This window comes from Stenotrophomonas maltophilia, from assembly GCF_013464485.1.
GTDB lineage: Bacteria > Pseudomonadota > Gammaproteobacteria > Xanthomonadales > Xanthomonadaceae > Stenotrophomonas > Stenotrophomonas maltophilia_AW.
The window spans coordinates 1-54300 of record NZ_RAUX01000046.1; the positions used below are offsets into that span (position 1 = coordinate 1).

Here is a 54300-nt window from a genome sequence, read left to right on the forward strand (position 1 = left end):
CCCCCAWGKWKGGGTTCACGGCGTCCCCCGCGACGCCCACCCGCCCGGGGCAGCCCAGGAATTTGCGATTCGCGCCCAGCCACGAGGGGCTCCGCCGTTGGCTGGAACCCATCATTCCACGACGGAATTGGCGCACCGGCCCCGCTGGGCCTACCATCGGCGGTCCCCMCCCCCACCGCCCCTTCCATGTCCGCTCCCGCTTCCGCCGCACCGCGTCGCTGGTTCGTCTCCGGCGACTTCAACGGCTTCTTCGGCCTGGTCGTCGACAACCTCTCCATCCTCGGTTTCATCGCCATGGCCCTGGTCGGGATCTTCCAGTTCCCCGCCGACGTGGTGTTCGGCCGCATGTTCCCCGGCACCGCCTTCGGCGTGCTGGTTGGCAACCTGCTGTACACCCTGATGGCACGCCGGCTGGCCGCGCGTACCGGCCGCGATGATGTCACCGCCATGCCGCTCGGCCTGGATGCACCGACCAGCATCGGCATGGCGTTGCTGGTGCTCGGCCCGGCCTTCATCGCCTTCAAGCAGCAGGGCATGGACCCGCATGCCGCGGGTATCGCGACCTGGCAGCTGGGCATGGCCGCGCTGGTCATCATGGGCGTGCTCAAGTTCGTGCTGTCGTTCTTTGGCGAGGCGGTCACGCGCGCGCTGCCGCGTGCGGCGCTGCTGGGTTCCATCGCCGGCATCGCGCTGGTGCTGATGGGCCTGCTGCCGCTGCTGGAAACGCTGCGCTCGCCGCTGGTCGGCTTCACCACGCTGGGCTTGCTGCTGTATGTGCTGATCGCCAAGGGCAAGCTGCCGGTGCGTGGCCCGGGCGTGCTGCTGGCCTTCGTGTTCGGCACCGTGCTGTATTACGGGCTGGGCCTGGCCGGGCTGGGCGCGCCGGGCTTCCATGTGCCGGCGTGGATGCCGCCGCAGGTGGTGCTGCCGCTGCCGACGCTGGGCTTCCTCGACGGCCTGCCCACCGCGATGACCTACCTGCCGCTGCTGCTGCCGTTCGGCCTGCTGATGGTGGTCGGCGGCATCAATGTGTCTGAAAGCGCGCGCGCGGCCGGTGACGACTACCGCACCCGCGACATCCTGCTGGTGGAAGCGGTGGCCACACTGGTAGCCGGTGTCTGTGGTGGCGTGGCACAGACCACGCCGTACATCGGCCAGCCGGCCTACAAGCACATGGGCGCACGCAGCGGCTACACGCTGCTGACTGGCCTGTTCGTCGGCATCGGCGGCATGCTTGGCATCATCTCGGGGCTGGTGCAGTGGCTGCCGCTGGCGGTGCTGGCACCGATCATCGTGTACGTGGCCATCGACATCACCACCCAGGCCTTCCAGGCCACGCCGCGCCACCATACCGGTGCGATGGTGTTCGGTTTCCTGCCGTCGGTGGCCTACCTGCTGGCGATCAAGGCGCCGGGTTGGATCGCCCCGGACCAGCTGCCGCAGCTGCTGACCAAGCTCGACGGCCATGGCCTGCCTGAGCTGGCGGTGATCTTCACGCTTGGCAATGGCTTCATCATCACCTCGATGCTGTGGATCTCGGCGGTGGCGGCGATGGTCGATGGTCGCCTGCGCCGCGCCTGCGGTTTCCTGCTGGTGGCGGCGGTGCTGACCCTGTTCGGCCTGATCCATTCGGTGGATCCGCGCGGTGGCATCTACCTGCCGTGGGACCTGGACGGGCTGGCGCGCATCATCAGCTGGCAGTTCGCCGGCGCCTACGTGGCACTGGCGCTGCTGCTGGGCCTGCTGTCACTGCAGAAGCAGGCGGTGAAGCCGCTGGGTGAAAACAGCTGACCCCAGAGTAGTCCCGGCCGCTGGCCGGCATCCTCATGGGCTTCGGATACAGTGTGCAGCTGCCGGCCAGCGGCCGGCACTACCGCTCTCCATCCAGTTCCGGGTAGTGGCGGAAGATGCCGTTGGTGTTGAACGGCAATCGCCGTTCCGAGTCCAGATAGGAGGCAATGTTGGGTCGTTTCGCCACCCGCTCCTGCAGCGCGCGCAGCAGGGGCAGGGTCGGTTCCAGTGCCTGCATGCGGCGTGGGAACATGTAGTTCAGCCCGCTCAGCAGCTGGAACAGCGACAGATCTACATACGAGTGCTCGCGCAGTGCATGGCGGCCACCATTGGCCGCCAGCACCTGCTCGAAGTAGCTGAGGAACTTCGGTAGCCGTTCGCTGCGCAGCGACGCGGCACGTGCCTTGGCCTCGGTCTTCTGCTCTTCGTAGTAATTCGATGCAGCGATCGGATGGTGGGTGTCATGCACCTCGGCCACCAGGTCGGCGATGGTCAGCTGCAACTGCAGCGCCTGCATCCGCCGCGAGGCTGCCTGTGGCACCAGGTCCAGCGTCGGGCCCAGGAAATCCAGGATGGCCGCGACTTGCGCGATGACCTGGCGACCGGCCTTCAGGAACGGCGGCGCGAAGGGCTGCGCACCTTCACTGCTGCCATCGAGAAACGGCTGCATCAATGCATCGCCGTGCACCCGCGCCATGTCGATGTAGTCGGCACCGGCATCCTCCAGCGCCAGGCGCACGAACTCGCCACGGCCCTGGATGCCGGTCCAGTAATACAGCGCGTACTGCATGGCTGTGTCTCCACGGGACAGAATGCATAGCGTCGCGCTGCTCGCGCAAAGCGGGCGTGAGTGCAATGCCTACCTGGCGTTGGATGTCGGAGTGTTCAGGCCGATGGCGCGACGGTGATGATGTCGTGTTCATTGACGCTGCCAGCCAGCGTGTAGCGATATCCCTTGGCCAGGACTTCAACGTAGCTGTCATGTGCGGCAAGGATGAAAAGCTGCAGGTCGTGGACATTGCGGGGATCGTAGTGCGCGAGCAGTGCCGCCAGGCCAGGATCGTGGATGACCCGGTAGAAGCCGGGGAAAGGGCAGAGACCGGTTTGCCGCCAGTGCGCGGTTTCATCGGCTGGTCCGGTTTCCTCGAAGATCTCGCCGTGGCGCATCTCGTGAAAATTTCCGCCCCGGCAACGCGCTTCATGGACAAATTCGAAATCCACCTGCAGTGAGCGGTAACGCATGCCCGGCTGCGCTGCATAGTCCTCCAGCGTCTGTGCCTCCACGTTCACCTGTGCGCTCGCGTTCTGCTCTCGATACACCAGTGTCAGGTCGAGCGTGCTGATGCGGAAAGGCACCGGTTCCGGGCGAAGCTCCATGGGTCGTTCGTCGAAGGGGCTGGACTGCTCATTGGGCCGCCCGTCGCACTGCGCTGTCAACGCGTTTCCCGAACCTTACCGGAACGGGTGGGGAACCCACGGAAATCAGCCGGGTCACACCTTGTCCATGCGTGTGAGAACGAGGTGCTGCATCATGCAGAGTGGAAAAGCGGTTTGGCCCTGGGTGTTGGGCGTGGTGGTGATCGGTGGCGCGGGCGGTTGGCTGTTCCGCGATCAGCTGAAGAGCCTGGCAGACGGTGTTTCGGTGCCGGTGCAATCGCCCCCCGCCAGTACCGGCACACCGGCACAACCGAAGGCGGCTGCGGAACCCGCCCCAACACCACCCCCGATCAAGCATCCGCTGGATGCCGAGGCTGCGGCCGACCCTGCATTGCCCGAGCTGGCTGACAGCGATGCGGCGGCCTGGGGCGCGCTGAGCCAGTTGTTCCAGGGCGAAGGGCCGCTGACCCTGCTGCTGCGCGATCATCTGATCCAGCGCCTGGTTACCCAGGTCGACAACCTGGACAAGCCCAGCGTGCCGCCGACCGCGCTGGCCGCGCGCCCGCTGCCAGGCAGCCTGCAGGTCGAGCCCGGTGAGGGCGGCGAGCGGATCGCCGCCAGCAATGCGGCGCGCTATGCGCCCTACGTGCAGGCATTTGCCGCGCTCGACCCGGCGGCAACGGCTACCGCCTACAAGCGCTTCTATCCGCTGATCCAGCAGGCCTATGTGGACCTGGGCCGACCCGACGGATATTTCAATGATCGCCTGGTGGCGGTGATCGACCATCTGCTGGAAACCCCGGAATTGGCCCAGGCGCCGCTGGTGCAGCGCGATGAGCGCGGTCGTTACCGCTTCGTCGATCCCCCCCTGCAGTCGCGCTCGATCGGGCAGAAGGCCCTGCTGCGCATGGATCCGGCGCAGGCGCGGGCGGTCAAGCAGCAGCTGCGGGCGATCCGCAGCGCGATCACCCGTTGAACCCTTCCACCGCGCGGAACTGATCGGGATCAACGCGCCGACCACACCCGTTCCGGCATGCTGGCCGCAGGCTGACTGGCCTCGGGGTGCAGTCGCAGCCACCCTTGAAACGGGGTGGGGCAACCGCATCTTTCCAGCATCGCCGGCGCGGGCCGGCCCTGATGACCGATGAGGATTCGCAATGCGGATGGACAAGCTCACCTCGCGTTTCCAGCAGGCGCTGGCAGACGCACAGTCGCTGGCCGTGGGCCGCGACAACAGCATCATCGAACCGATTCACCTGTTCAGCGCGCTGCTGGACCAGCAGGGCGGCAGCACGCGCCCGCTGCTGGCCCAGGCCGGGGTGAACGTGCCGGTGCTGCGCGAGCGCCTGACCGAGGCGCTGGATGCGCTGCCCAAGGTGTCCGGCCAGGCCGGCAACGTTTCGATGGGCAATGACCTCGGCCGCCTGCTCAATCACACTGACAAGCTGGCCCAGCAGAACGGCGATGCCTTCATTGCCAGCGAGTGGTTCGTGCTGGCCGCGCTGGAAGACAACGGCACGCTGGGCATGGCGCTGCGCGCCGCCGGTGCCGACAAGGCCCGCCTGCAGACCGCCATCGACAAGCTGCGCGGCGGCGAGAACGTGCAGTCGGAAAATGCCGAAGAACAGCGGCAGGCGCTGGAGAAGTACACCATCGACCTGACCGCGCGTGCCGAGAGCGGCAAGCTCGATCCAGTGATCGGCCGTGACGAGGAGATCCGCCGCACCATCCAGGTGCTGCAGCGCCGGACCAAGAACAATCCGGTGCTGATCGGCGAACCCGGCGTGGGCAAGACCGCGATCGTCGAAGGCCTGGCCCAGCGCATCATCAACGACGAAGTGCCCGAAGGCCTGCGCGGCAAGCGCGTGCTGTCGCTGGACATGGGCGCGCTGATTGCCGGCGCCAAGTTCCGTGGTGAATTCGAGGAGCGGCTGAAGGGCGTGCTCAACGACCTGGCCAAGAGCGAAGGGCAGATCATCCTGTTCATCGATGAGCTGCACACCATGGTCGGCGCCGGCAAGGCCGACGGTGCGATGGATGCCGGCAACATGCTCAAGCCGGCGTTGGCACGCGGCGAGCTGCACTGCGTGGGTGCCACCACGCTGGACGAGTACCGCAAGTACATCGAGAAGGATGCCGCGCTGGAGCGCCGCTTCCAAAAGGTGTTCGTGGGCGAACCGTCGGTGGAGGACACCATCGCCATCCTGCGCGGGCTGAAGGAAAAGTACGCGGTGCACCACGGCGTGGAAATCACCGACCCGGCCATCGTCGCGGCGGCCACGTTGTCCAACCGCTACATCACTGACCGCCAGCTGCCGGACAAGGCCATCGATCTGATGGACGAGGCGGCCTCGCGCCTGCGCATGGAGATCGACTCCAAGCCGGAGGAACTGGATCGTTTGGAACGCCGGGTGATCCAGCTGAAGATCCAGCGCGAGATGCTGAAGAAGGAAAAGGACGAGGCCTCGCGGCAGCGCCTGGCCGATCTGGAGAACGACATCGATGCGCTGGAGCGCGAGTTCTCCGACCTCAATGAAATCTGGAAGTCGGAGAAGGCCGCGCTGCAGGGGGCAACCAAGATCAAGGAGCAGGTCGAGCAGGCCAAGCTGGAGCTGGAATCCGCGCAGCGCCGCCAGGATTTCGCGCGCATGAGCGAGATCCAGTACGGCCTGCTGCCGCAGCTGGAGAAGCAGTTGGCCGCCGCCCAGGAAGCCGAACACAAGGACTTCAAGCTGGTGCAGGACCGGGTCACCGACGAGGAGATCGCCGAGGTCGTCTCGCGCTGGACCGGCATTCCGGTCAACAAGATGCTCGAAGGCGAGCGCGACAAGCTGCTGCGCATGGAAGAGGTGCTGCACAACCGCGTGGTTGGCCAGGAAGAAGCGATCAAGGTCGTCTCCGATGCGGTGCGCCGCTCGCGTGCCGGCCTGTCCGATCCGAACCGTCCGGCCGGCTCGTTCCTGTTCCTCGGTCCGACCGGTGTCGGCAAGACCGAACTGTGCAAGTCGCTGGCCGAGTTCCTGTTCGACAGCGCCGACGCGATGATCCGCATCGACATGAGCGAGTTCATGGAGAAGCACAGCGTCGCCCGCCTGATCGGTGCGCCCCCGGGCTACGTCGGCTATGAGGAAGGCGGTTACCTGACCGAGGCGGTGCGCCGTCGCCCGTACTCGCTGATCCTGCTGGACGAAGTGGAGAAGGCGCATCCGGATGTGTTCAACATTCTGCTGCAGGTGCTGGACGATGGTCGCCTGACCGATGGCCAGGGCCGCACTGTGGACTTCCGCAACACCGTCATCGTGATGACCTCGAACCTGGGCTCGCACCAGATCCAGGACATGAGCGCCGACGACAGCCCGGAGGCCTACACGCAGATGAAGGCGGCGGTGATGGGCGTGGTGCAGGCGCACTTCCGTCCGGAATTCATCAATCGCCTGGACGACATCGTGGTGTTCCATCCGCTGGACAAGCAGCAGATCAAGCAGATCGCGCGCATCCAGATGCGTGGCCTGGAAAAGCGCCTGGCCGAGCGTGGCTTGAAGCTGCTGGTGTCCGATGCAGCGTTCGACCTGCTCGGCAACGTCGGTTTCGATCCGGTGTATGGCGCGCGTCCGTTGAAGCGTGCGATCCAGGCGCAGCTGGAAAATCCGCTGGCGCAGAAGATCCTGTCCGGGGCCTTCGTCAACGGCGACACCATCGAAGTCGGCAACGACGGCGGCCATCTGGTATTCGCCAAGGCGTGATTCACACGGGGCGCTGCCTGACCGCAGCGCCCCGTTTCCTGCGGAGCATGCCGGGCCATGCCCGGCGCTCACTCAGAAGCGGTGCGTATAGCCGCTCATCAAGCCGAACTGGTTCGCCTTCTGCACGATCGGGCTGTCGGCCGCATCGCCCAGCAGACGGGTGCCTTCGGCCGAGATGTACCAGTTGCCATTGCGGCCCACGCGGTGGCTCCACTTCAGGCCGAGACCGGCGCTGACCAGGCCGGCCTTCGGCTTGTGCTGGGCAAAGCCGGTGCGCGCCGCCTGTTCCGGGCTGACGCCGTACCAGGTCTGCATGTAACCGCGGTTGCCGTAGTCGGTGGAAACACTGCCGCTGACCACGCCACCGGCCAGGTCGAACAGCGGCATGCTCAGGTTCAGATGGATCTGCTGGGTGGCCAGGCCGTTCTCGGCCTTGTCCTCATCCTTGCGGGTGAACTGCCAGGAACCGCTCAGCACGGCTTCGCCCAGCGTATAACCAGCGGAGAGGCCGACCAGGGGACGGGTACGGATATCACCCATGCCGCGCAGGAAGTCCGAGCCACCGAGGGCCGAGTCCCTGTCGCGGCGGCTGCCGCTGGCACCGATGTAGGCGCGCACATGCGTGTGTTGGCCGATGCCCGTGCCCCAGCCGATGCCACTGGTGCCCAGAAACCAGCCACCGGGTGACATGGCATCGAAGGACAGCATGGGCGACGCCTGGTACTCCTTGCTGCCGCTGTAGCGTGGGGTCGCACCGGCACCGGCGGCGACTTCGAAGGTCCAGTGGTCATCCTTGGCATGGGCGATCGGCGCGGCAAACAGCGGCAGCAGGGCCAGGCAGAGCAGGGACGGAGTACGGCGAAGCTGGGACATGGAAACTCTCGACAATGGGAGGAAAACAGCACGCGCATCCGGCGTGTGCTGCAGGGTTGCCAGCGTGGCGATATGCCGGCGACCGATCCCTCCGCAGTTGTGCGGGAGTTGTAATCAACTGTAATGGCGCCCTTGGGCGTTCAGCTGGCAGCCAGCGGCCAGTGCATTTCCAGGCGCGCACCGCCCAGCGTGGCGCGGCTGATGCGCAGCTCGCCACCGTGGCGGGCGGCGATGCGGCTGACAATGGCCAGGCCTAGTCCGAAGCCGCCGGTGTCGCGGCTGCGGCTGTCGTCCAGGCGGGTGAATGGACGCATCACCTTCTCGCGATCGGCTTCGGCGATGCCGGGGCCGTCGTCATCCACGCGCAGGCAGGCGCGGCCGCCGACATCGACCAGCGAGACTTCCACCTGCGAATGCGTGTGGCGCAGCGCATTGCCCACCAGATTGCTCAGTGCCAGCTGCAGCAGGCGCGGCTCGGCATCCACCCGTGGCAATGCACTGGGCTGCACGCGCAGGACCACGCCGGCACGTTCGGCATCACGAAGCACATCGGCCAGGCAGGCCTGCAGCCAGTCGTTGGCTTCGATGCGCTGTAGCGGTTCGCCTTCGCTGGGATGTTCCAGGCGCTCATAGGCCAGCAGTTCGCTGACCAGCCGGTTGAGTTCGGCCAGGTCGCCGTGCAGGCCCTGTGCCAGCCGTTCGCGGCGTTCGCGATCGTCACTGTCCTGCATCAGGTCCAGGCCGAAGGCCACGCGCGCGATCGGCGTGCGCAGCTCATGCGAGATCGCATGGGTCAGGTCGCGTTGGCGCTGCACCAGTTCGGCCACGCGCGCTGCCATGCGGTTGGAATGTTCGAGGATGACCCGGATCTGCGAGCGCGGCGACACCTGCGCGCGTGCCTGCAGGTCGCCGGCGCCGATGCGGTCGGCGTGCAGGCGCAGTGCTTCAAGATCGCGCCAGAGCAGGCGCACCCAGGCATACAGGCTGGCGCCGACCAGCAGCAGGATGCTGAGGTATGCCGCGATTGTCATGTACGTCGTCATCTGCACAGCGCCAGGCAGGCGCAGGTGCAGCCAACGGCCATCGCTGCCCTCGATGGGCAGCAGGACCTGCTGGTATTGATCGCGCACGATGAAGCCATCGGCCTTCACGGCTGCCTGTTCCTGGGGGGCGAGCGCGGGAGGACTGTCGAGCAGGGTCAGAGCGATGCCGTAGTGTGGCTGCCACTGCTGCAGGCGCTCACGCTGCTGGCCGGCGTCCAGGCCGGCCAGGCCACTGCGCAGGGCGTACACCTGCCCGCGCACCTGCTGGACGAAAACGCGATCCTGCACGGGCGTGTAGATGCCGTCCAGGATGTGGTTGAGGAAGAACACTGAGGCCAGGAAACAGGCGCCGGTGATGATCCATAACCACAGGAACAGCCGCTTCATGCCGACCAGGCCGACGGGTTGAACTGGTAGCCACGGCCCCACACGGTCTTGATCCGCCGCGGTTCGCGCGCGTCATCGCCCAGCTTGCGGCGCAGCTTGCCGATGCTGACATCGACACTGCGGTCCAGACCGTCGAAGCCGATGCCGCGCACCGCCTGCAGGATCTGGTCGCGCGACAGGATCTGCCCCGGCTGGCTGGCCAGCAGCCACAGGATCTCGAATTCGGTGGTGCCCATGTCTATCGGCTGGCCATGCAGATGCACCTCGCGCTGCATGCGGTCGATCAGCAGTTCGCCGTGCATCAGGCGGCAGGGCGTGCCGGTGTTGCTGCTGCCATGGCGGCGGCGCAGCAGGGCGCGCAGGCGGGCCAGCAGCAGGCGCGGTTCGATCGGCTTGTGCACGTAATCGTCGGCGCCGGATTCCAGGCCCAGTACCTGCTCGATGTCGTCCTCGCACGCGGTCAGCATCAGGATCGGCACATCGGAGAAGCTGCGGATCTGCCTGCACACGTCGATGCCGCCGAGGCCGGGCAGCATCAGGTCCAGCACAACCAGTTCCGGCGCGTGCTGGCGGCAGGCCGCACCGGCGAGGTCGCCACGCGCGACGTGCTGCACGGCGAAGCCATGCTCGTGCAGGTAATCGCTGACCAGCTCGGCCAGGCGACGATCGTCTTCCACCAGCAGGACCTGGGTCGGTGCGCCGCTGGCGGTGGGTGTCCAAGGGGAGGGCTGCATGCGCGTTGGGCTTCCGTGCCCGGGCAGGAGCGCCCGGCGGCGAAGCCTAGCAACGCCTCGTGACCGCTGCCTGAATCGCGGCCAACTTGATAACCGGTGGTACTGGCGTCATCGCCAGCAGCTTTCAGCGCGTGGATCTGGCTGGCCTATGGTGGCGGTTTCCCCGGATGGAGCCTGGCGCAATGAGCGACCCGCAGTGGCAACTGGAAACCCTGGCCGTGCACGGCGGCTACCGTCCCGACCCGACTACCCGCGCGGTGGCGGTGCCGATCTACCAGACGGTGGCGTACGCCTTCGATGACACCCAGCACGGGGCCGACCTGTTCGACCTGAAGGTGCCCGGCAACATCTACACGCGCATCATGAACCCCACCACCGATGTGCTGGAGCAGCGCCTGGTCGCGCTGGAGGGGGGCATCGGCGCGCTGGCACTGGCCTCGGGGCAGGCTGCGATCACCTATGCCATCCAGACCATCGCCGAAGCCGGTGACAACATCGTTGCCTCCAGTGCGCTGTATGGCGGCAGCCTCAACCTGCTGGCACACACGCTGCCGCAGTACGGCATCCAGGCGCGCTTTGCCGACCCGGCCGATCCGGCCGCGTTCGCCGCGTTGATCGACGAGCGCACCAAGGCGGTGTTCGTCGAATCGATCGGCAACCCGCGCGGCAACGTCACCGACATCGCCGCCATCGCCGAAGTCGCTCACGCGGCGGGCGTGCCGCTGATCGTAGACAACACCGTAGCCACCCCCTTCCTGCTGCGCCCGTTCGAGCACGGCGCCGACATCGTGGTGCATTCGCTGACCAAGTACCTGGGCGGCCACGGCACCAGCCTCGGCGGCGCGATCATCGATTCCGGCCGTTTCGACTGGGCCGCGCAGCCGAAGCGCTTCGCGCGCCTCAACCAGCCTGATCCGAGCTACCACGGCGTGGTCTATACCGAAGCACTGGGGCCAGCGGCCTACATCGGCCGCGCGCGCGTGGTGCCACTGCGCAATACCGGCGCGGCACTGTCACCCTTCAATGCCTTCCTGATCCTGCAAGGCATCGAGACCCTGGCCCTGCGCATGGCGCGCATCAACGACAACGCACTGGCCGTTGCGCAGTTCCTGAAGGCGCACGCCAAGGTGGCCTGGGTCCGATACGCCGGGTTGGCCGACGATCCGGAGCATGCTGCCGCCCAGCGCTACCTCGGTGGCCACGGCTCGGGCGTGCTCACCTTCGGCCTGCCAGGCGGCCGCGATGCCGGCGCACGCTTCCTCAATGCGTTGAAGCTGTTCACCCGGCTGGTGAACCTGGGTGACGCCAAATCGCTGGCCACCCATCCGGCGTCCACCACCCATCGCCAGCTGGATGCCGCTGAACTGGCCAAGGCCGGCGTCAGCGAAGACACCGTGCGGCTGTCGATCGGCATCGAGCACATCGGCGACCTGCGCGCCGACCTGGAACAGGCCCTGGCCGGCGCCTGATAGCCACATGCTTGGTCGTCATCGCTACAGGCGATCACCACCGGCACCGCGATGCGCTACGGTGGAACTGCCTCTCCAAGGCATGGCAACGTGGCGATCCAGATCCCCGGTCGATGCGGGTCGACCGGGGATTTTTTTGTTTCCGGGGTCAGATGCACCGCCGTGTCGACCAAGGTCGACACCTACCAACCGCCGCAGGAAATTGTCGAAGGCAGGGTGGGCCCGGTTGCAGGGGCGTGAGCGCCATGGATGGCGCGACCGAGCCTCCATGGACGGATTCACGGCGTCCCCTGCAACCGGACCCACCCCGCCATCCCACGGAATGCCAGCTTTTGCTTTTGTCGTTGCCGTTGCTTCAGCAGGTGCAGGGCTGCAAGCCCTGCCGCACCCACACTCCTCACACCACCGGAATACTGTGCTGTCCCAGCCCGCGATACGGCGGCGTGGCCATCACCATCTCGGCCAGCGAGTACGCCAGCTCACGCTCGGCCATCACCGTGCCATCGGCACCATGCTCCAGCAGGTGCTTCACCTCCGCATCGCTGTGTGCTCGCGCCAGCAGGGTCAGATCCGGATTGATCGCACGCAGCTTGGCCAGCGCCTCACCGGCTTCCAGCGGCTGAGGAATCGCCAGCACCGCAATCTTGGCGCGCTCCGGATGGGCCTCGGCCAGCACCCGGTCGGCGGCGGCACTGCCACGAATCGCCGCCAGGCCCTTGGCGTGCGCCTGTTCGACGTGTTCCTTGTTGTCATCGATCACCAGCACCGGCACGCCACGGTCGCGCAGCACCTGCGCCAGTTCACTGCCGACCCGGCCGTAACCAATGACGATGGCGTGGTCATGCAGGTCGCGCGAGGGACCGGTGGCCTCTTCGGGCTCGGCGGCCTGGGGCGACTGTTCCTGTTTGGCCTGCCAACGGTCAAGCAGCCCGAACACCAACGGGTTGAGCATGATCGACACCAGTGCACCGGCCAGTACCAGCGACTGGCCTTCCTTTGGCAGGATCTGCAGCGCCACGCCGAGGCCGGCGATGATGAAGGCGAACTCGCCGATCTGCGCCAGGCTGGCCGAGATGGTCAGCGCGGTGCTGGTCGGATGCCCGAACGCACGCACGATGAAGAACGCTGCCGCCGACTTGCCGAACATGATGATCAACACCGTGGCCAGCACCTGCCAGGGATGCTGCACGATGATGTTGGGGTCGAACAGCATGCCGACCGAGACGAAGAACAGCACCGCGAACGCATCGCGCAGCGGCAGCGAATCGTGCGCGGCCTTGTGGCTCAGCTCCGATTCGTTGAGCAGCATGCCGGCGAAGAACGCGCCCAGCGCGAACGAGACGCCGAACAACATGGCCGAGCCGAACGCCACGCCCAGCGCGATCGCCAGCACCGACAGGGTGAACAGTTCGCGCGAACCGGTACCGGCGATGCGTTCCAGGATCCACGGAATGACCCGGCGCCCGACCACCAGCATCACCGCCACGAACAGGCCCAGCTGCACGAAGGTCCAGCCGATGTCGGCCAGCACGCTGCCCAGCGAATGCGATTCCTTGGCCGCATCCGGGCCGAACACGCCGGCCATCACCGGCATCATCACCAGTGCCAGCACACAGGCCAGGTCTTCGACGATCAGCCAGCCGACCGCGATCTTGCCGCGCATCGTCTCCAGCAGGCGGCGTTCCTCCATCGCCCGCAGCAGCACCACGGTACTGGCGGTGGCCAGCGAGAAGCCGAAGATGACGCCATGCAGGGCTGGCCAGCCCATCAGCGAGGCTACGCCCCAGCCGAGCAGGGTCGCCACCGCGATCTGGCCGATGGCACCAGGGATGGCGATGGCCTTGACCGCCATCAGGTCCTTCAGCGAGAAGTGCAGGCCGACGCCGAACATCAGCAGCATCACGCCCAGCTCGGCCAGCTGGTTGGCCAGCGCCTGGTCGGCGACGAAGCCGGGGGTGAACGGGCCTACGCAGATGCCAGCAACCAGGTAACCAACCAGAGGGGACAAGCGGAGCTTGTTGGCCAGCGCGCCGAAGATGAAGGCGAGCCCCAGGCCAACGGCAACGATGTTGATCAGGTCGGTGTCATGGTGCATCGGCACTCGCAGAAATCAGGGGGATGCTCCAATTTTCACCGATGAGGCCAGATACGGCAAACCCGCCGGCCACGTGCCGTGGCCGGGGGGGTGCCCACGCATTTCTCCTCTACCCCCGCCTTCGGCGCGCCCCTTCAACAGGAAGGGGCTCTCCTCCAGATGCGGCCCAGGGTTGCCGGCCAGCGGCCGGCACTACCGAAGCGTCGGGGCCCCGCTTACCAGGTGTACTTGATGCGGCCATACACATACGCGCCGTTGAAGCCGAACGGCGAGTAGTTGCTGTACGGCAGCATGCCGAAGGTCGAGTTCTGCAGGTCTTCGGTGCGGTCCGGGTACTTGTCCAGCAGGTTATCGGCGCCCACGGTCAGCGTCCAGTTGCTGCTCGGCTTGTAGCTGGCCGAAGCATCCACCACCCAGGCATCGCCGTAGGTCTGGTCACGCAGCGCGGTGGCCGAGTTGCGCACGGTGAACTTGCCGTAGCGGGTAGCGGCCAGGCCCAGTTCCCAGTGATCCGAACGCCAGGTGCCGCTCAGGATCGCCTTGTCGCGCGGGTAGCTGTCCTCGATGCGGCCGATCTCGTCGCGGCCGATCAGCGACTGGTTCAGGCCCAGCGTGCCGAACACCGCCGGGGTGCCGCCGACGCGACGCACTTCGGTGTCGTTGTAGCTGTAAGCCGCGGTCAGCTCCAGGCTGCTGGCGCTGAACGGCACGGTGTAGCTGGACACGAAGTCGACGCCCCTGGTACGCGTATCCAGGCCGTTGGTGAAGTACGAGAACGCAGTCACCTGCGGCAGGCCCAGGGTGCCCAGCAGCGCGCTGGTGGCGGCGTTGGTGGTGATGCTGGACGACAATGCGATGCGGTCATCGATGTCGATCTGGTAGGCGTCGACGGTGATGTACAGGCGATCAACCGGCTGCAGCACCAGGCCGACGCTGTAGGACGTGGAGGTCTCGGCCTTCAGCGGTGAAGCGCCCAGTGCCTGCGCGGCCTGGCTGGTGGTGGGGAAGGTGCCGCGCTCGACGAACACGCCGTTGGTGAACTGGCTGGTGACCGCCTGGTAGCCCTGCTGCGCCAGCGACGGTGCGCGGAAGCCGCTGGAGGCGGTGGCGCGCAGTGCGACCTTGTCGGTGAACGCATAGCGCGCCGACAGCTTGCCCGAGAAGCGGTCGCCGAAGTCGGAGTAGTCCTCGTAGCGGCCGGTGATGCCGGCCGAGAACTTCTCGGTCAGGTCCGCTTCCAGGCCCGCATAGACCGCGTAGTTGTGGCGGTCGGCATGCACTTCATTGGTGGGGGTGAAGCCACCGAAGCCCTGCGCGCCACTGCCGGTGTACGAGTTCAGTTCGCCCGGGTTCTGGTCCCACTTTTCCTTGCGGTACTCACCACCGAAGGACAGCGTGACCGGATAGGCCAGGCCCCAGTCCAGCGACTTGGTGAGGTCGGCGTTGAAGATGTCCTGCTGGTACTTCAGCGTGCCGTCGTAGAACGAACGCGGGCTGGTCGCGCCCAGGCTGTAGTTGATGCTGTTGCGGGTGTGGAAGTCCAGGGTGTTCTCGCCGTGGTTCAGGCTCAGGTCCCAGGTCCAGCCGTTGTCGGTGTTGCCCTTGACCCCGGCCACCAGCGAGCGGTCCTTGGAGTACTGGTTGATCTCCGGCACGAAGCCGTCCGGGTAGGTCTGCGCCAGCAGTGCGCCCTGGCCGTTGTGGTTGCGCGAGCGGTAGAACGCGAACGAGGTGATGTCGCGGTTGCTCAGCAGCGCGCTGGCATAGCCGGTCACGTGGTCGCTGAAATCGAAGCTGGCATTGGCCGACGCCGCCGTGGCATCCACGCGCGGGTCGCCGACGATGAAGGTCTTCTGGCCGATGCTCGGGTAGTTGCCGGTATTCGGCGTGGTGCCGCGGTACGGGCCGGCGCGGTTGCTCTCGTCCTGCTGGCTGATCTGGCCGGCCACGTGCACGCGGCCACGGCCGTTGCCGAACTCGACGCCGGTATCGCCGGAGAGCTGGTACTTGTTGCCGTCACCGGCCGAATACTGGCCGTAGTCCACGGCCAGGCTGCCGCCACGGCCGCTGCCCTTGAGCACGATGTTGATGACGCCGGCGATGGCGTCCGAGCCGTACTGCGCCGACGCGCCGTCGCGCAGCACTTCCACGCGCTCGATGGCAGCGATCGGGATCGCGTTGATGTCCACCGCCGACGAGCCACGGCCGATGCTGCCGTTGACGTTGATCATCGCCGAGGTGTGGCGGCGCTTGCCGTTGACCAGCACCAGCACCTGGTCCGGCGACAGGCCACGCAGCTGCGCCGGGCGCACACCGCTGGTGCCGTCGGTCAGCGCCGGGCGCGGGAAGTTCAGTGAGGGCAGGGCGCGCGACAGTGCGGTGGCCAGCTCACTGGTACCGGTGGACTGCAGGGCTTCGGGGGTGATGATGTCGATCGGCGACTGCGACTCGGCCACCGTGCGGTCGGCCACGCGGGTACCGGTCACGATCACCGTGTCCAGGGTGTTGGCGGCGGTGCCGGCCTGCTGGGCAGCGGCAACGAACGGAGAGCCACCGAGTGCGACAGCGACGGCGGCGGCGATCAGGCTGGTCTTGCGGGTCATCGGGACGGAGCTCCGGTTGGCGGGGGCGGCACCGGAATCGACATCACGGGGGTGAGGCGGACGGCGGTTGTTGCGGTGCGCAAAGCAGGAATTAACGGGATATTCAGTGCCTGTCAAATGCCGGTCATCGGGAAAAACGTTGCAGCAGCAACCATTTAGCCCGGATCGGCACTGGCGGGGGAGGGAGCCCGGGACGCGCGCGGCGAGGACGTGGGAGAGAGGAACGCCGGCCGCCGCGCATCCCGGGACGCGTCAAGTATTCGTTAACGCTAGAATTGCGTCGCAGGAACAGTGCTCACCAGCACATTCCATTCGGTTATATGGACGCCTCCCCCGATGATCTCCCTTCGTAATTTCGCCTTGCGCCGCGGCGAGCGGCTGCTGTTGTCCAATGTCGACCTGACCCTGCACGCCGGTTACCGGGTGGGTGTGGTCGGCCGCAACGGTGCTGGCAAGTCCAGCCTGTTCGCGGCAGTGAAGGGTGAGCTGGAGGCCGACAAGGGCGATGTCGATCTGCCCGGCAAGGTGCGCATCGCCAGCGTTGCCCAGGAAACCCCGTCGCTGCCCGACCCGGCGCTGAGCTTCGTGCTCGGCGGCGACATCGAGGTGGCCGCGGTGCTGGCTGCCGAGGCCGAGGCGACCGCCCGCGAAGACTGGGAAGCGGTGGCCGAAGCGCATACGAAGATGGCCGAGCTCAATGCCTACGACGCCGAAGCGCGTGCCGGCAAGCTGCTGCATGGCCTGGGCTTCCCGGCCGAGACCCACCACCGCGCGGTGTCCTCGTTCTCCGGCGGTTGGCGTGTGCGTCTGAACCTGGCGCGCGCGCTGATGATGCCCAGCGACCTGCTGCTGCTGGACGAACCGACCAACCACCTGGATCTGGACGCGGTGTACTGGCTGGAACAGTGGCTGCTGAAGTACCCGGGCACGCTGCTGCTGATCTCGCATGACCGCGAGTTCCTCGACAACGTGGCTACCCACACCCTGCACCTGCACGGTGGCGGCGCCAAGCTCTATCCGGGCGGCTACACCGATTTCGAGCGCCAGCGCGCCGAGCAGCTGCGCCAGCAGCAGATCGCGCACGAGAAGGAACAGGCCGAGCGCGCCCACCTGCAGAGCTTCATCGACCGCTTCAAGGCGCAGGCCAGCAAGGCCGCGCAGGCGCAGAGCCGCATGAAGCGCCTGGCCAAGCTGGCCGGCACCGAAGCGGTGCGCGCCGAGCGCGAGTTCCGCATCGAATTCGCGCCGCCGGCCAAGCTGCCGTTCTCGCTGATCCGCCTGAACCACGTCGAGGCCGGTTACGGCAAGGACGCGGTGATCCTGCACAACGTCGGCTTCGGCCTGGAAGCGGGCCAGCGCATCGGCCTGCTCGGCCCGAACGGCGCTGGCAAGACCACGCTGGTGAAGACCCTGGTGGGCGAACTGGCACCGATCGTTGGCGATCGCATGGCGCACCCGGACCTGAAGATCGGCTACTTCGCCCAGCACACGGTGGAGTCGCTGCATGAAGGGCAGTCGCCGATGGAGCACTTCCGCGAAATCGCCCCGGATGCACCGAACCAGTCGTTCCGCGATTTCCTTGGCAAGTGGAATTTCCCGGGCGACCGCGCGTTCGAGCCGGTCGATGGTTTCTCCGGTGGCGAGCGCGCACGCCTGGCGCTGGCCCTGATCGCCTGGCAGCAGCCGAACGTGCTGCTGCTGGACGAACCGACCAACCACCTTGACCTGGAAATGCGCGAAGCGCTGGCCGAAGCACTGGCCACCTTTGAAGGCGCGATCGTGATGGTCTCGCACGACCGCCACCTGATTGGCCTGGTCTGCGATACCTATTGGCGCGTGGCTGATGGCGTGGTCGAGCCGTTCGACGGCGATCTGGATGCCTACGCCGCGTGGCTGCGTACCCGCCCGCAGGCACAGGGCACCAAGGCCCGCATGGAGCAGGTGGAAGAGCCGGTGGTGGTCAAGACCGCGCCGGTGGCGCAGGTGGTGCAGAAAAAGCCGGTGAACCCGCACAAGCTGGCCGCCGCCGAGGCCAAGGTAGCCGAGCTGGAAGGCGCGCTGGCCGAGCTGGACCGCCAGCTGGCCGACCCGGCCAACTACGCCGATGCCACGCGCATGGCGGTGATCGGCCGTGACCGCGAAACCGCTGCCGCGCAGCTTGAAAAGGCCGAAGCGGCCTGGATGGAACTGCTGGAGTCCTGACCGGCAACCGAAAAAGGGGACGGAGGGGATTAAGTCGTTTGTGGCACAAACGACTTAATCCCCTCCGTCCCCTTTTTCATCCCTGCGCCTGCAGCCATTCGCGGAAGCGCTTGGCCGGCTCACGTTCGGCGCGCGAGCGCAGCCGTGTCAGCCAGTAACGCCCCAGCTCCAGCGTGGTGCCAAACGGCTGCAGCAGACGGCCTTCAGCCAGTTCCTGCTCGAACATGCGCAACGGCAGCAGCGCCACACCGGCGCCACCGGCGGCCGCCATCGCGACCGTCAACGAGGAATCGAACACCGGCCCGCGCGCCTCCACGCCGCTGACCCCGGCTGCCTGCAGCCAGCGCGGCCACTCGTCGCTGCGGTAGGAGCGCAGCAGCGGCAGCGTGCCGAGGTCACGCGGCTGCTTCAGGCGTCGTGCCAGCGCAGGCGCACATAGCGGTGTGAACGGCGCATCGAGTATCGCCGAGCACGCCTGGCCCTGCCAGTCGCCATCACCGAAGCGGATCGCCAGGTCCAGCCCTTCACCGGCCAGGTCGATGCGGTTGTTGTGGGTCTGCAGGCGCAGCTCGATGTCTGGATGCGTGCTCTCGAACGCAGCCAACCGTGGCAGCAGCCAGCCGGTGGCGAAGGTACCGACCACGCCCAGGGTCAGCACCTCGCGCGCCGGTCCACCGGTATAGCGCGCGATGCTGGCCGAGATGCGCTCGAACGATTCGTTGAGCACCGGATACAGCGCCGCGCCTTCGTCGGTGAGCGCCACGCCGCGTGGCAGGCGATGGAACAGGCGGATGCCGAGCCTGTCTTCAAGCCCACGGATCTGGTGGCTCAACGCGGCCTGGCTGACACACAGCTCCAGTGCGGCGCGGGTGAAGTTCTGGTGGCGCGCGGCCGCTTCGAAGGCGCGCAGCGCATTCAGGGGCAGGGTAGGGTGCAGCATCGGCGAGTCGTGAGCCAGGATGATGGCGGATCGTACCCCCTGAGGGGGGATGTCTGGAATCTCAATGGGTTGATTGCGTCATGCGTGAATTTTTCTCATGTCTTCCGCTGAATTTTCGCGCTGGTCACTCCCGCAATGGATTTCAATAATCGGACGGCCAACAGGAGAACCCCGCATGCTTGCCCGTCGCAGATTCCTGCAGTCCAGTGTTGTTGCCGTTGCCTCTTCGCTTTCCCTGCCATTGCTCGCACGTGCGGCGGTCACGCCCCCGGCCGCCGCCGCGACCGACGCCGCCGTCGCCGCCGCCACCGACTTCGCGGCGCTGGAGAAGGCCTGCGCCGGTCGCCTGGGCGTGACCCTGCTCGATACTGCAAGCGGTCGCCGCATCGGGCACCGCCAGAACGAGCGGTTCCCAATGTGCAGCACCTTCAAGAGCATGCTGGCCGCCACCGTGCTCAGCCAGGCCGAGCGCACCCCTTCGCTGCTCGACCGGCGCGTGCCGGTGCGCGAAGCCGACCTGCTCTCGCATGCGCCGGTGACCCGCCGCCACGTCGGCAAGGACATGACCGTGCGCGACCTGTGCCGGGCCACCATCATCACCAGCGACAACACCGCTGCCAACTTGTTGTTTGGCGTGGTCGGTGGGCCGCCAGCGGTCACCGCGTTCCTGCGTGCCAGCGGCGATACGGTCAGCCGCAGCGACCGGCTGGAGCCGGAAATGAACAGCTTCGCCGAAGGCGACCCGCGCGACACCACCACGCCGGCGGCGATGGCTGGTTCGCTGCAGCGTGTGGTGCTGGGGAAAGTGCTGCAGCCGGCATCGCGGCAGCAGCTGGCCGACTGGCTGATCGACAACGAAACCGGCGACACCTGCCTGCGCGCGGGCCTCGGCAAGCGCTGGCGGGTAGGCGACAAGACCGGCAGTAATGGCGAGGACGCGCGCAACGATATTGCCGTGTTGTGGCCGCGCGCTGGCAGCGCGCCGTGGGTGCTGACCGCCTATCTGCAGGCCGGTGCGATCAGCAACGAGCAGCGCGCCCTGGTGCTGGCCCAGGTGGGCCGGATCGCCGATCGACTGATTGGATGAGGTAACCGGGGTCATTCAAACGTGGCTTGCCGGATCGGTTCGGCGCGCGCATCCTGCGCGCGTTCGAACCCCACGGAAGACCCCGATGAGCCATGAATTGATCTACCTGCTGCTGATCTTCGCGCTGCTGGTGATCCCGCGAGCGCTGCAGCGCTTCAGCCTGCCCGCACCACTGACCTGCCTGCTGTTCGGCATCATCGGCATGCTCTGGCTGGGCGACCAGGCCCACGATGCGGTGATCGGCCTGCTGGCCACGCTGGGGATTTCCTCGCTGTTCCTGTTCGCCGGCCTGGAAGTGGACCTGCAGGCGCTGCGCCGTGGCATGTGGCCGCTGCTGGCGCATCTGGTGATCCGTACCGGCACGCTGTTCGGCGTGGGCTGGCTGGCCTGGCGCTACGCGGGTTTGCCCTGGCAGGCTGCAGGCCTGCTGGCCCTGGCGCTGCTGACGCCCTCTACCGGTTTCATCATGGATTCGCTGTCGCGGCTGGGCCTGAGCGAGGACGAGCGGTTCTGGGTGACCAGCAAGGCCATCGCCGGCGAACTGCTGGCGCTGGCGGCGTTGTTCATCGTGCTGCAGGCCGGCGATCCGGGGCATATGGCGCTGTCGAGCCTGGCCCTGCTGGCGATGATGGTCGGCCTGCCGCTGCTGTTCATCGGCCTGGGCCGTTGGGTGGCGCCGCACGCGCCGGGCTCGGAATTTTCGCTGCTGGTGATGGTGGGCATGGTCGCGGCGTACATCACCTACCTGCTGGGCGTGTACTACCTGGTCGGCGCGTTCATCGCCGGGCTGGTCGCGCGCCTGCTGCACCAGCGCATGCCGCTGCTGGCCTCGCACGAGAACCTGCATGCGCTGCGCCTGTTCGCCTCGTTCTTCGTGCCGTTCTACTTCTTCAACGCCGGCACCAAGGTGCCCGCCGAAGCCCTCAGCTTCGAGGCGCTGGGGCTGGGCATCGTGATCACCCTGGTGGTGCTGCCGCTGCGCATCGGCGTGGTCTGGCTGCAGCGCCGGGTAATGTTCGGCGAGAGCTTCCGCAGCAGCCTGCGGGTCTCGCTGGCGTTGGCGCCGACGCTGATCTTCACCCTGGTGCTGGCGGCGATCATGCGCGAGCGCTTCCAGATTCCGGCAGTGCTGTTCGGCGCGCTGCTGCTCTATGCGGCGTTGACCACGCTGCTGCCGTCGCTGGTGTTCCGCACCCCGTTCGATGTCGATCCGGTCGAACAGGAACCCGCGGGTGAAGGCGAAGCCGCGCCGGTGGCAGCCACAGAAACACTGCCGGCGGCATCTCCCCTCGATCGCTGAGCGGATGCTGCGCGTGCGGTTTGCGCACTTCGGCCATGACCGTTAGGGTTGGGGGATGAAACTGCCTGCCGCCGTCACCGCTTCCGTCCTCCTGCTCAGCCTCGCTGCGTGTTCGCAGCGCTCCGATACGGTCGCCCATGATCTGGCGACCGCACCGGCCGATGCCTTCATGGCCGCCATCGCCGCGCATTGCGGCCAGGCCTATGCCGGCAAGGTGGTGGAAGATACGCCGGCACCGACCGGGAAGGACCCGTTCGCCGGGCAGCGCCTGGTGATGCACGTGCGCGGCTGTGCCGACCCAGCACATGAGCTGCGCATCCCGTTCCATGTCGGTGATGACCACTCGCGGACCTGGGTGCTGACCCGCACGCCGAACGGGCTGCGCCTGAAGCATGACCATCGCCATGAAGACGGCAGCCCCGACGCGATCACCCTGTACGGTGGCGACAGCACGCCGCCGGGCACTGCCGGGCGCCAGCAGTTCCCGACCGATGCCGATTCGGTGGCGATGTTCCGCCGCGCCGACATGCTGGCCTCCACGCACAACACGTGGGCGATGGAAATCGATCCCGACCAGACGTTCGTTTACGAGCTGACCCGCCCGGAAGGCCGCCGCTTCCGCGTGCAGTTCGATCTGAGCAAGCCGGTCGACCTGCCGCCTGCACCGTGGGGCGACGACAAAGCATCCGCGCCGTGATCCCGGGGTCGGATCCCTCCTGCGGAGGGTTCTGACCCCGACCCTGTAGTCACCGCGTACCGAAACGCGCGCGGCAGCCGTTGCTCACCCACACCTGGCCACGTGAGTAGCCCCAGCTGCGGCCTTCCTGGCAGGCACTGCCGGACAGCTGCTGCTGCAGCACCGGGCGGCCCTGGCGCTCATCCCAGTCGCAGGTCTGCGAGCGGTTGTTGTTGCTGCTGCAGGTAACCGAGTAATTGCTGTTGCCGCCGCCCCAGCCACCGCCACCACCGCCCCAGCCGCGGGCTTCGGCGAATTCGGCACGGCAGCCGCCACTGACCCAGACCGCGCCGTTGCGCACGCCCCAGGTACGCCCTTCGTTGCAGGGGCTGCCGGACAGCTGGCGGACCAGGCGGGCATTGCGCCAGCCGACCGGGCAGCTGCGCTCGCGGTTGTTCTGGCTCTCGCAGCGGATGGTCTCGCCAGGCCGGCCGTTGTTGCCGCCCCAGCCACCGCCATTGCCATTGCCATTGCCGCCGCCCCAGCCACCGCGGGCCTCGACGAATTCGGCGCGGCAACCGTTGGTGACCCAGATGCTGCCGTTACGGCTGCCCCAGGTGCGTCCTTCATCGCAGTCCGAGCCGGACAGCTGGCGCACCAGCTGCGCATTGCGCCAGCCGGTGTTGCAGACCCGTTCGCGGTTGTTCTGGCTTTCGCAGCGGACCACGCCGCTCTGCGCATGCGCGGAAGGGGCGGGCAGGGCAAGGGTGCCCGCGGCACCCAGGCTGAGGGTTACGGCCAGGCTGGCCAGGGACAGCGGTTTCATGGCGGCATCCCATACGGTGGCAGGTGCCCGACTATAGGGAGGGGGGCGATCAAGCCGGTGTGACTGGCCGGATTTGCCCCGGCCGGGGCCTCGGCCGCAGAATACGAGGCTTTCCGGCCCCCATCCGGTGCCGGCGTTCTCCAGCGGAGCTTCCCCCATGCGTACCCACTTCTGCGGCCTGGTCGATGAGACCCTGATTGGCCAGACTGTCACCCTCGCCGGTTGGACCGACGTGGCCCGTAACCAGGGCGGCGTCTGCTTCATCGATCTTCGAGATCATGAAGGCATCGTGCAGGTGACCGTGGAAGTCGACAACGCCGACGTGTTCGCCGTGGCCGCGTCGCTGGGCTACGAGGATGTGCTGCAGGTGGAAGGCGTCGTGCGTGCCCGCCACGCGGTGAACGACAAGATGCGCACCGGCAAGGTGGAAGTGATCGCCACCGCCATCACCGTGCTGAACAAGGCCGCGCCGCTGCCGTTCCACGCCCACGAGAATCCGGGCGAGGAAACCCGCCTGAAGTACCGCTACCTGGACCTGCGCCGCCCGGAAATGCAGCGCATGCAGCGCACCCGCATCAAGCTGGTGCAGGCCCTGCGCCGCCATCTGGACGAAAAGGGCTTCCAGGACATCGAGACCCCGATCCTGACCAAGGCCACCCCGGAAGGCGCACGCGACTTCCTGGTGCCGGCGCGCATGCACCCGGGCGAGTTCTACGCCCTGCCGCAGAGCCCGCAGCTGTTCAAGCAGATACTGATGGTGGCCGGCTTCGACCGTTACTACCAGATCGCGCGCTGCTTCCGCGACGAGGCCCTGCGCGCCGACCGCCAGCTGGAATTCACCCAGCTGGACATGGAATTCGCCTTCGTGCGCGAGCAGGACGTGCAGGACTTCGTCGAGTCGATGATCCGCGCGATCTTCAAGGAAGTGGTCGACGTCGACCTGGCCGCCACCTTCCCGCGCATGACCTGGGCCGAGGCGATGCGTCGCTACGGTTCGGACAAGCCGGACCTGCGCATTGCGCTGGAACTGGTGGACGTGGCTGAACTGGTCAAGGACAGCGAGTTCGCCGTGTTCACCGGCCCGGCCAACGATGCCGACGGCCGCGTCGCCGCGCTGCGCATCCCGGGCGGTGCAGCGCTGTCGCGCAAGCAGATTGACGAGTACGCCGCGCATGCCGCCAAGTACGGCGCCAAGGGCCTGGCCTACATCAAGATCGCCTACAACGGCGAAATCAGCTCGCCGATCCAGAAGTTCTTCAGCGAAGCGTCCTTCGCCGCGCTGGTCGCCCATGTCGGTGCCGGCAACGGCGACATCGTGTTCTTCGGCGCCGGTGGCTACAACAAGGTCTCCGACTTCATGGGCGCGCTGCGCCTGAAGGCCGGCAAGGACTTCGGCCTGGTCGCCGACGGCTGGGCGCCGCTGTGGGTCACCGACTTCCCGATGTTCGAGTGGGACGAGGAAGAACAGCGCTACGTCGCCCTGCATCACCCCTTCACCGCACCGGCTGTGGACGACATTGCCGACCTGCGCGCCAACGCCCGCACCGCCGTTTCGCGCGGCTACGACATGGTGCTCAACGGCAATGAAATCGGCGGCGGCTCGATCCGTATCCACCGCCCGGACATGCAGAGTGCGGTGTTCGAACTGCTGGGCATCGGCGCCGAAGAGGCTCGTGCCAAGTTCGGCTTCCTGCTCGACGCGCTGAACTACGGCGCGCCGCCGCACGGTGGCATCGCCTTCGGCATTGACCGCATCGCCGCGCTGATGGCCGGCACCGAGTCGATCCGCGACGTCATCCCGTTCCCGAAGACCACCGGTGCACAGGATCTGATGACCGACGCGCCGTCGCCGATCGTCGACGCGCAGCTGGCCGAAGTGCACATCCAGGTTCGCCCCAAGACCAACTGATCAGGAGATCCAGGCAATGACCGAGTTCGCGTTTTCGCTGGAGTGGGAAAAGCTGGGCAATGAAGGCGCCGAGGCCAATCTGGTCACCGAGCGTGCACGCGTGTTCGGGGGGTGGCTGGTCCGCGTGGGTACCAACCCGGCGGCGATGGCCCTGACCTTCGTCGCCGACGGCGAAGGCCGCTGGGACGGTGAAGACTTCGGCGTCGAGGATTACGAGGACGACGAAGAGGAAGAGTACGACGAGGACGGCGAGGAAGAAGAGGAAGAAGAGGACGAAGAGGACGAAGAGGACGAAGAGGACGAAGAGGAAGAGGACGAGGAAGACGAAGAAGCGGAATCGCCGGAAAAGGCTTGACCGCCCCTTCGCGCTGACGTCAACTTCCCGTATGTATTCGATCCGCCGCGCCACTGTGGACGACGCGCCGACCCTGTCGGCACTGGCCGCCCGCACGTTCACCGAAACCTTCGGCCATCTGTACCCGCCGCAGGACCTGCAGGCCTTCCTGGAGGAGGCCTACACGGTCGAGCGCCAGCGCGTGATCCTGGCCCACCCGGATTACGCGGTGTGGCTGCTGGAGCTGGACGGGGAGGCGGTCGGCCATGCCGCCGCCGGCCCCTGTGGCCTGCCGCACCCGGACGTGAAGCCTGGTGACGGCGAACTCAAGCGCCTGTACCTGATCAAGACCCAGCAGAGCTGTGGCTGGGGCAGCCGCCTGCTGGAAACCGCGCTGGCCTGGCTGGAACACGAAGGCCCACGCACCCTGTGGCTGGGCGTGTGGTCGGAAAACTTCGGCGCACAGCGCTTCTACGCCCGCTACGGTTTCGAGAAGGCCGGCGAATACCTGTTCCCGGTGGGCGACACGAACGATCTCGAATTCATTCTTCGCCGCGCACCGCGCGCGGCCTGATGTTCACCGCCGCTTGCTGCGCGCGCGTGTTCAATCACCGTACGTTCCTGCCCCGCTGACTGCCAGGCTGTTTGCATGACTCCCCCCGTATTGCTGCTGCATGGCATCTGGAATGCCCGCGCCTGGGTCGGGCCGCTGGCCTGGCGCCTGCGCGCGCGTGGCTTCCAGGTGCACGCGTTTGGTTATTCCTCGGTGTTCGGTGGTCCGGACGTGGCCGTACCGCAGCTGCTGGAGCGGCTGGCTGACGCCGGCCCACTGTCGCTGGTTGGTCACAGCCTGGGCGGGCTGCTGGCCCTGGAAGCGCTGCGACGCAATCCGCAGTTGCCGGTGCAGCGCGTGGTCTGCCTGGGCTCGCCGCTGCGCGGCAGTGGCACCGCGCGCTCGTTGTCCGATCATGGCTGGGGCCTGGCGCTGGGCCGCAGCAGCGAGCTGCTGCTGGACGGCCTGCCGGACTGGCAGGGCAAGGCCGAGGTTGGGCTGATCGCGGGCTCAGTGCCGCATGGGCTGGGCAGCCTGCTGGGCGCGATGGACGACGCCTCTGATGGCACCGTGGCCCTGGCCGAGACCCGCCTGCCGGGATTGGCCGACCATTGCGTGGTGCGTACCAGCCACAGTGGTCTGGTGGTGTCGCCCGACGCTGCCCGGCAGACCGCGCATTTCCTGCGCCACGGCCAGTTCGACCACAGCCGCGACGCCGCCGCCGCGTAGGCAGGTGCGAACCGTCCTGCCTTGGTGGGTGCGAACCTTGGTTCGCACGCGCTTCACCGGGCCATGCCCGGCGGCATCCCTCCGCCCTAGACACGGTTGCAGCGCCTGATCAGGTAGAATCCGCGCCTTGATCCTGAAGCAGCCAGACGGTAGCACCCATGGGTAGAGGCCCCTCCATCGAAGCCCGCAAGAACGCGTCCGACGCGAAGCGTGGCAAGATTTTCACCAAGATCATCCGTGAGATCGGCGTTGCCGCACGCGGCGGTGGAGGCGACCCCAACAACAACCCGCGCCTGCGCGTGGCGATGGACAAGGGCCTGGCCGTGAACATGTCCAAGGACGTGATCGAACGCGCCATCAAAAAGGCCACCGGTGAACTGGAAGGCGTCGATTACGAGGAAATCCGCTACGAGGGCTACGCCCCGGGCGGCGTGGCCGTGATCGTCGACTGCCTGACCGACAACCGTGTGCGCACCGTGGCCGATGTCCGCCATGCGTTCAGCAAGTGCGGCGGCAACATGGGCACCGAAGGCTCGGTGGCCTTCATGTTCAAGCGCCTGGGCGTGCTCAGCTTCGCCCCGGGCGCCGACGAGGAGGCCATCACCGAAGCGGCTATCGAGGCCGGCGCCGATGACATCGTGGTCTACCCGGACGATGGCTCGATCGATGTGGTCACCAGCCCTGACGCGTTCAACGCGGTCAAGGACGCAATGACCGCTGCGGGCCATGTCGCCGACCACGCCGAGATCACCTTCCGCGCCGACAATGACATCAAGGTCGAAGGCGACGTCGCCCTTCAGGTCAAGAAGCTGCTGGACATGCTGGAAGACCTGGACGACGTGCAGGACGTGTACTCCAACGCCGAACTCGGCGCCGACGCCTACGCCTGAGCCGTCTTCGACGGCCTGGGCGCGGGCCGTTGAACGGTCACCGCGGACAGTCATGAGCCCATACGCCTGCCAGCGCTTCCCGTTCCGCCCCGCCAGGAGCGTCGCATGACCCGCATCCTCGGCATCGACCCCGGTTCGCAGCGGACCGGGGTCGGCATCATCGATGTTGATGCCGCCGGCCGCGTCAGCCACGTGCACCACCAGCCGCTGGTGCTGCTGGGCGCCGACGACTTCCCACAGCGCATGAAACTGCTGGTGCTGGGCCTGGCCGACCTGTGCCGCGAATACGAGCCACAAGAAGTGGCCATCGAACGCGTGTTCATGGCCCGCAACCCCGATTCGGCGCTGAAGCTGGGCCAGGCCCGTGGCGCGGCCATCTCGGCCGTGGTGCTGCGCGACCTGCCGGTGCACGAGTACGCTGCCAGCGAGATCAAGCTGGCGGTGGTCGGGCGCGGTGGCGCCGAAAAGCAACAGGTTCAACACATGGTCGGGCTCATGCTCAACCTGAAAACCAAGCTGCAGGCCGACGCGGCCGACGCGTTGGCGGTGGCGATCACCCACGCCCATGTAAGGGCGACGGCCAACCGCCTGGGGCTCAGTGCCCGCCAGGCGTGGGGCCGCAAATGAGGAGCTGCACGCAATGATCGGTCGACTGCGCGGCATCGTCGCCTACAAGGCGCCGCCGTGGCTGGTGGTGGACGTGAACGGAGTGGGCTACGAGCTGGAGGCGCCGATGAGCACCTTCTACGACCTGCCCGAGCTCGGCCGCGAGGTCACCCTGTACACCCATTACTCGCAGAAGGAAGACAGCGTCTCGCTGTATGGCTTCCTGCGCGAGGGTGAGCGGCGCCTGTTCCGCGACGTGCAGAAGGTCAGCGGCATCGGCGCGAAGATCGCGCTGGCCGTGCTGTCCGGCGTCAGCGTCGAGGAGTTCGCGCGCATGGTCCAGGCCGGTGACATCACCGCGCTGACCCGCATTCCGGGCATCGGCAAGAAGACCGCCGAGCGCATGGTGCTGGAGCTGCGTGACCGCGCGGCCCAGTTCGGTGCCGGCGGCGCGCTGCCCACCGGCAGTGGTCCGGCCCCGGCCGACCCGCTGTCCGACGCCACCGTGGCGCTGCAGCAGCTGGGCTACAAGCCGGCCGAAGCGGCGCGCATGGCCCGCGACGCCTTCAATGAAGGCGACGAAGTGGCCACCGTGATCCGCAAGGCCCTGCAGTCGGCGCTGCGCTGAGCCGCTTTCCCTCCCTTCAACGAACCGCCTGAGCTTCGCCAGGAGTCCCATGTCCAGCAGTCAAACCCCGCACGCAACCGCCCCAGGCGGCCACGGCCACGCCCCTCCGGCCGGAGGCATGGCGCTGATCATCGGTGCGATCGGCGTGGTCTTCGGCGATATCGGTACCAGCCCGCTGTACACCCTGAAGGAGGCGTTCTCGCCGCATTACGGGCTCAACAGCGACCATGACACCGTGCTGGGCGTGCTGTCGCTGGCGTTCTGGGCGCTGAACATCGTGGTCACCCTGAAGTACGTGACCATCATCATGCGCGCCGACAATGATGGCGAAGGCGGCATCATGGCGTTGATGGCGCTGACCCAGCGCACCCTGCGCAACGGCTCGCGCTCGGCGTATGTGGTGGGCATCCTCGGCATCTTCGGCGCCTCGCTGTTCTTCGGCGACGGCGTGATCACCCCGGCCATTTCGGTGCTGGGCGCGGTTGAAGGCCTCGAAGTGGCCGCCCCCGGCCTGCATGCGTTCATCGTGCCGATCACGGTGGTGGTGCTGCTGATGGTGTTCGCCGCGCAGCGCTTCGGCACAGAGAAGATCGGCAAGGCGTTCGGTCCGATCACCTCGGTCTGGTTCATCTCGCTGGCGGCGATCGGCATCTACAACATCGTCGACGCGCCGGAAGTGCTCAAGGCCTTCAACCCGTGGTGGGCGATCCGCTTCTTCATGGAGCACAGCTGGCACGGCATCTTCATCCTCGGTGCGGTGGTGCTGGCGGTGACTGGCGGCGAGGCGCTGTACGCCGACATGGGCCACTTCGGTGCCAAGCCGATCCGCCACGCCTGGTACTTCTTCGTGCTGCCGTGCCTGGTGCTGAACTATCTGGGGCAGGGTGCGCTGGTGCTCAACCACCCCGAGGCGGTGAAAAATCCGTTCTTCGAAGCGGTGCCGTCGTGGGCGCTGTATCCGATGATCATCCTGGCCACCATGGCCGCGGTGATTGCCTCGCAGTCGGTCATCACCGGCGCGTTCTCGGTCTCGCGCCAGGCCATGCAGCTGGGCTACATCCCGCGCATGCGCATCAAGCACACCTCGCACGACACCATCGGCCAGATCTACATCCCGGGTATCAACTGGGGCATCGCGGTGATGGTGATCGGCCTGGTGCTGGCCTTCCGCAGCTCCTCCAACCTGGCGGTGGCCTACGGCATCTCGGTGTCGGCCACGATGCTGATCGACACCCTCCTGCTGGCCCTGGTGGCGCGCTCGCTGTGGCCGAAGGCGCGCGCCTGGCTGCTGCCGCTGTGCGTGGTGTTCTTCATCATTGATCTGGGCTTCGTCATCGCCAACGGCGCCAAGCTGCTGCAGGGTGCCTGGTTCCCGGTGGTGCTGGGCATCTTCCTGTTCACCATGATGCGCACCTGGCGCCGTGGCCGCGAGCTGCTGCGCGATGAGATCCGCAAGGACGGCATCCGCCTGGATACCTTCCTGCCGGGCCTGATGCTGGCACCGCCGGTACGCGTGCCGGGCACCGCAGTGTTCCTCACCGCCGACCCGACCGTGGCCCCGCACGCACTGATGCACAACCTCAAGCACAACAAGGTGCTGCACGAGCGCAACGTGTTCCTGCACGTGGTCACGCTGCCGGTGCCGTATGCGCCGGAGGGGCAGCGGCTGAAGATCGAATCGGTGGGCGACGAGTTCTACCGTGTCTACGTGCGCTTCGGCTTCATGGAAACCCCGGACGTGCCGCTGGCGCTGATGCGCTCGTGTGACCACGGCGGCATCTACTTCGACCCGATGGACACCACCTTCTTCGCCAGCCGCGAAACCATCGTGGCCACTGCCAACCGCGGCATGCCGATCTGGCGCGACAAGCTGTTCGCGCTGATGCACCGCAACGCCGCGCCGGCGACCGGCTTCTTCCGCATTCCCGGCAACCGGCTGGTGGAACTGGGCGCGCAGGTGGAGATTTAATCTCCACCGTCGATCCATCCAACCTACCGTGTCGACCAAGGTCGACACCCACCAAAAGCAGGTAGAGTCGGCCATGCCATTCCGGCAGATTGCGGAGATCTGTCGAAGGAGGGGTGGGTCCGGTTGCGGAGGCGTGAGCCGCATGGATGCGGCGACCGAGCTTACATGGACGTACTTGCAGCGTCCCCCGCAACCGGGCCCACCCCGTCATTCCCCAGGAAGTCAGCTTTGGCTGTTGCTGTTGAGGTTGCCGGCCAGCGGCCGGCGCTACCGCGCTTCCGGCCCCGGAATGCACCCATTTACCGCATAATCACGGCATGACCGACGACCGCATCATCGGCGCCGGCGCCACCCGCGAGGATGACGCCGCCGACGCCAGCATCCGCCCCAAGCGCCTTGCCGATTACCTCGGTCAGGTGCCGGTGCGCGAGCAGATGGAGATCTACATCCAGGCGGCCAAGGGGCGTGGCGACGCGCTCGACCACGTACTGATCTTCGGACCGCCCGGCCTGGGCAAGACCACCCTCAGCCACGTCATCGCCAACGAGCTGGGCGTGGCCCTGCGCGTAACCTCCGGCCCGGTGATCGAAAAGGCCGGCGACCTTGCCGCGCTGCTGACCAACCTGCAGCCGCACGACGTGCTGTTCATCGACGAGATCCATCGCCTGTCGCCGGTAGTCGAGGAAGTGCTGTACCCGGCGATGGAAGACTTCCAGATCGACATCATGATCGGCGAGGGCCCCGCGGCCCGCTCGATCAAGATCGACCTGCCGCCGTTCACCCTGATCGGCGCCACCACCCGCGCCGGCCTGCTGACCGCGCCGCTGCGCGACCGCTTCGGCATCGTCCAGCGCCTGGAGTTCTACAGCGTCGAGGAACTGACCCGGATCGTGCGCCGTTCGGCCACCATCCTTGGCATCGACTGCACCGCCGATGGGGCAGGGGAGATCGCACGCCGCGCGCGTGGCACCCCGCGTATCGCCAATCGCCTGCTGCGCCGCGTGCGCGACTACGCCCAGGTCAAGGCCGGTGGCCACATCGACGAGCCGGTGGCCCAGGCGGCGATGAAGATGCTCAAGGTCGACCCGGAAGGCTTCGACGAGCTCGACCGGCGCCTGCTGAAAACGATGGTGGACTACTTCGATGGTGGCCCGGTCGGCATCGAATCGCTGGCCGCCGCGCTGTCCGAAGAGCGCGGCACGCTCGAAGACGTGGTCGAACCCTACCTGATCCAGCAGGGCTTCCTGGTGCGCACCGCGCGCGGCCGCATGGCCACCCACAAGGCCTACCGGCACATGGGCCTGAAGCCGAAGAACCCGCCGCAGGACCTGTTCGCGGAGGTTCCTGATGTCGGTTGAGCCGCGATTCAGTTGGCCGACACGCATTTACTGGGAAGATACGGACGCAGGCGGGGTGGTCTACCACGCCCGCTACGTGGCCTTCATGGAACGGGCCCGGACCGAATGGATGCGCGCGCTGGGCTACGGCCAGGAGCGCATGCGCAGCGAGCACGGCATGGTGTTCGCGGTGCGCTCGATGCAGATGGACTTCATCAGGCCGGCACGGCTGGATGACACCCTGCAGGTGAGCGCCACCCTGGTCCAGCTGAAGAAGGCCAGCATGGTCTTCAACCAGCAGATCCTGCGCGACGGCGAGCTGCTGCTGTCTGCGCAGGTCCGCATCGCCGCACTGGAAGCGGCCAGTTTCCGCCCGCGTGGCATGGACGAGGCCGTCCTTGCTGTGCTGCAACCCCACCTCCACCCCGAATCCGAACTTTGAGGAACAACGGATGATCGCAACGCTCCTGGCCCTGCAGGCCACGGTCACCGAGGCACTGCCGGCCGATGTCAGCAACGCCGCGACCCAGACCCTTGCCCAGGCCACCACCGGCGGCGGCATCAACTACCTCGAACTGATGGCCAAGGCCAGCCTGCCGGTGAAGATCATCGTGCTGCTGCTGCTGGTCGGCTCGTTCGTCAGCTGGGTGATCATTTTCCGCAAGGCCCGCGTGTTCAAGCAGGCCACCCGCGAGGCCGACGAGTTCGAGAACCGCTTCTGGTCCGGCGCCGACCTGGGCAAGCTGTACAGCTCGGCCACCGACCGCAGTCGCAATGTGGGCGGCCTGGAAGCGATCTTCGAAGCTGGCTTCCGCGAATACACCCGCCTGCGCGACAAGCGTCGTCTGGACGGCCGCGCGCAGCTGGAAGGCGCGCAGCGCGCCATGCGCACCACCTACACCCGTGAAGTCGACCAGCTGGAGCGCAACCTGGAACTGCTGGCCAACATTGGCTCGACGGCGCCGTATGTGGGCCTGGTCGGTACCGTGTTCGGCATCATGGTGACCATGCACGACATGATCAGCAGCGGCGCGCAGGCCGGTATCGCCGCCGTTGCCCCGGGCATCTCCGAAGCGCTGTTCGCCACCGCCATCGGCCTGTTCGTGGCCATTCCGGCGGTGTGGGCCTACAACCGCTTCACCACCCGAGTGGAGCGCATGTCGGTCCGCTTCGAGACCTTCGCCGAAGAATTCAGCTCCATCCTGCAGCGCCAGAGCGCTGGCGACGAGTAAGCGCCTGACCCGGGAGTCCAAGCCATGTCCGCTGCCATCGGTCGCCGCAAGCGCCGCAAGCTGAAATCGGAAATCAACGTCGTTCCCTACATCGACGTCATGCTGGTGCTGCTGATCATCTTCATGGTCACCGCGCCGCTGCTCACCCTGAGTTTCGACGTCGATCTGCCGCAGTCCAACGCCAAGGCGCTGGAAAGCAAGCAGGACCCGGTGATCGTCTCGGTGCGCCAGGATGGCCAGCTGAGCCTGAAGCTGCCCGACGCCAAGGAGCCGTCCGCGGTCTCGGCCGAGGAACTGGAAGGCCGTCTGGCCGGCATCGCCGCCCAGGACAAGGGCGTGCGCGTGATCGTCGCCGCAGACCGTGCCGTGGCCTATGAAAAGGTCATCGCCGCAATGGATGTGATCAAGCGCGCCAAGGTAGACAAGGTAGGCCTGGCCACCGATGCACGCTGACGCCCTGCCACCCCCGCAGCAGCGCGAACCCGGCTGGGGCCTGCCCCTGGCGCTGGCAGTGCTGGTGCATCTGCTGGTCGCGCTGATCTTCATCGGCGCCTGGCTGTGGTCGCCCGAACGCAACACCGATGCCGCCGCAGGCGATCCCTCGGTCGAGGCCAGCCTGGCGCTGTCCGCGTCCGAGGCGTCCGCCGCGCGCCAGGCCTTGCGCCAGTCGGAAAAGCTGGAAGACCTGCCGCCGCCGGTGGCCGAGCCGATCCCGGTGCCGGAAGACACCGTGCCGCCGCCGCAGCCGATTCCCGAACCGCGCCCGCAGGACGCGCCCACGCCGCAGCAGCAACAGGCGCAGGAGCGTGTCGCGCAGCCGGACACCAAGGACCAGGAAGCGGCCAACGCGCTGGCCATCTCGCAGGAGAAGGCCAAGCAGGAGCAGGAAGCCAAGCGCCGCCAGGAGCAGATCGACCTGACCGAACGCAAGCGCCAGGAAGAAGCGGAGCAGAAGCTGCGCCTGGCCAAGCAGCAGGAAGAAGACGCCAAGAAGAAGCTGGCCGACCAGGCCCGTCAGGCCGCGGACAAGGCCGAGGCGGAAAAGCAGAAGAAGATCGCCGAGATCCGTGCCCGCCGCGAGCAGGCCGAGAAGGAAGCCAAGCTGGCCGAGCAGAAGCTGCGCCAGGTGGCCGCCGCGCGTAATGCCGCCGGTACCGCCGCTGCAGGTGCCAGTGGTGCCGCACAGCCGGCCGCCGGTGGCGGTGGCAACAGCGATGACCTGACGGCCAAGTACGCCGCGGCGATCCAGGCCAAGGTGCGTGACACCTGGACCCGGCCGGACAGTGTGCCACTGGGTCAGAAGTGTCAGGTGACCATCACCCAGATCCCGGGTGGGCAGGTGCTGCAAGCCAAGGTCGGCGCCAACTGCCCGTACGACGAGGCCGGCAAGCGCTCGATCGAGGCGGCGGTGCTCAATGCGCAGCCGTTGCCGTACCGCGGCTTCGAGTCGGTGTTCAATCGCACGCTCAACCTGACCTTCACTGCGCAGGATTGATCGGGCAGGGGCATGGGACTGCCCCTGCCTGCTTTGTCGCATCAGCCTCTGGCGGTCCCGGTTTCGACCGGGCAATCTCCTGCTGCTCGGAAATCCCGCTTGGCGAGGCCGGATCGCCCAGCCGGGACGGGTTCGGTTCAATGCAGAGGATTGATTGTCTCCAGGCGGCGACGCCGAGCGAAGAAGCGGAAGAGGCCGTCCAGAAGGCTGCGTATGTTGAGGCAATCCGCGCGCAGGTCCTGGCTCAGTGGGTGAAGCCTTATACGGTCCATCGAGGTCAGCTGTGCCCGGTAATGATCCATCAAGCGCCGGGAGGGCATGTCATTCAATTCAAGGTGGAGGCCCCTTGCGAGTTCGAAGCGGAAGGCATGAACTCGTTGGAGAGAGCTGTGCTGGCCTCAAGCCCACTTCCCTACTACGGATTCGAGCAGGTGTTTTCGCCTCGGATCCGGCTGCGGTTCCTGGCCGAGTAGGGGCCTCACAGACGGGGGGCGAGCGAGGTCTGCCCAGCGTTGTTAGCCGTGACGTTAACGACATGTGAGAAGACGGGCTGGAACTGACCCGGAATTCACGTACCCTTGGTTCATGATTGCGAAGCGGTTCACTTCCGCTTTGCTATCCCTCGTTCCGGTTTCCCCCTATTGAGCGCTCCATGAAAAAGATGCCTCGCTGGCTTGCCGTGTTTGCGGCCCTGTTGCTGCCCTTTGCTGCCCTCGCGCAGCAGAAGGGGCTGGATATCGACATCATCGGCGGCAATGCCTCCGCGCTGCCGATCACCATCGTGCCGATGCCCTACCAGGGTTCGGCGGCTGCACCGCAGACCGACGTCGCTGGCGTGGTCCGTGCCGACCTGGAGCGTTCGGGCCAGTTCCGCACGCTGCCGGAAGCGCAGATCGTCGAGAAGCCGGTGCGCGGCGGCGACATCCAGTTCGCCACCTGGCGCGCGCTGAAGCAGAACTACATCGTGGTCGGCCGCGTGCTCGACGCCGGTGCCGGTGCCTACCGCGTCGAGTACGAACTGTTCGACGTGCCCAAGGGCGAGCGCCTGCTGGGCCTGGCGATGACCGCCCGTGGCAATGCCATGCGCGACGTCGCCCACCAGATGGCCGACGCCATCTACGAGAAGATCACCGGTGTGCGCGGCGCCTTCTGGACCCGCATCGCCTACGTGACCGCCAGCGGCAAGGGCGACGCCATGCGCTATGCGCTGATGGTGGCCGACTCCGATGGCTACAACCCGCAGACCATCGTGCGTTCGGCCGAGCCGCTGCTGTCACCGTCGTGGAGCCCGGATGGCGGCAAGCTGGCCTATGTCAGCTTCGAGCGTGGCAATTCGGCCATCTACATCCAGAACATCGCCACCGGCGCGCGTGAGCTGGTCACCAGCTTCCGCGGCATCAACAGCGCCCCGGCCTTCTCGCCCGACGGTCGCAAGCTGGCCTTGACCCTGTCGCGTTCGGGCAACCCGGAAATCTACGTGATGGATCTGGGCAGCAAGCAGCTGACCCAGCTGACCAACCACTTCGCCATCGACACCGAGCCGACCTGGGCGCCGGACGGCAGCGCGGTGTATTTCACCTCCGACCGTGGCGGTCGTCCGCAGGTCTACAAGGTCGGTGCCGGCGGCGGCAGCGCCGAGCGCGTGACCTTCCAGGGCAACTACAACGCCAAGCCCTCGGTGTCCTATGACGGCAAGAAAATCGCCGTGGCGCAGGGGTCGGGCAACAGCTACAAGATCGCGATGATGGACAGCTCGCTGGGCTCGCCGCGCTGGAGCACGCTGTCCCCGGGTTCGCTGGATGAATCGCCCAGCTTTGCGCCCAACGCAAGCATGGTGCTGTATGCCGCCCGTGAGGGTGGCCGTGGTGTGTTGTATGCCGTTTCGGCCGATGCGCGGGTTCGCCAGCGCCTGGTCCTGGCCGATGGTGATGTGCGCGAGCCGGCATGGTCCCCATACCGTACCCAGCGCTAAAAGAGTGTTAATATTTTCGCTGTCTTGAACCCCTCATCGGCCTAGGAGCCACAAAGGTATCGCCATGAACAAGTCCACCCGCGTTCTGCTTGTTTCCCTGCTGTCTGTGGCCGTCCTGGCCGGTTGCTCGAAGAAGGTGAAGGAAGAGCCGCAGGCTCCGGTCGACACCGGCACCTCGACCACCACCCCGACCGCTCCGTCGACCTCCGGCCTGTACGGCCCGGGCGACCTGGACACCGACGCCTGCCTGCGCCAGCGCGTTGTCTACTTCGACCTGGACAAGGAAGACGTGAAGCCGGAATTCCAGGCCATCATGGCGTGCCACGCCAAGTACCTGCGTGACCGTCCGTCCTCGCGCATCACCCTGCAGGGCCACACCGACGAGCGCGGTTCGCGCGCGTACAACCAGGCCCTGGGCGAGCGTCGTGGCAACGGCGTCAACTCGGCCCTGCAGGCCAACGGTGGCTCGGCTTCGCAGCTGACCGTCGTGTCCTACGGTGAAGAGCGTCCGGTCTGCACCGAGTCGAACGAGTCCTGCTGGTCGCAGAACCGTCGCGTCGAAATCGTCTACACCGCGCAGTAATCCATGCGCATTGGCATCAAACTGATGCTGGTCGTTGCGGCAGCCCTCGTGGCTGCCGCACCGGCGCATGCACAGCGACAGAGCCTGGCCGATCGTGTCGGCGCGCTCGAGCAGCAGATGTACAACAACAGTGCCAACCAGGACCTGTTGAACCAGATCAACCAGCTGCGGCAGCAGGTCACCAGCCTGCAGGCCTCGATCGAGCAGTTGCAGCACGACAACGCCCAGCTCAAGCAGTCCGCCCAGGACCAGTACCTGGATCTGGACAGCCGCCTGAACCGGTTGGAAGGGGGCACTGCCGCCCCGGCCCTGCCGCCCGTTCCGGCGAGCGCGCCGAAGGCCGCGCCGGCCCCGGCAAAGCCCGCAGCGGCGGCCACTTCCGAGCGGCCGCCTTCCGTCCATGGTGATGCCGGCAGCCTTGCCGCCACCGGCGACGAGCGTACCTCCTACAACGTCGCCTTCGATTCGCTGAAGGCCGGCAAGTACGATGATTCGGCGCAGCTGTTCCTGAGCTTCCTGCAGCTGTACCTGAACGGTGTCTACGCGCCGAACGCGCTGTACTGGCTGGGCGAGAGCTACTACGCCACCCGCAATTTCCCGATGGCCGAGACCCAGTTCCGTGAACTGCTGTCACGCTATCCGACCCACGACAAGGCCGCTGGCGGCCTGCTCAAGGTTGGCCTCTCGCAGTATGGCGAGGGCAAGGTCGATCAGGCCCAGCAGACGCTGGAGACCGTCGTGGCGCAGTACCCGGGCTCGGACGCTGCGCGCACCGCCCAGGACCGGCTGCAGTCCATCCGCCTCGGCAAGCAGATCCGCTGACCGAGCGTACAATAGCTGCCCCGTAGAGCCGAGCCCACGCTCGGCTGCTTTCGTTTCCGGATCGGCAAGCCCGCCCGGTTGCTGCTGTAGAGCCGAGCCCACGCTCGGCTGCTTTCGTTACCGGCCGCGGTAGCCCACCCGCCACGTGTCCCACCAAGAAGTGCCCGCCATGACCGCCGTTACCCCGTCCAACGCCGTCGCCACCCCCAGCGACATCGTGCAGTCGCCGCTGCCGCGCCTGAAGATCACCGAGATCTTCACCTCGCTGCAGGGCGAAGCCGATACCGCCGGCTGGCCGACCGTGTTCGTGCGCCTGACCGGCTGCCCGCTGCGCTGCCAGTACTGCGACACCGCCTATGCCTTCCACGGAGGCACCTGGTGGGACATCGATGACATCGTGGCCGAGGTGCTCGCCCAGGGCGTGCGCCACGTCTGCGTGACCGGCGGCGAGCCGCTGGCGCAGAAGCGCTGCCTGGTGCTGCTGCAGAAGCTGTGCGACGCCGGTATGGACGTCTCGCTGGAGACCTCCGGCGCACTGGACGTCAGCGCGGTGGACCCGCGCGTGTCGCGGGTGCTCGACATCAAGACCCCAGGTTCGGCGGAAGTGGTGCGCAACCGCTGGGACAACCTGCCGCTGCTGACCGCCCGCGACCAGATCAAGTTCGTCATCTGCAGCCGCGAAGACTACGACTGGGCCAAGGCCCTGTTGGCCGAGCACGATCTGGTGAAGCGCTGCACCGTGTTCTTCTCACCCAGCAAGGGCGAGATCACCGCACGCCAGCTGGCCGACTGGATCGTTGAAGACCGGCTGCCGGTGCGCTTCCAGATGCAGTTGCATAAAATCCTGTGGAATGACGAGCCGGGCCGATGAGCCCAGGCAACGTTCCCTGATGTAACTCCGGCGCGGGACAGCGTGCTGGCTTTCCCCTCCCAACCGGATGTTCTACCCATGAAGAAGGCAGTCGTGCTTCTCTCCGGCGGCATGGATTCAGCCGCCGTCATCGCCATGGCCCAGGAACAGGGCTTCGCCGTGCATGCCCTCAGCGTGCGCTACGGCCAGCGCCACACCTCCGAACTGGACGCCGCCGCCCGCGTCGCCAAGGCCCAGGGCGTGGTCGCGCACAAGACCGTGGACGTGGACCTGCGCAGCATCGGCGGCTCGGCACTGACCGACGACATCGACGTGCCCGAGGCCGGCGGTGCCGGCATCCCGATCACCTACGTGCCGGCGCGCAACACCATCATGCTGTCGCTGGCCCTGGGCTGGGCCGAAGTGCTCGGCGCCAACGACATCTTCTGCGGCGTCAACGCCGTGGATTACTCCGGCTACCCGGACTGCCGCCCCGAGTTCGTGGCCGCGTTCCAAGCGCTGGCCAACCTGGCCACCAAGTCGGGCGTGGAAGGCGCGGGCATCAAGGTACATGCACCGCTGCAGTTCCTCAGCAAGGGCCAGATCGTCAGCGAAGGCGTGCGGCTGGGCGTGGACTTCGGCCTGACCGTGTCCTGCTACAACGCCGACGCCAACGGCGCCGCCTGCGGCCACTGTGATGCCTGCCGCTTGCGCGCGCAGGGCTTCACCGAAGCCGGCGTGCCGGACCCCACGCTGTACGCCTGATCGCTCGGTAGAGCCGGCCGCTGGCCGGCTTCCTCTGTGGGTGCGAACCTTGGTTCGCACGCCCTTCGCCGGGCAGGTCTGACTCTGGTGGGTGCCAACCTTGGTTGGCACTGTGCGCCTGGCACGGCCCGGCGCTACCGCTGCTGCAACCACCCCGACGCTTCAATAAACGCCTGCACTACGGCCGGATCTGTGTAATCCAGCTCGATCATCCGCGCGATCCCTGCCTTCTCATCGGCCTGCTGGCGCATGTACTCCTGCGCGATGCGGTACCCGGCGTAGTACCCCAAATCACTCACCCCAAACGGATTGCGGGCGCTGTTGTACAGCCAGTTGTCCAGACCCTCGCCGTCCATTTCGGCGACGAAACGCGCGCGGATCTGCGCCTCGTGCGCGGGCCCGTAGCTGTACATCGGCAACGTCGGCCGACGCCCACTCAGCCGCTCCGCCACATACTCGGCCACACCCTCGCGCACCACGTACTGGGCCAGGCTGCCGGTGGTCTCACGCTGCTGGGTGTGTACGTACTCGTGCAGATTGTTCTGCGCATTGTTCATGCCCGGCCGGCTGTCGTAGTAGATCCGCAGGCGGTCGCGCATCTTCTCGGGCAGCTCGCTCACGTCCACGCGCTCATCGCCCAGCGCCATCTCCGCACCGATCAGTACCTTGTCATCCAGCGTGGTACCGCCGGTACGCAGCACGCCAATCGCGTAGGTGATGGTGGCCGGGCGCAGTGCAGGGTAGAGCAGCCGGAAGGCGGCCACATCATGCTCCAACGTGGCGCTGGCCTGCTGCGCATTGGCGGTGAGCGGCCGCACCGATGTCCAGAAGCGTGGCCACGCGTTCATGGCTTCGGCGTACTCGCGGGCAGTGTAATTGCGGACCTGCATCAGCGCATGCAGGCCCGGGCTGCCCGGATCGATGTAGAGCTGCTGGACCAGTGCCAACCGGCGCTCGGCACCGGGCTCGGCGCGCACCGCATCGTAGGTGGCCCAGAAGCGGGCGATGTCGTCGGTGACGACCTGGGAGGGGGCGGCCACAGCGGCGCAGGGCAGCAGCAGGGCGGTGATCAGGTGGAAAAGAGGGCGCATCCGTGGCTCCGGGCGGGTACAACGGATGGGATGCGAGGTTGGCCGGAAAGGTTTAGATCGGGTTGGCTGGGCTGGCGCTGCACGCTGGGAAGCCTCCGCAGCTCATTGAGCAACACCGCAGAGTTTCGCGCGGGCAGCAAAGTAGGCTAGAATGCGGACCCCGCCGAAAGGCCGGGGCAAGGCACCGGGCCGTTAGCTCAGTCGGTAGAGCAGAAGACTTTTAATCTTTTGGTCGAAGGTTCGAATCCTTCACGGCCCACCATTGCATTGATGATCAAGGCGCCCCCTGGGCGCCTTTTTCATTTCTCGTTGCAAGCACTCCTGCAGCGCCGGGACGTGCCGCGGAAGGGGGTGAGGAAACTGTCGATCCGATTGGCTGCGCATGCCCTCGGATCGGGGCGAAGCGTGTGGGACAGCCCGAAGGCTGATTCCTTGTAGCTGCCAATGTCGTACCAGTGATGCTACGACATCACTTAAAAGGTAATTATTGGGTAACTTTTGGTAATTGATGTCCAGCCTGATCCGGCCATCTGCGGCTGGTCAGCGGGCATATCAGCCGTAGTGTGCGCGCAGCAGCCCGGCGTCGTGGAAGGAAATGCCCTCCCGGATGCACTCCTCCGCGCGTTCCATGTCCTTGTGTAACTGGATCAGTGCATCGTCGGCGAGCTGCTCGATGTTGACCACGCCGCAGCATGCCTGGTCGATCACATGTTGCATGGGCTCGCCCCAGCGCCGGCGTACGTTGCGGATCATGCGGCAATGCCACTCGCGCATGATCGCGTCCATGCGCCTCTCGCCGCGGATCGCAACTGCGTCTCCGGCCACCACCCGCAATGCCGGCGCCGGGTTGCGCTCGCCGCGCAGTTCCTGGGTCCTAGCGGCCAACCGCTGTGCGAGCTCCTCGAGTCGCGTGTGAGTCATCCTTCGCCTCCCTGATCCGTTTTGCCAGAAGCTTCGTCAGGTCGAGGACATTGTCCGGCGCAGAAGGCTGACCGAACTCGTCTACGACCATGAATGCGGTCTCCAGCAGCACGGGGTCGTAGATCCATTCCGGTGGATCGCCGACAAGCTCCAGGTAGTGCGAAAGCACCTTGACCGCAGCGCTCATTTTCTCGAAATCCAGTCCCGCAGATTGAGACTGAAGCGACATCTCACCGTCCTGATCGACGCGATCCAGTGTTCCATGTGGAAGCTGCATCACCGATTCAAGATCGCGAGCAAGACGATGGCCGATGCTCTTCGGGTTGCTCTCGGAAATCCACTGGCTGACTTGGGGCTGCGCCCAGCGGGTGCCACCGAACAGGCGGGCCCATTCGGCCGGGCCCCCGGCGGCGGCCACGCGGAGGCGCATGTTGAGGGTGCGAGCGGTACTGGCGTCCATCCGTAGATGGTGCGCTGCATTACCAATCCAGCAAATGACCAAAACGGTATTGACGACGCATTACCTTGGCGGTAATGTGCGGGCCATGAACCTCATCGACTACGCCATCTCCCAGGGGGGCTACGGCACCCCCAGCTGCCCCGTCATGCGCCGCCTGGCTCACCAGACCGGTTGTGCGCTGCGGACCCTCTACATGATCGCCCGCGGCCACAAGCTGCCCGGCGCGCGACTGTGCCGGCGCATCGAGCTGGCCACTGCGGGCGTTGTCCGCCGCGAATCCCTGCGCCCGGACGTGTTCGGTCCGGGCCCGTCGCCCCTCAAAGGAGAAGCCCCCCATGCAGCTTGATACGTTCGGTGAGTACGTCCGCAGTCGGCTGGAACACTGGGGCGGCGAATATGCCCTGCATCGCGACTGCGAATACCTCGGCTTCCAGTCGCGCAACCTGCTGGCGGTGCTTATCGAGCATCGCGGTGACATGCCTGGCCGGGCCCAGGGATACAAACCTCTGGAAACAGACCAGCTTGCGCAGCAGATCGAGGACATCATCACTGCGGTTTCGCGCGACAACGTGGCGATGGCCTGTGCACTGCGCGGCTACTACTGCGGGCGTGGCCGTCGCAAGGTCGAACGGTTCGAAACGGCGAATCTGCTGCTGGCCAACTGCGGGCAGCGACCGGTGTCCAACCGGCATTACCTCAACCTGGTCGAACTCGGCTTCCAGCGCGTGCGTGGCTGGATGGAGGGCATCGCCCAGGCCGCATGAGCGGCGGATCCAATCTTCCGCCCGCCTCCCGACCGGAACAACCCTCGTGCCGAGCCGGCAGCGAGGCGGGCACCTCTTCCGGCCACGTCGATGCGACGCGGCCTGCAATCCCTTCAGGACCCATCATGAAAGAAGAAATCATCAGTACGGCCGGCGCGGCGGCCATCAAGTCGGCGCCGCCGGTTACCGTCGCCGGTGCGCTTGCAGCCGGTATCACCCTGGACCGGCTGGTCGTCGTCCTGACCATCATCTACCTGGCTGCGCAGATTGCCTATCTGGGCTGGCGCTGGCTGCGCGAATGGCGCCGCAGGGAGCGCGAATGAGCCGGCCCACCAGCACCCTGCCGGTACGCAGCCTGGTCGCTGCGCTTGCACTCAGCGCGGCAGGCCTGATCGCCATCGTCGACCGCGAGGGATACACCGACGCCGCAGTGGTACCCACGCGCAATGACCGTCCAACCTATGGCTTCGGCTCGACCGTTCGCGAGGACGGCACGCCGGTGAGGCTGGGCGATCGCACCACGCCGGTACGCGCGCTGCATGCCGTACAGGCTCATCTGGCCAGGGAAGAAGGACAGTTCCGCGCGTCGCTGCCCGGCGTGGCGCTCAGCCAGGGCGAGTACGACGTCTATGTAGATTTCCTCTACCAGTACGGCATCGGCAACTGGCGCGCGTCATCGATGCGCCGGCATCTGCTGCAGGGTGAGTACCGCCAGGCCTGTGATGCCTTGTTGTTGTGGAAGCGGGCAGGGGGCTACGACTGTTCGACCCGTGTTGATGGGCGCCCCAACACCGTGTGCTGGGGTGTGTGGGAGCGCCAGCAGCAGCGCCATGCGCGTTGCGTGGCGGAGCAATGACCCATGCCGCGCATGCTGGTCGTGATGGCGTCGCTGGTGCTGTGGTCGCTGCTGATGTTCATGACCGGCTGGCGGTGGCGCGGTGATCGCAGCGATCTCGCGATGGCGCGTGCCGATGTGGAACAACAGGCCGGAGCGGTGCAGTCCGAACGGCGGTTGCGCCGGGATCAGGAAGAACGGAGCGAGGCGATGGCCTCACTGGGGGAACAACATGAACAAGATCGTGAGCGCGCGGCCGAGGTGGATGCCGATGTGGTGGCTGCCCTGCGCGCTGGCACTCTCCGCCTGCGCGACGACCTCGCCGCGTGCCACACCGGCCGTCTGTCCGAGGCCGCCGCCCGCACCGGCGAACGTGATGCGGGCGCCCAGTTACGAGCAGAGGTTGCGGCAGCGCTTGTTCGAATCGGACGTGATGCCGACGACCAGCTCCGTGCCTGCCAGGCCGTGATCGAACTGGATCGCCGTTGAGGGCGCCGGCGCAGTTATGCTGGCCGTCCTCTCTAAAATGGAAGTTCGCATGCGTGTCGCTGTCTTGTCCGTCTTGATCCTGCTGGCAACCGCGGGGCCAGGTGCTGCCGCTGTTCCCGCTGTGCAGGCGACGTCGCCGGACCCGGTCACTGCGGCGGCACCGTTGGTGATCGGCGAGACCTTCACCATGGAGTCGAAGGCGCTGGGCGAAACCCGTCGCATCACTGTCTACCGCCCGCAGCCCTGGGGCCTGGACCCGAAGGCGCCGCTGCCGGTGATCTATATGCCCGACGGCGGCATCGGCGAGGATTTCCTGCACGTGGCAGGGCTGGTGCAGGTGCTGAGCGGCAACGGCAGCATGCGCCCGTTCCTGCTGGTCGGTATCGAGAACACCGAGCGCCGTCGCGACATGACCGGCCCGAGCAGCGATCCGCAGGACCAGAAGATCGCGCCACGCATTGGTGGATCGGCGGCCTATCGCAGCTTCCTGCGCGATGAGCTGATGCCGCAGGTGCGCCAGCGCTACCCGATCACCGACGAACGTGCGCTGATCGGTGAATCGCTTGCTGGCCTGTTCGTGATCGAGACACTGCTGCAGGACCCGACACTGTTCAACAGCTATATCGCGCTGGACCCCAGCCTGTGGTGGAATCATGGCGCCTTGCTGGCTGGTGCGACCAGGCAGCTGCCGGCAGTGACGCGCGCACAGCCGCGGGTGTTCCTGGCCAGCAGCGGGCAGCCGGAGCTGGCGGCCTCTGCCGCGCAGTTGGCGGAGCTGCTGCAGCAGGCGTCGCCGTCGCCGTTGGTGAAGTACCTTCGGCTGCCAGAGGAAACCCACGCCACGATCTACCATCCGGCCGCATTGCAGGCGCTGCGCACGCTGTTCCCGGCGCCGCCGCCGGCCTCGCCCTGACCGCACTGGCAGCGGCTTACGCACCATGCAAGGATGCGGCAGTGGCGCCATCCGATGCGCCGCCCGCAACGGGAGAGCGTGGATGCAGCGTGTGTGTGGATGGAGTTTTGCGGTCTGTCTGGCCGTGAGTGGCTGTGCGATGTCGGTGGCGCCGCCGGCAGCGCAGAGTGAAGCGAAGGAGAGCCCGGCCGCCGCTGTGTCGGGCGTGGTACTGCCGGATACCGAAGCGCTGCGTGTACATGATCCGATCGGCCGAGACTATCCGATCTGGGTGTCGTTGCCGGCCGATTATGCTGCCCAGCCGGAAAAGCATTATCCGGTGCTGTACGTGACCGATGCGCTGTACAGCTTCCCGCTGGTGCGCAGCGTGCGCAACCTTGTCGGGCAGCAGGGCGTCAACATCGAGAACTTCATCCTGGTCGGGTTGCCGCCGCAGGAAGGACTGACCTCAAAGCAGAGCCGCTCACGTGACTACACGCCCAGCAACCCGGCGCGCACGAGCGATGGCTACTACAGTGATGACGTCACCTACGGCGGTGCTGCGCACTATCGCGATTTCCTGGCAGCGCAGGTGTTGCCGATGATCGATGCGCGTTATCGCACCGATCCCGCCCGGCGCGTGTTCGCCGGTCATTCCTATGGCGCGCTGTTCGGCACCTACGTGCTGACGACCCAGCCGGACATGTTCAGTACCTACATTCTGTCCAGTCCTTCGCTGTGGTTCGACCAGTTGCTGCTGCCACGCATGCAGGATGCTGCCGTCATCCCGGCACAACCTACGCGCGTGCTGCTGTCGGTGGGCAGCTACGAGACGGATAAACCGGGGCCGCGCTATTCAACCGGCAACGACATGCTGCGCCAGACTGCCGACTTCAGCGCTCAGCTTGAGCGCAGTGGCCGCAAGCTGAAGGTGGACAATGTTGTGATCGACGGCGAGGACCATCTCACGGTCTATCCGAGGGTGATCACCCGTGCGCTGCTGGAGGTGATGCCGGGTGAGGGGCCATATACCGGCGGTTGATGGCCGGTTCCATCCATGCAGGGCGCGGATCCACGCCAGTACACGCCGTAGATCCACGCCATGCGTGGATGATTGCCTCACGCCGCCTGTGCATCCGGTCCGGTCAACATGCCCACATCGGCGTGCCGGAAGCACAGCCGGATGGCATCGAGCAGCTCGCTCATGTTGTAGGGTTTGGGCAGGAAATGGATGCCGTCGCGCAGCTGCGGCAACACCTGATGCTGGTCCATGCCCGACGTCACTAGGATCGGCAGCTGGGGATGGAGGCCGCGGACCCGGTTGGCGACTTCAATCCCGCTGATCGGGCCCAGATTGACGTCGGTGAACAGCAGATCGAAACGCTCACCGGCGGCCAGCAGGCCCAGTGCCGCTTCGGCAGAGCTCACGCCCACCACGTGGCAGGCCTGGCTTTCCAGCGCAAGACGGCTCAGCTCGCGGGTTTCCTCGGCGTCCTCGATGAGCAGGACGCTGGGTTCAACGTGGCGCTTGGACAGCAACATGACGCTACAGCTCCGGAAAGCAGCAATGAAAAGGCGCGCAAGTATGCGCAAGCCGGGGGTGATCCCGGCGTGCACGCCAGGCTAAGTGGGCGTTACAGCCGATGCTGGTGGCGTCGTACCCGCCAGGCCAGCACCGCCACCGCCAGCAGGGCCGTGCCAATGCGCAGGCTGGTGGCCTGCCAGCCCAGCGCGACGGCGTCATCGAGGCTGAACACGTTCCAGGCCAGGTTCATCGATACGTGCAGCACCAGGCCGCACCACAGGGTGTTGCCATCCAGATGGTCCAGCCAGGCGAAGATGAAGCCGCCCAGCGCGATGACCGCGCCGACGAACAGGGCGTTGCCGCCGCCGTCGAAGCCGCCGAAACCCAGCCAGTGCACCCAGCCGAACAGCAGCGCCTGCGGCAGCGCAAGCAGGGCCCACGGGCCGCGCATGAGTTTCACCAGCAGCACGAAGCCGAGGCCGCGGAACAGCACTTCCTCGGCCAGCGGGAACAGCACGGCGAGCATCGTCGCATCCAGGGTGGTCAGTGCGGTGTTGGGCGTGCCAAGCAGCGCCAGGCCCAGCCAGCAGGGCAGGCTGGCCAGCAGCACCCACAACGGGCCACGCCAGCGGTTTCCGTGCAGTCCCAAGCTGGCCATCAGGCCCACCCCACGGGGGCGCAGCAGCGCAGCCAGGAGCAGCGCCAGCAGTACGGCCAGTGCGTTGTCGAGCAGGCTACCGCCGTAGGCAATGGGCAAGGCGGGAATCGGCCTGCCGGCGGCGGCCGCGATGTCGCGCAGATTCAGGCCAACGCCGACGCCGAGCAGCACCAGCAACAGGCGTAGTGGACTGGGCAAGCGGGACAGGACAGTCATGTACGCACTCCTTGCGGGTCTGGGCGCAGTGTGCGGGCGCAGCGGCGGCCGAGGCGCACGCCGGAAGTCCCTGTGCCATCGGTCATGCGTTGCCGCACAGTCATCGCGGTGCAGGTACAGTCAAAGCCAGACCGACAGGAGCGATGCCCATGCTGTGCCCCGTGTGCAAGACCCAGACCCTGCAGATGGCCGAGCGAAACGGCATCGAGATCGACTACTGCCCCGGCTGCCGCGGGGTGTGGCTGGACCGCGGCGAGCTGGACAAGATCATCGAGCGCGCAGGCGCCGGTGCTGCCGTGCCGCCGCCCGCTCCGGTGCAGTCGCAGCCGGCCGCCGCGCCACCGCCGGTGATGCACCGCGATACCCGCCACCTTGGCCAGCGCTACGAGGACAACCGTGGTCAGCAGTACGGCCACGGCTACAAGAAAAAGAAGAAGGACAGCTTTCTGTCGGAGCTGTTCGACTTCTAGGCGCTTCGCCGCGCGGTCACGGCCGACGCAGGATGAACTCGCGGTCGTGGGTGTCGCCGACGATGAAGTCGTACTCGCCAACCTTGCTGCAGCCGTAGCGCGCGTAGAAGCGCTGCGCGCCGAAGTTCTCTTCCCACACGCCCACCCACAGGGTGCGGCGCTGTGGCTGGTCCAGCCACTCCATGAACGCCTGCATCAGGCGCGCGCCGTGGCCGCCGTTCTGGTAGTCGGCCAGGATGTAGAAACGCTTCAGTTCGATGTCGCCCCCTCGGGCCTCCGCATGCGGCAGGGTGTTGGCGCCGGCGGCCAGGTAGCCGACCACGCTGTCGCCGTCCATCAGCAGCCAGACCGCACTGCGCGGATCGGACAGCTCGGCGCGCTGCGGTTCGCTGCTGTAGTGCGCCTGCAGGAAATCCTGCAGCTCCTGCGCCGGATACGAGTCGCCCCAGGTTTCGTTGTAGGTGGTGATGGCAATGGCCGACAGCGCGTCGACATCGGCGAGGGTGGCGCGGCGGATCTGCAGCGACATTGGTGGGGCCTGCATTGGAACGTGGCGCAGTGTAGCCAGCCCCGGCGGCTGCCGGGGCTGGCCAATGCTCACGTAACGCTGCTCAGAACCACATGCGCACGCCGGCCACCCAACGCGTGTCGCGTGCGTGGTCGCCGGCATAGTCGGCGGTGTCGCCGAAACTGCGTTCGTGGCTGATACCGATGTACGGCGCGAAGCGGCGGCTGAACTCGTAGCGCAGGCGCAGCCCGGCCTCGACCGTGTTCAGGCCGCGGCCGATACCGTATTCCGGCTCGTCCTTGGCTGCCAGCGTGGCTTCCAGCAGCGGCTGCAGGATCAAACGGTTGGTCAGCAGCACGTCGTACTCGACTTCGGCCTTGGCCAGGACCTGGCCACCGGAACCCATGTACAGCGTGGCCGAGCTTTCGAACTTGTACGGCGCCAGGCCCTGGATGCCGATCGCCGCCCAGGTGCGCGAGTCGGCGGGGCGGAAGTCCTGGCGCACGCCGACCAGCACGTCCCACCACGGCGACACGCTACGGCCGTACAGCGCCTCCAGCGATGACGACTCGGTTCGGCCACGGCTGCGTTCGCCATCGGTGCGCAGCCACAGGCGGTTGATGTTGCCGCCGATCCAGCCGGTGGCTTCCCAGGCCTGGCCGTTGCTGCTCTTGCCATCCCAATGCTCGAGGCGGTCGATCAGCAGCAGGCTGTTGATCTCCGGCGCATGCTCCATCGCACCGTGGGCGATGGGCGGGAATGCAGCGGCACGGTCGGCATCGGTCGGGACCGGGATCGGTTCGCGCGGTTCGGTCGGCGCGGGCGTGCTGTGACCCATGGCGGCGTGGTCCATCTTGGAATGGTCCATCGTCGCCGGCTGCATCGCGCCATGGTCCATCTTCGAGTGATCCATGGTCGAGTGATCCATCTTCGAATGATCGACCGGTTCGGCCGGCGTCTTCGCGGTCTTCGCCTGCGCGTCCATCGCGGCCATGTCATGGCCTGCGTGCGACTGCGCGAACACCGGCAATGCGGCGGCCAGGCCCAGCGCCAGCAGGCAGGGGGAAAGCAGTGAGCGGCTCATTCTTCGATCCTCACTTCGCGCATCATGCCCGCTTCCATGTGGTACAGCAGATGGCAGTGGTAGGCCCAGCGGCCGAGTGCATCGGCGCGCACGCGGTAGCTGCGTCGGGTGCCCGGCGGCATGTCGATGGTGTGCTTGCGGACCTGGAACTCACCTTGGGCGTTTTCCAGATCGCTCCACACGCCGTGCAGGTGGATCGGGTGCTGCATCATGGTGTCGTTGACCAGCACGATGCGCATGCGCTCGCCGTAGTTCAGCCGCAGCGGTTCGGCGCTGGCAAACGGGACGCCATCGAACGACCAGGAGAATTTCTCCATGTGGCCGGTCAGGTGCAGCTCGATCTCGCGGCTCGGCTCGCGGCCATCAGGATCCTCGAACAGGCTGCGCATCGCGCCGTAGGTCAGCACCTGGCGGCCGTTGTCGCGCAGGCCGATGCCGGGGTCGTCCAGCTTCGGTTCGGTGGCCGAACTCTGCATGTCCACCAGCGGGTTGTTACGTTCGCTGACCGGATGCTTCGGTGCCTTGTTGGCGGTATCGCCGCCGTGCGCGCCGTGGCCCATGCTGGCGCCGCAGCCGCCTTCCATGCCTTTCATCGCGGCCATGTCGTGGCCGCCATGACCGCCGCCACCCATGTCATGCCCCATGTCGCTCATCGTCAGCAACGGGCGCGGGTCGCGCGCGGGAATCGGAGCCTGCAGGCCGTGGCGTACCGCCAGCGTGCCGGCGGCAAAGCCGGTGCGGCCCATGTCCTGGCAGAAAATGGTGAACGCGTCCTGCCCGGTCGGTTCCACCAGTACATCGTAGGTTTCGGCCGGGGCGATGCGGAACTCGTCGATGCTGACCGGATGGATGTACTGGCCGTCGGCGGCGACCACGGTCATCTTCAGGCCGGGAATACGCACGTCGAAGTAGGTCATCGAGGCGCCGTTGATGAAGCGTAGCAGCACCTTCTCGCCGCTGCGGAACAGCCCGGTCCAGTTGCCGGCCGGCGCGGTGCCGTTCATCAGGTAGGTGTAGGTGTGCGCATTGATGTCGGAGATATCGGTGGGCGTCATCCGCATCCGGCCCCACATGCCACGGTCGGACAGCGCGGCCGACCAGCCGTCGCGCTTCACGTCACGCAGGAAGTCGGGCAGGGTGCGCTTGTAGTAGTTGTCGTGCTCGGCGAGCTTCTTCATGCGCCGGAACAGCGCGCCCGGATCCATATCGGTCCAGTCCGAGAGCATGATCACGTGCTCGCGGTCATGGTGATACGGCGCCGGTTCGACCGGGTCGATGATCAGCGCGCCGTACAGGCCGGCCTGCTCCTGGAACATCGAGTGGCTGTGGTACCAGTAGGTGCCCGACTGCTTGAGGTCGAAGTGGTAGTGGTAGGTTTCGCCGGGGCCGATGCCGTTGAAGCTCAGGCCGGGCACGCCGTCCATGTTGGCCGGCAGCAGGATGCCGTGCCAGTGGATCGAGGTCGGGTGGCGGTCCAGCGTGTTGCGCACGAACAGATCCACCGTCTGGCCTTCGCGCCAGCGCAGGATCGGCGCGGGCAGCGAGCCGTTGACGGTGATCGCCGGACGGGTGCGGCCGGTGAAGTTGGCCAGCGATTCGCCGATGGCCAGTTCGATGCGGGTATCGCTGAGTACGGCCGGGGCGCCGGCCAGGCGTGGGGTGGCGCTGGCCGCTGCAAGCGCGCGCTGCTGCACGCCGACGGCGGCGATGCCGGCGACCACGCCACCGGCGGCCAGGCCCTGTACGAACAGGCGGCGCGACGGCATGGGCAGGGCGCCCGGGCCGGGGGGATTACGGGTATTCATGAGGATGACTCCAGACACGGAAAGACGCCGGCAGGCCGCCGGCTCCGGTGCGCAGCGCGCACGCTGCGTGGGGAATCAGCCGATGGGAGGGCGCGAGATCGGCGGCAGTGGCGGTGCCGGGCGGCCAATGGCCGGCATCGGCTGCGGTGCCAGCGACAGGCCGGGACCGGCCAGGTACGGCAACGGCTGCACCACCAGCAACGGATGCTGCGTGCAGCTGCGCACGCAGTCCTTGATCTGGCAGTGGGCGTCGTGGGCGGGGGCCTTGGCCTGCGGGGCCTCGTCGGCCTGCATGGCGGCGTGGTGGTGGCAGTCGGCGTCGCCGCCTTCAACCGTGGCGGCCATGGCATGGGCCATGCGCCCCATTTCCTCATGACCGCTGGCCATGGCCGCGTTCAGCCCGTTGAGCAACAGGCTGAGCATGAGCACGACACGGAGCAGGGTTGAGGCGAGGGACATGGCACTAATCTAGCCGCAAGCGGCCGTGGATGCACTTCCGGCTGAATGGCCGGTTCAAGGTTGGACCTGCACCAGTGTAGAGCCGAGCCTACGCTCGGCTGCCGTTCGCGCAGAAGCAGCCGAGCGTAGGCTCGGCTCTACAGGGGCACCAGCGCACGGTTGGCCCGGCGCTACCCTTCTTCGCGCACGATTTCGACCAGGCGTGGGCCGTAGCGGCTCAGCTTGGTGCCGCCGATGCCGCCGACCCGGGCAAGTTCATCCAGGCTGGTCGGGCGCTGTTCGGCGATGTTGCGCAGGGTGCTGTCGTGGAAGATCACGAACGCCGGCACGTTCTGTTCGCGGGCCAGTTCGGCACGCAGGCCGCGCAGGGCGTTGAACAGGGCGAGATCCTGCGGCAGCACCGACAACCCGGTGCGCTGCGCGCTGCGCTCGCGCCCGCTGGTGCTGCTGGCCGGGTCGCGGCGCATGCTGATCTGGCGGCGGCCGGTCAGCACGTCGCGGCTGGCGTCGGTCAGGCGCAGGCCACCGTGGCCCTCGCTGTCCACTTCCAGCAGGCTGGCGGCGACCAGTTGGCGGAACACGCTGCGCCAGGTGCGTGCATCCAAGTCGCGGCCAATCGCATAGGTGCTGAGCTTGTCGTGGCCCTGCTGCTTCACCTTCTCGTTCTCGCTGCCACGCAGGACGTCGATCAGGTGGCCGACACCGAAGCGCTGGCCGCTGCGGTAGACACAGCTCAGCGCCTTCTGCGCTGGAATGGTCGCGTCCCACGAGGCCGGCGGCGTCAGGCAGTTGTCGCAGTTGCCGCAGGGCTGCGGATAGGTCTCGCCGAAACCGGCCAGCAGCACCTGGCGGCGGCACTGCATGGATTCGCAGTAGCCCAGCAGGTGGTCGAGCTTGCCCCGCTCCAGCTGCTTGCGTTCTTCGCCGGCCTCGGACTGCTCGATCATCTGCTTGAGCAGGACCACGTCGCCCAGGCCGTAGCACAGCCACGCTTCAGCGGCTTCGCCATCACGGCCAGCGCGGCCGGTTTCCTGGTAGTAGCCTTCCATCGACTTGGGCAGGTCGGTATGCGCGACAAAGCGCACGTCCGGCTTGTCGATGCCCATGCCGAAGGCGATGGTGGCGCACATCACGATGCCATCCTCGCGCAGGAAGCGGCGCTGGTTGTTCGCGCGCACTTCCGGCGGCAGGCCGGCGTGGTAGGGCAGGGCATTGAAACCCTGACCGCACAGGAACTCGGCGGTCTCCTCGACCTTTCGCCGCGACATGCAGTAGACGATGCCGGCCTCGCCACGATGGCCGCGCAGGAAGTCGGTCAGCTGCTTGCGGGCGTTGTCCTTCTGCACCACGGTGTAGCGGATGTTGGGGCGGTCGAAGGAGCTGACGAAGTGGCGCGCTTCCTGCAGGTCGAGGCGCTCGGCGATTTCGCGCTGGGTCGGCGGGTCGGCGGTCGCGGTCAGCGCGATGCGTGGAATCTGCGGCCAGCGCTCGTGCAGCACGGTCAGCTGCCGGTATTCCGGGCGGAAGTCGTGGCCCCACTGCGACACGCAATGTGCTTCGTCGATGGCGAACAGGGCGATGTGGCTGCGCGACAGCAGCGACAGGAAGCGGCCGGTCAGCAGTCGCTCGGGGGCGACATAGAGCATGTCCAGCTCGCCGGCCAGCAGCTCGCGCTCGACGCGGCCGGCGGTCTCGGCGTCCAGGGTGGAATTCAGGTACTCAGCACGCACGCCGAGCTGGCGCAGGGCTTCGACCTGGTCCTGCATCAGCGCGATCAACGGCGAGATGACGATGCCACATCCGTCACGGAGCAGAGCCGGGACCTGGTAGCACAGCGACTTGCCGCCGCCGGTGGGCATCAGCACCAGGGCATCGTGACCGGCAGCCACATGCTCCACGATGTCCTGCTGGGGACCACGGAAATCGTCGTAACCAAAGACGCGTTGGAGCAGGTCGTGCGCGGGACGGGAAGCCATCCAGCTAGTTTACCCCGGCGGGGGTGGTAGGGGTTCGGCAGGGCTGCGCCCTGCACCGCTGTAGAGTCGAGCCATGCTCGACTGAAGCAACGTCAAAAGCGGGCTATCCGTGGGTTGGCGGGGCGGTGTCGGATTGCGAGGACGCCGCAAGTACGTCCGTGTAGGCTTGGCCGCSGCATCCATGCSGCGGACACCCCGCAATCCGACACCGCCCCGCCTTCGACAGGTTCACGCGGCTGTGGGTAGGTGTCGACCTTGGTCGACACATCTGTCAGATATCGAATGAACAAAATGGGGTCGGRGCCCTTTTACSCAVGAAAAAVGCTC

General features: G+C 66.7%; 54 protein-coding genes and 1 tRNA gene. 36 read left to right on the plus strand and 19 right to left on the minus strand.

Annotated elements, in window-relative coordinates; translation table 11 throughout:
* Positions 1-186 precede the first annotated feature (186 nt).
* Positions 187-1791 carry a hypothetical protein gene (locus D7Y61_RS18800; RefSeq protein ID WP_180868501.1) on the plus strand — a complete coding sequence of 535 codons (1605 nt, stop codon included), beginning with the start codon at positions 187-189 and terminating at the stop codon, positions 1789-1791.
* Between the two features lie 79 nt (positions 1792-1870).
* On the opposite strand, the gene D7Y61_RS18805 is transcribed toward D7Y61_RS18800, so the two are convergent.
* Both D7Y61_RS18805 and D7Y61_RS18810 read right to left on the minus strand, forming a co-directional pair.
* A complete protein-coding gene (locus D7Y61_RS18805) occupies positions 1871-2581 on the minus strand; it encodes a glutathione S-transferase (RefSeq protein ID WP_180868503.1) in 711 nt (236 codons plus the stop codon).
* Positions 2582-2676: 95 nt separating this feature from the next.
* Positions 2677-3168, minus strand: a complete 492-nt coding sequence (locus D7Y61_RS18810; protein ID WP_180868504.1) for a hypothetical protein — start codon at positions 3166-3168, stop codon at positions 2677-2679.
* A 154-nt stretch (positions 3169-3322) separates the two neighbouring features.
* Between D7Y61_RS18810 and D7Y61_RS18815 the strand changes: the two genes are divergently transcribed.
* Both D7Y61_RS18815 and clpB read left to right on the plus strand, forming a co-directional pair.
* Positions 3323-4144 carry a DUF3014 domain-containing protein gene (locus D7Y61_RS18815; RefSeq protein WP_180868506.1) on the plus strand — a complete coding sequence of 274 codons (822 nt, stop codon included), beginning with the start codon at positions 3323-3325 and terminating at the stop codon, positions 4142-4144.
* 181 nt (positions 4145-4325) lie between these two features.
* Positions 4326-6911: an ATP-dependent chaperone ClpB gene (gene clpB, locus D7Y61_RS18820; protein WP_180868507.1), complete on the plus strand. Its 2586-nt coding sequence runs from the start codon at positions 4326-4328 to the stop codon at positions 6909-6911.
* A gap of 72 nt (positions 6912-6983) precedes the next feature.
* On the opposite strand, the gene D7Y61_RS18825 is transcribed toward clpB, so the two are convergent.
* The 3 genes from D7Y61_RS18825 to D7Y61_RS18835 all read right to left on the minus strand — a co-directional run bounded on the left by D7Y61_RS18825 (position 6984) and on the right by D7Y61_RS18835 (position 9948).
* A complete protein-coding gene (locus tag D7Y61_RS18825; RefSeq protein ID WP_180868509.1) occupies positions 6984-7784 on the minus strand; it encodes a MipA/OmpV family protein in 801 nt (266 codons plus the stop codon).
* A 140-nt stretch (positions 7785-7924) separates the two neighbouring features.
* Positions 7925-9214 carry an ATP-binding protein gene (locus tag D7Y61_RS18830; protein ID WP_180868510.1) on the minus strand — a complete coding sequence of 430 codons (1290 nt, stop codon included), beginning with the start codon at positions 9212-9214 and terminating at the stop codon, positions 7925-7927.
* A complete protein-coding gene (locus D7Y61_RS18835; protein WP_180868512.1) occupies positions 9211-9948 on the minus strand; it encodes a response regulator transcription factor in 738 nt (245 codons plus the stop codon). The genes D7Y61_RS18830 and D7Y61_RS18835 overlap by 4 nt, the downstream gene beginning before the upstream one ends.
* A 182-nt stretch (positions 9949-10130) precedes the next feature.
* Here D7Y61_RS18835 and D7Y61_RS18840 point away from each other — a divergent pair, with 182 nt between their 5' ends.
* Positions 10131-11417 (plus strand): O-acetylhomoserine aminocarboxypropyltransferase/cysteine synthase family protein, encoded by a 1287-nt coding sequence (locus D7Y61_RS18840; RefSeq protein WP_180868513.1) that lies wholly within the window; start codon positions 10131-10133, stop codon positions 11415-11417.
* A 397-nt stretch (positions 11418-11814) separates the two neighbouring features.
* Here D7Y61_RS18840 and ybaL read toward each other — a convergent pair whose 3' ends face one another.
* The gene (ybaL, locus tag D7Y61_RS18845; RefSeq protein WP_180868515.1) at positions 11815-13512 is read right to left on the minus strand and encodes a YbaL family putative K(+) efflux transporter; all 1698 of its coding nucleotides are present in this window, start codon (positions 13510-13512) and stop codon (positions 11815-11817) included.
* A 215-nt stretch (positions 13513-13727) separates the two neighbouring features.
* Positions 13728-16115, minus strand: coding sequence for a TonB-dependent receptor plug domain-containing protein (locus D7Y61_RS18850; protein WP_180868517.1), 2388 nt, complete (start codon positions 16113-16115; stop codon positions 13728-13730).
* A gap of 336 nt (positions 16116-16451) precedes the next feature.
* Between D7Y61_RS18850 and D7Y61_RS18855 the strand changes: the two genes are divergently transcribed.
* The gene (locus D7Y61_RS18855; protein WP_180868519.1) at positions 16452-18317 is read left to right on the plus strand and encodes an ABC-F family ATP-binding cassette domain-containing protein; all 1866 of its coding nucleotides are present in this window, start codon (positions 16452-16454) and stop codon (positions 18315-18317) included.
* Between the two features lie 76 nt (positions 18318-18393).
* On the opposite strand, the gene ampR is transcribed toward D7Y61_RS18855, so the two are convergent.
* Positions 18394-19257 (minus strand): LysR family transcriptional regulator AmpR, encoded by an 864-nt coding sequence (gene ampR, locus D7Y61_RS18860; protein ID WP_180868521.1) that lies wholly within the window; start codon positions 19255-19257, stop codon positions 18394-18396.
* A 175-nt stretch (positions 19258-19432) separates the two neighbouring features.
* Between ampR and blaL2 the strand changes: the two genes are divergently transcribed.
* The 3 genes from blaL2 (at position 19433) to D7Y61_RS18875 (ending at position 22341) form a co-directional block, all read left to right on the plus strand.
* Positions 19433-20344, plus strand: a complete 912-nt coding sequence (blaL2, locus tag D7Y61_RS18865; protein WP_180868523.1) for a L2 family extended-spectrum class A beta-lactamase — start codon at positions 19433-19435, stop codon at positions 20342-20344.
* A gap of 85 nt (positions 20345-20429) precedes the next feature.
* Positions 20430-21644: a cation:proton antiporter gene (locus tag D7Y61_RS18870; RefSeq protein WP_180868525.1), complete on the plus strand. Its 1215-nt coding sequence runs from the start codon at positions 20430-20432 to the stop codon at positions 21642-21644.
* Positions 21645-21699: 55 nt separating this feature from the next.
* Positions 21700-22341, plus strand: a complete 642-nt coding sequence (locus D7Y61_RS18875) for a hypothetical protein (protein WP_180868527.1) — start codon at positions 21700-21702, stop codon at positions 22339-22341.
* A 49-nt stretch (positions 22342-22390) separates the two neighbouring features.
* Here the strand turns inward: D7Y61_RS18875 and D7Y61_RS18880 are convergent, their stop codons facing one another.
* Positions 22391-23146, minus strand: coding sequence for a DUF3011 domain-containing protein (locus tag D7Y61_RS18880; protein ID WP_180868529.1), 756 nt, complete (start codon positions 23144-23146; stop codon positions 22391-22393).
* Between the two features lie 157 nt (positions 23147-23303).
* Between D7Y61_RS18880 and aspS the strand changes: the two genes are divergently transcribed.
* From aspS to queC, 19 genes are all read left to right on the plus strand, one after another.
* Positions 23304-25055 carry an aspartate--tRNA ligase gene (aspS, locus tag D7Y61_RS18885; protein WP_180868531.1) on the plus strand — a complete coding sequence of 584 codons (1752 nt, stop codon included), beginning with the start codon at positions 23304-23306 and terminating at the stop codon, positions 25053-25055.
* A 16-nt stretch (positions 25056-25071) separates the two neighbouring features.
* Entirely contained in the window at positions 25072-25410 is a 339-nt protein-coding gene (locus D7Y61_RS18890; protein ID WP_180868532.1) for a DNA primase, read from the plus strand.
* A 31-nt stretch (positions 25411-25441) separates the two neighbouring features.
* Positions 25442-25963 carry a GNAT family N-acetyltransferase gene (locus D7Y61_RS18895; protein WP_005410760.1) on the plus strand — a complete coding sequence of 174 codons (522 nt, stop codon included), beginning with the start codon at positions 25442-25444 and terminating at the stop codon, positions 25961-25963.
* Positions 25964-26038: 75 nt separating this feature from the next.
* A complete protein-coding gene (locus tag D7Y61_RS18900) occupies positions 26039-26671 on the plus strand; it encodes an esterase/lipase family protein (protein ID WP_043035110.1) in 633 nt (210 codons plus the stop codon).
* Between the two features lie 158 nt (positions 26672-26829).
* Positions 26830-27561: a YebC/PmpR family DNA-binding transcriptional regulator gene (locus tag D7Y61_RS18905; RefSeq protein WP_099552808.1), complete on the plus strand. Its 732-nt coding sequence runs from the start codon at positions 26830-26832 to the stop codon at positions 27559-27561.
* 105 nt (positions 27562-27666) lie between these two features.
* Positions 27667-28188 carry a crossover junction endodeoxyribonuclease RuvC gene (ruvC, locus tag D7Y61_RS18910; RefSeq protein WP_180868533.1) on the plus strand — a complete coding sequence of 174 codons (522 nt, stop codon included), beginning with the start codon at positions 27667-27669 and terminating at the stop codon, positions 28186-28188.
* 13 nt (positions 28189-28201) lie between these two features.
* Positions 28202-28795 (plus strand): Holliday junction branch migration protein RuvA, encoded by a 594-nt coding sequence (ruvA, locus tag D7Y61_RS18915; protein WP_014648163.1) that lies wholly within the window; start codon positions 28202-28204, stop codon positions 28793-28795.
* A 49-nt stretch (positions 28796-28844) separates the two neighbouring features.
* Positions 28845-30764, plus strand: a complete 1920-nt coding sequence (locus tag D7Y61_RS18920) for a potassium transporter Kup (RefSeq protein ID WP_180868534.1) — start codon at positions 28845-28847, stop codon at positions 30762-30764.
* 317 nt (positions 30765-31081) lie between these two features.
* A complete protein-coding gene (ruvB, locus tag D7Y61_RS18925; protein WP_180868535.1) occupies positions 31082-32122 on the plus strand; it encodes a Holliday junction branch migration DNA helicase RuvB in 1041 nt (346 codons plus the stop codon).
* The gene (ybgC, locus tag D7Y61_RS18930) at positions 32112-32543 is read left to right on the plus strand and encodes a tol-pal system-associated acyl-CoA thioesterase (protein WP_180868536.1); all 432 of its coding nucleotides are present in this window, start codon (positions 32112-32114) and stop codon (positions 32541-32543) included. The genes ruvB and ybgC overlap by 11 nt, the downstream gene beginning before the upstream one ends.
* A gap of 10 nt (positions 32544-32553) precedes the next feature.
* Positions 32554-33333, plus strand: a complete 780-nt coding sequence (gene tolQ / locus D7Y61_RS18935; RefSeq protein WP_006438802.1) for a protein TolQ — start codon at positions 32554-32556, stop codon at positions 33331-33333.
* A gap of 24 nt (positions 33334-33357) precedes the next feature.
* Positions 33358-33786: a protein TolR gene (gene tolR / locus D7Y61_RS18940; protein ID WP_099479207.1), complete on the plus strand. Its 429-nt coding sequence runs from the start codon at positions 33358-33360 to the stop codon at positions 33784-33786.
* On the plus strand, positions 33776-34828 hold the full coding sequence (tolA, locus tag D7Y61_RS18945) for a cell envelope integrity protein TolA (protein WP_180868537.1): 1053 nt from the start codon (positions 33776-33778) through the stop codon (positions 34826-34828). The genes tolR and tolA overlap by 11 nt, the downstream gene beginning before the upstream one ends.
* Before the next feature lie 140 nt (positions 34829-34968).
* Positions 34969-35301, plus strand: a complete 333-nt coding sequence (locus D7Y61_RS18950; RefSeq protein ID WP_180868538.1) for a TonB C-terminal domain-containing protein — start codon at positions 34969-34971, stop codon at positions 35299-35301.
* A 179-nt stretch (positions 35302-35480) separates the two neighbouring features.
* Positions 35481-36800, plus strand: coding sequence for a Tol-Pal system beta propeller repeat protein TolB (tolB, locus tag D7Y61_RS18955; protein WP_180868539.1), 1320 nt, complete (start codon positions 35481-35483; stop codon positions 36798-36800).
* 64 nt (positions 36801-36864) lie between these two features.
* Positions 36865-37383 carry a peptidoglycan-associated lipoprotein Pal gene (gene pal / locus D7Y61_RS18960; RefSeq protein ID WP_180868541.1) on the plus strand — a complete coding sequence of 173 codons (519 nt, stop codon included), beginning with the start codon at positions 36865-36867 and terminating at the stop codon, positions 37381-37383.
* Positions 37384-37386: 3 nt separating this feature from the next.
* Entirely contained in the window at positions 37387-38205 is an 819-nt protein-coding gene (gene ybgF / locus D7Y61_RS18965) for a tol-pal system protein YbgF (RefSeq protein WP_180868543.1), read from the plus strand.
* 169 nt (positions 38206-38374) lie between these two features.
* Positions 38375-39076 carry a 7-carboxy-7-deazaguanine synthase QueE gene (gene queE / locus D7Y61_RS18970; protein ID WP_180868546.1) on the plus strand — a complete coding sequence of 234 codons (702 nt, stop codon included), beginning with the start codon at positions 38375-38377 and terminating at the stop codon, positions 39074-39076.
* Positions 39077-39154: 78 nt separating this feature from the next.
* Positions 39155-39820 carry a 7-cyano-7-deazaguanine synthase QueC gene (gene queC / locus D7Y61_RS18975; RefSeq protein WP_180868552.1) on the plus strand — a complete coding sequence of 222 codons (666 nt, stop codon included), beginning with the start codon at positions 39155-39157 and terminating at the stop codon, positions 39818-39820.
* A gap of 134 nt (positions 39821-39954) precedes the next feature.
* Here queC and D7Y61_RS18980 read toward each other — a convergent pair whose 3' ends face one another.
* Positions 39955-40911: a DUF2268 domain-containing putative Zn-dependent protease gene (locus D7Y61_RS18980; RefSeq protein WP_180868554.1), complete on the minus strand. Its 957-nt coding sequence runs from the start codon at positions 40909-40911 to the stop codon at positions 39955-39957.
* A 186-nt stretch (positions 40912-41097) separates the two neighbouring features.
* On the opposite strand from D7Y61_RS18980, the gene D7Y61_RS18985 reads away from it, so the two are divergent.
* A tRNA-Lys gene (locus D7Y61_RS18985) sits at positions 41098-41173 on the plus strand.
* Between the two features lie 290 nt (positions 41174-41463).
* Here the strand turns inward: D7Y61_RS18985 and D7Y61_RS22665 are convergent.
* Both D7Y61_RS22665 and D7Y61_RS18995 read right to left on the minus strand, forming a co-directional pair.
* Complete coding sequence (locus D7Y61_RS22665) at positions 41464-41832, minus strand: hypothetical protein (protein WP_258010425.1); 369 nt, start codon at positions 41830-41832, stop codon at positions 41464-41466.
* The gene (locus D7Y61_RS18995; RefSeq protein ID WP_180868556.1) at positions 41786-42292 is read right to left on the minus strand and encodes a hypothetical protein; all 507 of its coding nucleotides are present in this window, start codon (positions 42290-42292) and stop codon (positions 41786-41788) included. Before D7Y61_RS18995 ends, D7Y61_RS22665 begins: the two co-directional genes overlap by 47 nt.
* Positions 42293-42377: 85 nt before the next feature.
* Here D7Y61_RS18995 and D7Y61_RS19000 point away from each other — a divergent pair, with 85 nt between their 5' ends.
* The 7 genes from D7Y61_RS19000 to D7Y61_RS19030 all read left to right on the plus strand — a co-directional run bounded on the left by D7Y61_RS19000 (position 42378) and on the right by D7Y61_RS19030 (position 46314).
* Positions 42378-42638, plus strand: a complete 261-nt coding sequence (locus D7Y61_RS19000; protein WP_180868558.1) for a YdaS family helix-turn-helix protein — start codon at positions 42378-42380, stop codon at positions 42636-42638.
* Positions 42628-43056 (plus strand): hypothetical protein, encoded by a 429-nt coding sequence (locus D7Y61_RS19005; protein ID WP_180868560.1) that lies wholly within the window; start codon positions 42628-42630, stop codon positions 43054-43056. Before D7Y61_RS19000 ends, D7Y61_RS19005 begins: the two co-directional genes overlap by 11 nt.
* Before the next feature lie 125 nt (positions 43057-43181).
* Complete coding sequence (locus tag D7Y61_RS19010) at positions 43182-43379, plus strand: hypothetical protein (RefSeq protein ID WP_014038210.1); 198 nt, start codon at positions 43182-43184, stop codon at positions 43377-43379.
* Entirely contained in the window at positions 43376-43912 is a 537-nt protein-coding gene (locus D7Y61_RS19015; RefSeq protein WP_180868561.1) for a glycoside hydrolase family protein, read from the plus strand. The genes D7Y61_RS19010 and D7Y61_RS19015 overlap by 4 nt, the downstream gene beginning before the upstream one ends.
* Positions 43913-43915: 3 nt before the next feature.
* Positions 43916-44380 carry a lysis system i-spanin subunit Rz gene (locus D7Y61_RS19020; RefSeq protein WP_075676496.1) on the plus strand — a complete coding sequence of 155 codons (465 nt, stop codon included), beginning with the start codon at positions 43916-43918 and terminating at the stop codon, positions 44378-44380.
* A gap of 49 nt (positions 44381-44429) precedes the next feature.
* Positions 44430-45293 (plus strand): alpha/beta hydrolase, encoded by an 864-nt coding sequence (locus D7Y61_RS19025; protein ID WP_180868562.1) that lies wholly within the window; start codon positions 44430-44432, stop codon positions 45291-45293.
* Between the two features lie 82 nt (positions 45294-45375).
* Entirely contained in the window at positions 45376-46314 is a 939-nt protein-coding gene (locus D7Y61_RS19030; protein ID WP_180868564.1) for an alpha/beta hydrolase-fold protein, read from the plus strand.
* 77 nt (positions 46315-46391) lie between these two features.
* Here D7Y61_RS19030 and D7Y61_RS19035 read toward each other — a convergent pair whose 3' ends face one another.
* On the minus strand, positions 46392-46814 hold the full coding sequence (locus tag D7Y61_RS19035; RefSeq protein ID WP_180868566.1) for a response regulator: 423 nt from the start codon (positions 46812-46814) through the stop codon (positions 46392-46394).
* A gap of 92 nt (positions 46815-46906) precedes the next feature.
* The gene (locus D7Y61_RS19040) at positions 46907-47671 is read right to left on the minus strand and encodes a CPBP family glutamic-type intramembrane protease (protein WP_180868568.1); all 765 of its coding nucleotides are present in this window, start codon (positions 47669-47671) and stop codon (positions 46907-46909) included.
* Between the two features lie 149 nt (positions 47672-47820).
* On the opposite strand from D7Y61_RS19040, the gene D7Y61_RS19045 reads away from it, so the two are divergent.
* The gene (locus D7Y61_RS19045) at positions 47821-48141 is read left to right on the plus strand and encodes a zf-TFIIB domain-containing protein (protein WP_180868570.1); all 321 of its coding nucleotides are present in this window, start codon (positions 47821-47823) and stop codon (positions 48139-48141) included.
* Positions 48142-48157: 16 nt separating this feature from the next.
* On the opposite strand, the gene D7Y61_RS19050 is transcribed toward D7Y61_RS19045, so the two are convergent.
* The 5 genes from D7Y61_RS19050 to recQ all read right to left on the minus strand — a co-directional run bounded on the left by D7Y61_RS19050 (position 48158) and on the right by recQ (position 53973).
* Entirely contained in the window at positions 48158-48670 is a 513-nt protein-coding gene (locus D7Y61_RS19050) for a GNAT family N-acetyltransferase (protein ID WP_180868572.1), read from the minus strand.
* 82 nt (positions 48671-48752) lie between these two features.
* Entirely contained in the window at positions 48753-49733 is a 981-nt protein-coding gene (locus D7Y61_RS19055) for a copper resistance protein B (protein ID WP_180868574.1), read from the minus strand.
* On the minus strand, positions 49730-51538 hold the full coding sequence (locus D7Y61_RS19060; protein WP_180868576.1) for a copper resistance system multicopper oxidase: 1809 nt from the start codon (positions 51536-51538) through the stop codon (positions 49730-49732). Before D7Y61_RS19060 ends, D7Y61_RS19055 begins: the two co-directional genes overlap by 4 nt.
* A 75-nt stretch (positions 51539-51613) precedes the next feature.
* Entirely contained in the window at positions 51614-51997 is a 384-nt protein-coding gene (locus tag D7Y61_RS19065) for a CopL family metal-binding regulatory protein (protein WP_180868578.1), read from the minus strand.
* Positions 51998-52167: 170 nt separating this feature from the next.
* Positions 52168-53973 carry a DNA helicase RecQ gene (gene recQ / locus D7Y61_RS19070; protein ID WP_111204464.1) on the minus strand — a complete coding sequence of 602 codons (1806 nt, stop codon included), beginning with the start codon at positions 53971-53973 and terminating at the stop codon, positions 52168-52170.
* Positions 53974-54300: the final 327 nt, after the last annotated feature.

What these genes read in the sequence shown, in the direction of transcription:
- D7Y61_RS18880 (WP_180868529.1), bottom strand. Translation starts at nt 23,146, where the DNA reads ATGAAACCGCTGTCCCTGGCCAGCCTGGCCGTAACCCTCAGCCTGGGT.
- queC (WP_180868552.1), top strand. Translation starts at nt 39,155, where the DNA reads ATGAAGAAGGCAGTCGTGCTTCTCTCCGGCGGCATGGATTCAGCCGCC.
- D7Y61_RS19020 (WP_075676496.1), top strand. Translation starts at nt 43,916, where the DNA reads ATGCCGCGCATGCTGGTCGTGATGGCGTCGCTGGTGCTGTGGTCGCTG.
- D7Y61_RS18850 (WP_180868517.1), bottom strand. Translation starts at nt 16,115, where the DNA reads ATGACCCGCAAGACCAGCCTGATCGCCGCCGCCGTCGCTGTCGCACTC.
- ybgC (WP_180868536.1), top strand. Translation starts at nt 32,112, where the DNA reads ATGTCGGTTGAGCCGCGATTCAGTTGGCCGACACGCATTTACTGGGAA.
- pal (WP_180868541.1), top strand. Translation starts at nt 36,865, where the DNA reads ATGAACAAGTCCACCCGCGTTCTGCTTGTTTCCCTGCTGTCTGTGGCC.
- D7Y61_RS18890 (WP_180868532.1), top strand. Translation starts at nt 25,072, where the DNA reads ATGACCGAGTTCGCGTTTTCGCTGGAGTGGGAAAAGCTGGGCAATGAA.
- D7Y61_RS18835 (WP_180868512.1), bottom strand. Translation starts at nt 9,948, where the DNA reads ATGCAGCCCTCCCCTTGGACACCCACCGCCAGCGGCGCACCGACCCAG.
- D7Y61_RS19055 (WP_180868574.1), bottom strand. Translation starts at nt 49,733, where the DNA reads ATGAGCCGCTCACTGCTTTCCCCCTGCCTGCTGGCGCTGGGCCTGGCC.
- ybaL (WP_180868515.1), bottom strand. Translation starts at nt 13,512, where the DNA reads ATGCACCATGACACCGACCTGATCAACATCGTTGCCGTTGGCCTGGGG.
- D7Y61_RS18855 (WP_180868519.1), top strand. Translation starts at nt 16,452, where the DNA reads ATGATCTCCCTTCGTAATTTCGCCTTGCGCCGCGGCGAGCGGCTGCTG.
- D7Y61_RS18870 (WP_180868525.1), top strand. Translation starts at nt 20,430, where the DNA reads ATGAGCCATGAATTGATCTACCTGCTGCTGATCTTCGCGCTGCTGGTG.
- D7Y61_RS18950 (WP_180868538.1), top strand. Translation starts at nt 34,969, where the DNA reads ATGCAGAGGATTGATTGTCTCCAGGCGGCGACGCCGAGCGAAGAAGCG.
- D7Y61_RS19050 (WP_180868572.1), bottom strand. Translation starts at nt 48,670, where the DNA reads ATGTCGCTGCAGATCCGCCGCGCCACCCTCGCCGATGTCGACGCGCTG.
- tolQ (WP_006438802.1), top strand. Translation starts at nt 32,554, where the DNA reads ATGATCGCAACGCTCCTGGCCCTGCAGGCCACGGTCACCGAGGCACTG.
- D7Y61_RS18995 (WP_180868556.1), bottom strand. Translation starts at nt 42,292, where the DNA reads ATGGACGCCAGTACCGCTCGCACCCTCAACATGCGCCTCCGCGTGGCC.
- D7Y61_RS18900 (WP_043035110.1), top strand. Translation starts at nt 26,039, where the DNA reads ATGACTCCCCCCGTATTGCTGCTGCATGGCATCTGGAATGCCCGCGCC.
- D7Y61_RS19060 (WP_180868576.1), bottom strand. Translation starts at nt 51,538, where the DNA reads ATGAATACCCGTAATCCCCCCGGCCCGGGCGCCCTGCCCATGCCGTCG.
- aspS (WP_180868531.1), top strand. Translation starts at nt 23,304, where the DNA reads ATGCGTACCCACTTCTGCGGCCTGGTCGATGAGACCCTGATTGGCCAG.
- tolB (WP_180868539.1), top strand. Translation starts at nt 35,481, where the DNA reads ATGAAAAAGATGCCTCGCTGGCTTGCCGTGTTTGCGGCCCTGTTGCTG.
- D7Y61_RS22665 (WP_258010425.1), bottom strand. Translation starts at nt 41,832, where the DNA reads ATGACTCACACGCGACTCGAGGAGCTCGCACAGCGGTTGGCCGCTAGG.
- D7Y61_RS18805 (WP_180868503.1), bottom strand. Translation starts at nt 2,581, where the DNA reads ATGCAGTACGCGCTGTATTACTGGACCGGCATCCAGGGCCGTGGCGAG.
- D7Y61_RS18895 (WP_005410760.1), top strand. Translation starts at nt 25,442, where the DNA reads ATGTATTCGATCCGCCGCGCCACTGTGGACGACGCGCCGACCCTGTCG.
- D7Y61_RS19010 (WP_014038210.1), top strand. Translation starts at nt 43,182, where the DNA reads ATGAAAGAAGAAATCATCAGTACGGCCGGCGCGGCGGCCATCAAGTCG.
- D7Y61_RS18980 (WP_180868554.1), bottom strand. Translation starts at nt 40,911, where the DNA reads ATGCGCCCTCTTTTCCACCTGATCACCGCCCTGCTGCTGCCCTGCGCC.
- D7Y61_RS18875 (WP_180868527.1), top strand. Translation starts at nt 21,700, where the DNA reads ATGAAACTGCCTGCCGCCGTCACCGCTTCCGTCCTCCTGCTCAGCCTC.
- recQ (WP_111204464.1), bottom strand. Translation starts at nt 53,973, where the DNA reads ATGGCTTCCCGTCCCGCGCACGACCTGCTCCAACGCGTCTTTGGTTAC.
- blaL2 (WP_180868523.1), top strand. Translation starts at nt 19,433, where the DNA reads ATGCTTGCCCGTCGCAGATTCCTGCAGTCCAGTGTTGTTGCCGTTGCC.
- D7Y61_RS19065 (WP_180868578.1), bottom strand. Translation starts at nt 51,997, where the DNA reads ATGTCCCTCGCCTCAACCCTGCTCCGTGTCGTGCTCATGCTCAGCCTG.
- D7Y61_RS19000 (WP_180868558.1), top strand. Translation starts at nt 42,378, where the DNA reads ATGAACCTCATCGACTACGCCATCTCCCAGGGGGGCTACGGCACCCCC.
- ruvA (WP_014648163.1), top strand. Translation starts at nt 28,202, where the DNA reads ATGATCGGTCGACTGCGCGGCATCGTCGCCTACAAGGCGCCGCCGTGG.
- D7Y61_RS18840 (WP_180868513.1), top strand. Translation starts at nt 10,131, where the DNA reads ATGAGCGACCCGCAGTGGCAACTGGAAACCCTGGCCGTGCACGGCGGC.
- D7Y61_RS19045 (WP_180868570.1), top strand. Translation starts at nt 47,821, where the DNA reads ATGCTGTGCCCCGTGTGCAAGACCCAGACCCTGCAGATGGCCGAGCGA.
- D7Y61_RS19005 (WP_180868560.1), top strand. Translation starts at nt 42,628, where the DNA reads ATGCAGCTTGATACGTTCGGTGAGTACGTCCGCAGTCGGCTGGAACAC.
- D7Y61_RS18810 (WP_180868504.1), bottom strand. Translation starts at nt 3,168, where the DNA reads ATGGAGCTTCGCCCGGAACCGGTGCCTTTCCGCATCAGCACGCTCGAC.
- D7Y61_RS18920 (WP_180868534.1), top strand. Translation starts at nt 28,845, where the DNA reads ATGTCCAGCAGTCAAACCCCGCACGCAACCGCCCCAGGCGGCCACGGC.
- D7Y61_RS19030 (WP_180868564.1), top strand. Translation starts at nt 45,376, where the DNA reads ATGCAGCGTGTGTGTGGATGGAGTTTTGCGGTCTGTCTGGCCGTGAGT.
- clpB (WP_180868507.1), top strand. Translation starts at nt 4,326, where the DNA reads ATGCGGATGGACAAGCTCACCTCGCGTTTCCAGCAGGCGCTGGCAGAC.
- ampR (WP_180868521.1), bottom strand. Translation starts at nt 19,257, where the DNA reads ATGCTGCACCCTACCCTGCCCCTGAATGCGCTGCGCGCCTTCGAAGCG.
- D7Y61_RS19040 (WP_180868568.1), bottom strand. Translation starts at nt 47,671, where the DNA reads ATGACTGTCCTGTCCCGCTTGCCCAGTCCACTACGCCTGTTGCTGGTG.
- tolA (WP_180868537.1), top strand. Translation starts at nt 33,776, where the DNA reads ATGCACGCTGACGCCCTGCCACCCCCGCAGCAGCGCGAACCCGGCTGG.
- D7Y61_RS18815 (WP_180868506.1), top strand. Translation starts at nt 3,323, where the DNA reads ATGCAGAGTGGAAAAGCGGTTTGGCCCTGGGTGTTGGGCGTGGTGGTG.
- D7Y61_RS18905 (WP_099552808.1), top strand. Translation starts at nt 26,830, where the DNA reads ATGGGTAGAGGCCCCTCCATCGAAGCCCGCAAGAACGCGTCCGACGCG.
- D7Y61_RS19025 (WP_180868562.1), top strand. Translation starts at nt 44,430, where the DNA reads ATGCGTGTCGCTGTCTTGTCCGTCTTGATCCTGCTGGCAACCGCGGGG.
- ybgF (WP_180868543.1), top strand. Translation starts at nt 37,387, where the DNA reads ATGCGCATTGGCATCAAACTGATGCTGGTCGTTGCGGCAGCCCTCGTG.
- tolR (WP_099479207.1), top strand. Translation starts at nt 33,358, where the DNA reads ATGTCCGCTGCCATCGGTCGCCGCAAGCGCCGCAAGCTGAAATCGGAA.
- queE (WP_180868546.1), top strand. Translation starts at nt 38,375, where the DNA reads ATGACCGCCGTTACCCCGTCCAACGCCGTCGCCACCCCCAGCGACATC.
- ruvC (WP_180868533.1), top strand. Translation starts at nt 27,667, where the DNA reads ATGACCCGCATCCTCGGCATCGACCCCGGTTCGCAGCGGACCGGGGTC.
- ruvB (WP_180868535.1), top strand. Translation starts at nt 31,082, where the DNA reads ATGACCGACGACCGCATCATCGGCGCCGGCGCCACCCGCGAGGATGAC.
- D7Y61_RS18800 (WP_180868501.1), top strand. Translation starts at nt 187, where the DNA reads ATGTCCGCTCCCGCTTCCGCCGCACCGCGTCGCTGGTTCGTCTCCGGC.
- D7Y61_RS19035 (WP_180868566.1), bottom strand. Translation starts at nt 46,814, where the DNA reads ATGTTGCTGTCCAAGCGCCACGTTGAACCCAGCGTCCTGCTCATCGAG.
- D7Y61_RS18830 (WP_180868510.1), bottom strand. Translation starts at nt 9,214, where the DNA reads ATGAAGCGGCTGTTCCTGTGGTTATGGATCATCACCGGCGCCTGTTTC.
- D7Y61_RS19015 (WP_180868561.1), top strand. Translation starts at nt 43,376, where the DNA reads ATGAGCCGGCCCACCAGCACCCTGCCGGTACGCAGCCTGGTCGCTGCG.
- D7Y61_RS18825 (WP_180868509.1), bottom strand. Translation starts at nt 7,784, where the DNA reads ATGTCCCAGCTTCGCCGTACTCCGTCCCTGCTCTGCCTGGCCCTGCTG.